Here is a 57,671-nt window from a genome sequence, read left to right as displayed (position 1 = left end):
ACAATTTGTGCATACTTTGCCCAAGGGTAATCAACACCCAAAGTTTTTGAGTAAAACTCCATAGCCTCGGGTGTGTAACCAAATATGGTTTTGGCATAAGGTGCATATTTAGGCTCAAGGTAATAGCTAACCTCTTTGCCTTTCCAGGTATCTTTTTGAATTTTGAAGTTACCAACAGCCATCATAAACAAGTACGGTGAATGAGGTAAATCCTGTTTCCAGTAATCGGTACGGGTACCGTTACCGTTGTTTTTTTGCGTTGTTAATTTACCGTTTGAAAGCGTCACGTACTTTGACGGCACAGTCATGTAAATTTCCTGAGTGGTTTTTTGGTTAGGCTTATCAATGGTAGGGAACCATGCCGATGAGCTTTCAGTTTCGCCCTGAGTCCATATTTGAACCGGCTTGTCTTTCACAGCGCTATCGGGGTTAATAAAGTATAAGCCCTTTGCGTCACTGATTGCCAGGCTACCCGCTGCTTTAAGCTGGTCGGGTTTTGAGGTATAGTCAATATAAACAACGTACTTTTCGTTATTACGGTAAACACGGTCTAGCTTAATGGCAAGCGAAAGGCTGTCATAAGAAAATTTAAGCGGCGTGTTTTTGCCATTATTTACAATGGCAATGCTCTTTACATCCATTCCTTTGGCATCAAGCCTCAAGCTATCAGTAGGGTACATGTGCGGTTTAAGCGTAATCCACTCTTTGCCGTATAAAAAGCGTTTTTTATAATCAAAGCGTACATCAAGCTTGGTGTGTACCAGGTCGTTGATTTTTTCGGGAGTTGCGCGGTAAATTTTAAGGTTAGGCGATTCGGGGGCTTTTTCACCGGTTTGTGCCAAAGCCGGTAAAGCTAAAACGGCAATGCAGAAGCAGGCAACCGCATGCGCTAAAGGTTTGTTTAAAGTCATATAATAGTTTAACAGTATGAGCTAATTTACTATGGAGCCAATATCAGTATTTTTTTAACTGAAAATAAAAAAATCCGGCCTTGCGAGCCGGATTTTTGAAAGAAATATTTTCTCTGATTAGCAGTGTTGATCAAAAGCATCAATCAGGTTATCGGCAATCATTTGAGCCGGTCTGCCCTCAATTTGATGGCGCTCTATCATGTGTACTAATTTGCCGTTTTTAAATAAAGCCATAGCCGGTGATGATGGCGGGTAAGGCAACATCAACCGACGTGCTTCATCAACAGCGTCCTTTTCCATGCCTGCAAATACTGTTACCAACTTATCAGGATGTTTTTGATTTTGAACGGCTAATTTTGCAGCCGGGCGGGCCATTGCAGCAGCACAACCACAAACCGAATTCACCATAACAAATACGGTTCCTTCGCTTTCAATAGCGTTTTTTACCTCTTCTGCATCTTTAAGCTCGGCAAAGCCGGCAGTGGTTAAATCAGCCCGCATAGGAGCAACTAAATATTCTGGATACATTGCGTTAATTTTAAATTATGAGTTACAAAAATATTAAAACCTGCCTTAATTATTTGCAGGTGCTAAAATATTAACACTATCTTGACGTTTGATTTTAACCATCGTTTGTCAACTGCCGTATAAGGCGGCAAAATAATTTATTTGTTTAAAATCTCCCCCTAAGTAATTGAGATATTAAGGAACTATTGAATGAACTTAAAACAAAATAATTTCAGCAGGGAACGTGCTTTGAATAATCCCGGCTTGCGCGAGCGTTTGTTACAGGTGAAAACTATTTACTTAACCCGGTTAAAAACTGTTACAGCCGTTTGCTTTTCGCTAATTGCCGTTTTAATGGTAACTGTATTTCAGCTCAACAAGCGTACGAAAATGCAGGAAGCAGAGAACGGGCGTTTAATGGCGCAGGTTGAAGCGTTGCAAGATCAGTTAAGTGAAGGTTCTGAAAGGCTTGACCTTATTTCGGCCTCGCATGACAGTACCAGCCACAAAGCGCTTACCTATATTGAAAGCATACAGTCCAAACTCAGTAAAATAAACAACTATCTTACTAAGCGTGGATTGCGTAGCATAGCTTTTAAAACAAATAAAATTAACGCCAGTAAGGAAACCAAGGGCGCTCACTTAGATGTGTATAGCCGTTACAACCGCTATCTTGACAAACTTGTTGATAATATTGCACGTATGCCAATGGGCTATCCGCGTGTAAGCGGGTTTACATCTTTCTTTGGCAGCAGAGGCAATCCATTTGGAGATGGCCGCATCGAGTTTCATCCGGGGCTTGATTTTAAAGGCCGCATGGGTGACCCGGTTAAATGCACCGCCAGTGGCAAAGTGATTTTTAGCGGGCGCGCTGGCGGCTATGGCAACTGCGTTAAAATAAGGCATACCGACAATATTGAAACCTGGTACGGGCACCTATCGCGCATTAATGTACGTGAGGGGCAGCGTGTAAATGTTGGACAGCTTATAGGAAAAGTTGGTTCAACCGGCCGGTCAACTGGTCCTCATTTGCATTATGAGGTACGCCGTAACGGTAAGGCTGTAAACCCGAAACAATATTTAAGCTTAAATTAAGCATTGTGAATAACATTAAGGGCATTTTGCGCAGGCAAGATGCCCTTAATATTTTATACCCTGTTAATGGTTTGGTATAACACCGATGAACAAATATAAATCTTTGTTTCATTGCAATATCATTTATAAACAGGCTGCGCTTATGTGTTTGTTTAACACCTTGTTATTGCATACTTTTGCATTTCAAAATTAAAAAGTATGTCATCAGTAGAGACCACTTACGTTAAATACAAAGTAAAAGATATGTCGCTGGCCGATTGGGGCCGCAAAGAAATAGAACTGGCTGAGGCCGAAATGCCTGGTTTGATGGCATTACGTGCTGAATTTGGCGCTTCAAAGCCATTGGCCGGTGCACGTATAGCAGGCTGTTTGCACATGACTATACAAACTGCTGTGTTAATTGAAACATTGGTTGAATTAGGTGCTGAAGTTACCTGGTCATCATGTAATATATTTTCAACACAAGATCATGCAGCTGCTGCTATTGCTGCGGCTGGTGTTTCAGTTTATGCGTGGAAAGGTTTAACTGAAGAAGAATTTAACTGGTGTATTGAGCAAACGTTATTCTTTGGTGAAGAGCGTAATCCTCTGAATATGATTTTAGATGACGGTGGTGATTTAACCAATATGGTGTTAGATCAGTATCCTGAGCTGGTTAGTGCTATTAAAGGATTATCAGAAGAAACTACTACTGGTGTTCACCGTTTATACGAGCGCGTTAAAAATGGTACGTTGCCAATTCCGGCAATTAACATTAATGATTCAGTGACCAAGTCAAAATTTGACAATAAGTACGGTTGTCGCGAGTCATTGGTTGACGCTATCCGTCGTGCTACCGATGTAATGATGGCTGGTAAAGTAGCTGTTGTTTGTGGCTACGGCGACGTAGGTAAAGGTTCTGCCGATTCGTTACGCAATGCAGGGGTACGCGTTATTGTAACCGAAATTGATCCTATCTGTGCGTTACAAGCTGCAATGGAAGGTTTTGAAGTTAAAAAGCTTTCAACTGCTATTGCTGAGGCTGATATTGTTGTAACTGCAACAGGTAACTGTGATATTGTACGCGAGCAACACTTCCGTGCTTTAAAAGATAAAGCTATCGTTTGTAACATCGGTCACTTTGATAATGAGATTGATATGGCCTGGTTAAACGGTACTTATGGCAACACCAAAGTTGAAATTAAACCACAGGTTGATAAATATACTATTGACGGTAAAGACGTTATTGTTTTGGCCGAAGGTCGTTTAGTTAACCTGGGTTGTGCCACAGGTCACCCAAGCTTTGTAATGTCAAACTCGTTCACCAACCAAACCTTAGCTCAGTTGGAGCTTTGGACCAACGGCGGCGCGTATGAAAACAAAGTTTATACACTTCCTAAACATCTTGATGAGAAAGTTGCCCGCCTGCACTTGGCCAAAATTGGCGTAGAGCTGGAAGAACTTGATCAGCATCAGGCCGAATATATTGGTGTAACTGTTGAAGGTCCGTTTAAACCTGAGTACTACAGATACTAATCTGAATTTAATATAAAGACAAACAAAGGCGCGGTGACATCACCGCGCCTTTGTTTGTTTAAGCCGGTTATTTTCATTTGAGTTTTACAACAAAAATAAAGTCAAAGAGAATGCTTAAATTAATTGCAAACCGGTAAAACATAAATGCTTAACTCAGGTTGATAATACAACTAGTTTGTTTAATTTCGTATCTTTTATTCCTTAAAGGAGTATAAGATTAGCCTGCATAATGATCGATAATTCTTCAGGTAATCGGGTACCATCGCCGGTATCAGGATTTACCAGTAATAGTATAAACTACAACAATATGCTCGAAAGCATACCTGTAGCTATTTATATATGCAATGCATTAGGGTACATTACTGCATTCAACAACGCCGCAAAAGCCTTGTGGGGTTTGGCACCCATTAAGGATAAAGATCAATGGTGCCCCAGCTGTAAGTTTTATAATCATCATAATGAGCCGCTTCCCGCAGGTTTGAGCCCAATGGCGCGAGCAGCCGAACAAGGTCAAATCGTTGAACAGGTTATCATTATGGAAAGGCCCGATGGTAGCCACGTAAAAATGAAATCGTACTGCGTACCTCAGTTTGAAGAAAATAAAATTCTTGAAAGCATTATTGTCACGCTGATTGATATTACCCACGAAGAAGTAAACATTAGTAAGCAGGCTCGCTTAGCTGCCATTGTTGATTCCTCAGACGATACCATTTTAAGCAAAACCTTGCAGGGTATTATTACCAGTTGGAATAAAGCTGCCGAGCGGATGTTCGGTTATACGCAGACCGAAGCTATTGGAAAGCATATTTCAATGCTCATACCCATGTCGCGCTTATCTGAAGAGGAGTACATCATTGGGCAAATTGCGCAAGGAAACCGTGTTGAGCATTTCGAAACTATCAGGGTTACCAAGCATGGAAAGGAAATCCCTATATCATTATCTGTTTCGCCCATAAAAGATGAATCTGGCAATATTATAGGGGCGTCAAAAATTGCACGTGACATAAGCACGCAAAAGCAGGCTGAAGATGCGATGGCCGAATATGCACGTAGGTTAGAGCTTATAAATCAGGTAATAAAGCAAATATCTGAGGAGCTTGATTTAAACAAGATACTACAAAAGGTAATAGATGCCACCGCCGACCTTACAGGGGCACAATCCGGTACCTTCTTTTATAAAAAAGCTAATTCAAATGGTCACTTTGACCTTGTTTGCGCCTACGCATATAACAACCCAAAACAACAATACAGCAACGAACAAATTTTAACCAGCCCGCTTTTTTCAAATCCTCAGGTTTTAAGAGTGGCGAATATTAAACAGAATACTTCTGTATTACATTCACATCTTTTTGATGGTTTAAGCTCAAATAATAATACTTCTTTACTTAGCTGTCTTGCTGTGCCGGTTGTTTCAAGATTAGGTGACGTAATTGGTATTTTGTTTTTCGAACATGCGGAAGAGGGTAAATTCACTGCCGAGCACGAGGATATTGTAATTCCAATTGCTGCGCAGGCCGCCATTGGAATTGATAATGCTTGTTTATATGAGGAGATAAAGTTTCTGAATGAGAAGAAGGATGAATTTATTGGTTTGGCAAGCCATGAGCTAAAAACACCGTTAACAAGTATTAACGGTTATTTGCAAATATTAGATAGAACCGAGAAAAATGTAGGCAGCCGTAAGTTTGTTGCCAAAACCATACAGCAGGTTAAAAAACTAAACGCATTAGTTTCTGATTTGCTCGATGTTTCAAAAATAGAGGCAGGTAAGCTACAGTTTGTAAACCAGGTTTTCGATATAGGTGCTTTGCTTGATGATGTAATTGAGCTCATTCAGCTGTCGCATACAACTCATCAAGTAATTTTAAAATCGGCAATAAAAAAAGTAAACATCCACGGCGATCCACACAGGATCGAGCAGGTACTCATTAATTTATTAACCAATGCAATTAAATACTCGCATGGTGCCAATAAGGTAGAAGTGAGTATGGATTTTGAAGATGATAAGGTTACTATCGGTATTCGTGATTTTGGCATTGGTATACCCGAGGAGAAATTTTCGCAGATATTTTCAAGGTTTTTCAGGGTAGAAGAACTTAATCCTCATATATCCGGCTTGGGTATCGGGCTTTACATTTCACATGAAATTGTTGCCCGGCACAAAGGAAAAATATGGGTTGAAAGTGCATTTGGTCAGGGGAGTACTTTTTGGCTACAACTCCCTATAGGTATAGCTTAACCATTTCGCGCCAATACTTTGGCTTATGAGCATTACCTTCCCAAATAAAAAACTGGTGCGGAATGTTTTTGGACCATAGTAGTTGATTAAATTGCTGGTTACCTTGGCAAAACGGGTCATCATTACCTATAACTAAGGTAATGTCCATGAGGCTCAGGTTATTCAGCAGGTAGCTGTCAGTAAGATTGGCAATGTATTGCTGCGGCATGTTAAAGTAAATGTCGTCGTCATGATAGCCGTCAAACAAATCATTATAATCGGGCAGTTGTACTGTTAAATCATAGCGGCCGCTCATTGATACTACCTTTTTAAAAATAGTTGAGTGCCTGAACGCAATATTGAGTGCATGATAGGCCCCCATGCTACAGCCAGCAGCCTCGATACATCCGTCAGCGTTGCAAACTTTTATAAAAGGGATAACCTCATTGATAATGTACGATTCATATTGCAGGTGCCGTTGTATACGTAAAGCAGGACTAATGCTTTTGTTATAAAAGCTTTCGGCATCAACACTGTCAACGCAAAAAAGCTGCAGCTGCCCCGCTTCAATCTTTTCAAATAATGAACCTATAATACCCCAGTTCTCATAATCGTAAAAGCGTGCCATACGTGTTGGAAAGAAAACAACGGCACGGCCTGCATGCCCGAAAACAAGCAATTCCATGTCGCGCTGCAGCGCAGGACTATACCATTTATGATATGCTCTTTCCATTTATATTTCGAGCTTCAATTAAAATGTGATAGAAATGTCCCTATTTAATATTACCTCCGCGTAAACAGCATGTTAGCACTTGACTAAAGACTGCTTCCAATTACATGCTTCCACACCTCATACCCCTGCTGGCTTAAGTGCAGGTTGTCATCAGCATAAAGCTCATGACGTGGTCTGCCGCCAACGTCAAGCATCGGTTTAAATATATTAATGAAGCGCCAGTTGTTTTGTTGCTTCACAATTTCATTTTCAATAAGGTTGTTAGCGTATTTAAAGCTCTCGGCAATTTGCCACCTCGCCGGGCTGGGCTTTAATGATACATAATAACACGGTATGTTGCCAAAGCGCTCGGCCGCCATAACCACTATTTGCTTAAAAAAAATAAAAACCTCCTCGGGGTGCCGTCCGTCTCCCAGATCGTTGTCGCCGGCATACACAACCAATTGTTTAGGTTGGTAAGCCATCATTATCCTATCAAAAAACCAAACACAAGCTGCCAGGGTTGAACCGCCAAAACCAAGATTAACAGGTTTTAAATGTGCAAAATCTTGGTATAAACTGTTCCATAGCCGTATGGTCGAACTACCGTAAAACAGGGTTTCGGGTTCATAGTGCAGCTTAAGTCTGTCCTTTTCAAGGCGTTTAACCTCGTCCTCGTACCAATACATGCTGTAATGTTATAAAAATAGTATTAAACTATAGTAATCAATGCTTTTAAAGCCTGAATGTTCGGGCATATAATCACTTTTATAAAAATTATAATAAGCGCAAGGCATGCCTGTGGCTGCTGAGCCGGATGGGTGGTTTGATGGCTGCCGCTGCAAAAATTGCTTATCTTTACTCTTAAGATGATACAGCCTTCCGCAGATAGATATAACCAGAATTTTCAAAAAATATTAGCGCGCCTCAATCAAGAGCAATTATCAGCCGTTAACAAACTTGATGGTCCGGTACTGGTAGTTGCCGGGCCAGGTACAGGTAAAACGCAAATACTGGCTGCACGTATTGGTAAAATACTATCAGATACCGATGCCCAACCCAACGAAATACTTTGCTTAACTTATACTGATGCGGGTGCAGTGGCCATGCGCAAGCGTTTGTTTGAATTTATTGGCCCCGATGCATACCGCATAAATATTTATACATTTCATGCCTTTTGTAATGATGTGATACAGGAAAATCTGGAATATTTTGGCAGGCTGGGGCTTGAACCCTTAACCGATTTAGACTCGGCCATGCTGTTTCGCGATCTTATAGACGGGTTTGGCAAAGATCATCCGTTAAAGCGGTTTACCGGGGATATATATTTTGAAACGTCGCGTTTAAAAAGCTTGTTCAGTACCATGAAGCGCGAAAACTGGACGGCTTCATTTATTGAGCAAGCCGTAAAGGAATACATTGACGATTTGCCAAACCGTGAGGAGTTTACCTATAAGCGTGCTAACGCTGCTAAAGGCATTAAGGTAGGCGATATTAAAGAGAAAGAAATTACGGCTGCCAAAGACAAGATGGAGAAGCTGTTAAGTGCCGTTAATGAATTTGATAATTATGAAAACCGGTTAGACATAGCCAAGCGCTATGATTACGATGACATGATTATGTGGGTGCTGCGGGCTTTTGCCAATAACGAAGATTTGCTGCGCCGTTACCAGGAGCGTTACCAGTATATTTTGGTTGATGAGTTTCAGGACACCAGCGGTTCGCAAAATGAATTGTTGAAATTTATGTTAAGCTACTGGGATACGCCCAACGTTTTTGTGGTGGGCGATGATGACCAGTCTATATACCGCTTTCAGGGTGCCAACATGAAAAACATCCTTGATTTTGCCGGAGATTATGTAGATACCCTGTATACCGTTGTGCTTAAGCAAAATTACCGCTCAAATCAAACTATTCTTGATATATCAAGGGCGCTTATCGGTAACAACAATGAACGGTTAACCAGCCAGTTAAGGCTCGACAAAAACCTGCAGGCGGCCAACGCACGCTTTGTCACTCAAACAGTGGAACCGGTTATAAGCGAATATGCTAACCCCGATCATGAACTGGTTGATGTAGCATATCAAATTGAGGATTTGATACATGCAGGGGTTGAGGCCAACGAGATAGCTGTAATATACCGCAACCATAATCAGGTTGAACAGCTTATACATTATCTGGATGCAAAAAAGATTGCTGTAAACACACGTCGTAAAATCGACATATTTACTTTGCCGTTTGGTGAAAAAATCATTAACATACTCCAGTACCTGGCTATGGAAATTGATTCACCGTACAGTGGCGATGAAATGCTGTTTGAGATAATGCACTATGATTTCTTTGACATTAAGCCTATAGAAATTGCCAAGGCAAGTATTGCTGTAGCCCAGGCCAACTATAAAGTGCTGGCCGATGATCAAAAAACGTCCATACGCCGCTACCTTACCGAAATGCAGGGACCGCGCCAGGGTAACCTTTTTGAAGTTGACAACAAAGAGCCGCTACGCCAGTTGATTGGCAATATTGAGGAACTGCTTAAGGTATCTATGAGTTTTACTGTTCAGGTACTGTTTCAGCACGTAATTACGTCATTAGGTATTTTAAGGTACGTTATGCAGCAGCCCGATAAAGGTTGGCATATGGAGGTACTTAACAGCTTGTTTAATTTTGTGCGCGATGAAGCCCGCAAAAACCCCGAGGGTAAGCTTAAGGATGTCATATTAACTATTGACCTCATGAAACGTAACGGCATACGGCTGGAATTAAACCAGGTAATACATGCCGATAATGGTGTGAATTTTGTAACTGCACATGGTTCTAAAGGATTGGAGTATGAGCATGTGTTTTTAATAGGTTGTAATAAACGGGTTTGGGATGCCAAAGGGCGCAACAGTGGCTTTAGCTTTCCTGATACGCTTATGCAAAGCGCTGTTGATGACAATGCCCAGCAGGAGGAATCACGCCGGTTATTCTATGTGGCAATAACCCGCGCAAAGCAGTGTCTTAATATATCATACACCGTTAAAGACCGTAATGATAAAGATCAGGAAGCGTCTCAGTTTGTAGGCGAAATAGTGGCTGCTACTCATATACGCGTTCAATATCCGCAGGTGCACCCCGATGCTTTGATGAGTTACCTTTCAACCCAGTTTACCGAAGCTGATAAGCCGGTAGTGCAGCTGCTTGATAAAAGCTACATTGATCAGTTACTACAAAACTACGTACTGTCGGTTACGCATTTAAATGCTTATTTAGATTGTCCGCTTAAATTTTATTTCCAAAACTTAATACGGGTGCCCGCAGGCAAAAGTCCGGCTATGGCATTTGGTTCGGCGGTGCACTTTGCGCTTTACAAGGTGTTTGACAGAATGGCCAAAAGCGAAGACAAGGCGTTTGCAACCACTGATGATTTTATGCGAGAATTTCGCTGGTTTATGATGCGCAGCCGTGATTCATTTACCAAAGAAGATTTTAAACTGCGTATGGATTATGGTGATAAAATACTGCCCGCTTATTACGAGCAAAATTTACCAACTTGGAATAAAATTGCAAAGGTGGAGTTACCTGTACGTAACGTTGTTATAAATGGGGTTCCGGTAAAAGGGCACCTTGATAAAATTGAATTTAACGGTAAGCAAGCAACAATTGTTGATTACAAAACGGGCAAGCTCAAGTACGCTAAAGAAAAATTTATTCGTCCAAATACTGATAATCCTAATGGAGGCGATTACTGGCGCCAGGCAGTATTTTATAAAATGCTTATAGATGCCGACCGCAACAAAGATTGGGAAGTTACCGGAACTACATTTGATTTTATTGAGCCCATAAATGAAGGGGAGTATCATAAAGAAAAAATTGTAATTATTCCGGGTGATGAAGCTACCGTTACAAGGCAACTTACCGATACCTACCAAAAAATTATGGCTCATGATTTTGCCACCGGCTGCGGTAAACCCGAATGTAGCTGGTGCCACTTTGTGCGAAGCAACTTTAAGCAGGCAGGAGATATTTTAGAAGGTGTAGAATAATAACTAAGACGTTAACTACATGAAATTATTTTCAGCAATTTTGATTGGTTTGGTAGCAATTGAGCACCTCTATATTTTATGGATAGAGATGTTTGCCTGGACAACCAAAGGTAAAGCAACTTTTACCTCTTTACCATCGAATTTATTTGAACAAACTAAAGTGCTTGCGGCAAACCAGGGCTTGTATAACGGTTTTTTAGCGGCCGGTTTAATATGGTCGTTATTAATAGCAGATGAACAATGGGCTTTTAACGTTGCAGTATTCTTTCTGTCATGTGTAATCGTAGCAGCAGTTTACGGAGCTTATACAGCATCAAAGTCAATTTTACTGAAGCAAGGTCTGCCGGCAATACTGGCGCTATTAGTTGCATATTTAAGCCGTTAACAGCATTACGTGTTAATCAAAAAGAGGAGCTTTTGCTCCTCTTTTTGATTAGTTGTTGCCTGCCGGATAAATTTTGGCAATAAAGGCTTTGTCTTTATCCGACAAGTTTCGGTTAAAGCCAATTTCCAGTCCATCGCGGGTAAAGGCGGCGTCAATCGGGTACTGCATAATTGATTCCTTATCCCACGTTGTATTGCGTACGTCTTTTTTACGGTATTTAAAAAATACGTTGCTGTTAACCTGTTCGCGGGTCCAGTTGTTAGGTGGCCCCATGTAGTACTCATAAACAGCCGGTTTATTCCAGTTAATATCGGCGTCGGGGTTTGATTGTTCATGACCTAAACCAATGGCATGGCCGAACTCGTGTACAATGGTACGCCTTAGCTCACGTTCTTCAGTTTGCCGGTTAAACCAACCGTAATTCATGGTTTGCTTGCCTTTTAATTGGTTGGCATAACTACCAATGTAGGACCACGAACCCTTATCTCCGTTAATTTTAAATCCAACCCTTATGTCAGATTGCGCTTTATTATTAGTTTTAACAAATCTGATATTAGCATGTCTCGACCAGTAACGGGCATACTCCATTACCTTGCCGCGTAAATAGGAACTACCGTTAATAAAGTAAACCTTAAGTGTGGCCCCAACCGGCCATTTGTTTCCGCGTACAAATACACCGTTAGTTTCAACGTCCGACGTATCCTCACCCGCTATAACCTTGTCAAGGCAAACCTTAGGAATAGTAAAATCAAGCGGATCTACTGGCTCATCGGCAATTATAGCACTATCCGGCTCGTCAACGCCTTCAGGGTTTCCGGGAGTTGCTATTCCAGGACCTTCAATTTCCTGCTGTGACACCGTATCCTGAATTTCAGCTTCGGGCCCTTTTTCACAAGCTGTCAGGCATATAAGCATAGCAGCAATCGTAAATAAACGCAGCTTTTGCATACAAGTGAACAAATGTTAACTTTTGGTTAATTTGTGATTTAACAAGATTTTTTAAAATTTAGTTTGCCTTAGAGCTAAGTTGTTTAATTTGATTAAACATCTATTGGTTAAACTTTTATTTAAATAACTTCTAATTGCTAAATACCATGTAGAGTTGGTAAAAATGTTGTTCGGTAGGTGGTGTTGCCAAGTATGTACAGTATATTGGTGTACTTAACTCAAACTCCGTATGAAATATAAATTTCTACTTCCCTTGCTATTTGCCGGGCCTGTTGTGGCTCAAACAACTATTAAACAGGATGCCGTTATAAAGCAAATGAACAATGAAGTTTCGGCCCAAAACATTGAGGCGATTGTGCGTAAACTGGTAAGCTTTAAAACCCGCCATACTTTAAGTGACACCACAAGCAAAACCACCGGTATAGGAGCCGCCCGTAATTGGATTAAAGCCGAATATGAACGTTATGCAGTAGCAGCAGATGGAAGAATGAAAGTTGAGTTTGATACATTTACGCAACCCGCCGGAGGCCGTATTGGCAAACCTACTGTTTTAAAAAATGTACTTGCTACCCTAAAAGGTACTAATCCTAATGATACGCGTGTGTACATAGTGACCGGGCATTATGATTCGCGAGTTAATAACGTAATGGATTCGGCATCTGTTGCACCGGGCGCGGTAGATGATGCTTCGGGTACGGCAGTGTCAATGGAACTGGCAAGAGTAATGTCAAAACGTTCATTTCCGGCAACAATAATTTTTATGGCTGTAGTGGGTGAAGAACAGGGTTTAAATGGGTCAACCAACGTAGCTAAGCGGGCAACTGCCGAAAAATGGAATATTGATGCGGTTTTAAACAACGACATTGTTGGTAATACCCTGGGTATGGAAAACGGCATAAAGAATAATACCAACGTGCGTGTATTCAGTGAGGGTGTACCATCAGTAGCCGCAAAAGATTCGAAGGCGCTTAATGCCTTAATTGGCAATGGCGGCGAAAATGATAGCCCTTCGAGGCAATTAGCCCGCTACGTAAAAGAAGTTGCTGAACGCTATGTAAGCCATTTAGATGTTAAAATGGTTTATCGCCGCGATAGGTTTTTGCGTGGAGGTGATCAAACTCCTTTTTTGCAAAGCGGGTTTACGGCAGTGCGCTTTACTGAAATGAATGAAGATTTTACACGCCAGCATCAGGATATTCGTAAAGAAAAAGGTATTGACTATGGCGACTTACCTGATTTTGCCGATTATTCATACATCCAGAAAGTAGCACGTATGAATTTATCTGTATTGGCTAATTTGGCTTCGGCACCGGCACAACCGCAAAATGTAGGCGTTAGTACCAGCGGTTTAACAAATAAAACCACCCTTAAATGGGAAGAGCCGAAAGGTAAGAAGCCGGCCGGATATTACATATTGATGCGTGAAACCATAAGCCCTTACTGGGAGAAAAAAACCTTCGTAACGGGGAATGAATACACGTCTGATTACTCAAAAGATAATTACTTTTTTGCTGTGCAGGCTGTGGATGCCGAAGGGCATGAAAGCCAGGCGGTTTATCCGAAGCCGGTGAAATAAATAAGGCTTTGTTGAGTAGCGTATTTTTGTGTATCTCTTGAAAAATTTTTTGACAGTAGCGGTTTAGCAATTGTTAAAAAGACCAAAGGTCCGTACAGGGCCTTTGGTCTTTAATGTATGATAGGGTTGAGTGATTACTTTATGCTACGGCGCTGTAATATAAAATAGCCTGTAATGAATATTACTACGGCTATAGCCATGCTAATTAACACTTCATTGGTGAAAAATACCGGCGTTTCGGTAGGGCGTATTTTTTTGTTGCCAACGCCCATTACAGATAGCAATGGCTGAGCATAAGGGAACAGGTAAGCATACTCCCAGCGTGCCGGCCCCGTTAGTATAACGCCTGCAATAGTGCCTACAAAACCAATTCCCATGGGTTTAAGAAAATCTTTCCAAAGCAGGCTCATCAAAAATTGCAGTGCAATTATTCCTTGCGATGCAAAAAATAATTTTGCATAAACCTGGAATAGATGTGTTTCAATATGGAAGCCACCAAATTTAAGTTTGGGTTGAATGTTCCCTAACAAGGTGCCAAAGGCTATTGTTAATACAAAAAACAGGGTGAGGGTAATAAGAATCAAAATTACCGCAAATAAGTATTTTGCTGTGTAAATTGACCACTTAGGGATAGGCAAAGTGAACAGTGTTTTCCAGGTATCTGATTTATGTTCAATTACGTTAACAGAGTACGCAACAAATATAATATACATGGGCAACAGCAATGACCCCATTATAGCCAAGGGAATACCGGCAAACTGGCCCCATAACATTTCGGGTGTATGATTAACCAGCTTGTGAGCATTAAAATAGAAGCCTACACTCATAGAAAACATAATAAGCGTAGGTAACAATATGGCACCCCAAAAGCCAAGCGTTTTACGGCTTTTATAAAATTCAGATTGCAGTGATAATAAAAATCCTTTCATGGCTTAGGTTGAGCTTTTTTGGGTAATGTTTAAAAACAATTGTTCCAGGTCTTTTTGCACCTTGCCAATGCTGTAAACACGGTGGCCGTTATTATGCAGCGCAGCGTTTATAGTAGCTGTGTCATCTTTAGAGGTAAAAGGCAGCGTAATAAAGCTATGAGTTACGTGACCAATCTCATATCCGTTGCGCTTTAAATAATTGGCGGCATCGGCAGTGTTATCTGTCTCAACCTGTACCATTGGTTGGCTAATACTTTCCAAGTCCTGAATACTTCCCTGAAATACCAGTTCGCCGCCGTTTATAATACCCACATGGGTTGCCATGCGCTCAACCTCGGCCAGCATATGGCTGCTTACAAATACTGTTTTTCCTTCTTCTTTGGCAAGCTTAATAAGCAGTTCGCGCACCTCAATGATGCCATTTGGGTCGAGGCCGTTAGTAGGCTCGTCAAGTATAAGTAGTTTGGGGTTTGCCAGTAAAGCCAGGCCTATGCCCAGGCGCTGCTTCATCCCTAAAGAGTAATTACCTGCTTTTTTCAGGCCAGCATCATTTAAACCTACAAGCTTAAGCATGTCATCGGCCCGGTTAACCGGAACTTCAAGCAAACGTGCACGGTTGATTAAATTTTCTCTACCGGTAAGATGCGTGTAAATGGCAGGTTGCTCAATAAGCGACCCAATTTGCCTGAGTATTTCTAGGCGGTTGCCCAGCAGCTCGCGCCCAAAAATAGAAATGCTGCCCTCCTGTAATTTTAACAGATTAAGCAGCAATTTTATAGTGGTTGTTTTACCTGCACCGTTTGGCCCTAAAAAGCCAAATATGCTTCCCTCAGGTACCTGTAGCGCCAGTGATTTTATTACCGGCTGGTTGCCAAAGTAAAAGTTTAGGTTTTCGGTTTTTATTACCATGTTTTTTGCTGTGAAATGGCACAAACAGCTTTTACAAAGTGTACACCTTTTGAAAATAAAGATGTAGTATGCTCAACTGTGGCAACTTCACTACCTTGGGTTAATGCTTTAGCTTGTTCAAATTGATAGCTAACGCCAAGTATTAATGCAAATACTACTGGTACTAATAGTAATATAAAAGGGTTGATGTTTGATAGCTTTTTCATTGTGACTGATTTGATGAAACAAAGTAAATTCAAAAAATTGATGTGTTAAACTTAATTAGACCAACTGCCCTCATTTATAGATGAACCGGAATTTTACCCGACAAATCGGTTCATCGATTTTAAAAGCCGGTTCATCGGCAAAATAACATGGTGTATATAATTTGATATGGCATTTACAGCTTTAAACCTATATTAGGAGCAATGAAAAAAAGCTGGCAAATATTCTGGCATTTCTTTTTTTGGATAAGCATGATCTCGTTTTTCATGTTTATTGCACACAATAACTCCAAAATAGCAACGGTTAATTTGCTGGTAACTTTTGTTGGGTATGGAGCAATAAACATTGGGTTGTTTTATCTCAATTATCTCGCCTTCATCCCTAAGTTTCTTGATAAAAAGAACTATGGTAAATATGTGCTCTATGTGCTGCTGGCGGTAGTTATTGTAGGCTTTTTTAAGTACGGGGTAGGATGGATATTTCATGAATACATCCTTACCGGGCGCAACGGAAAAACCATCAACTTTGCATCATACTATACCAGCGCCTTATTCACCAGCATTATATTTATACTTTTAAGCTTATTGCTGCATTTTACGGTCGATTGGTTTTTAAACGAGCGTATACAACGCGATTTGGAAAACCAACGCCTTACTGCCGAACTGGCTTTGCTAAAGTCGCAAATCAATCCCCATTTTTTATTCAACTCATTAAACAGTATTTATTCGCTTGCCTATCAGCGTGCTGACAATACGCCCGATGCTATTCTTAAACTTTCGGAAATTATGCGGTACATGCTGTACGAGTGTAATGACAACAAGGTTGATTTAGCTAAAGAAGTACAGTATTTGCAAAATTATATTGATCTGCAAAAAATACGGTTTGGTGAAAAATGTTATGTTAACTTTGATATTGACGGTATTATTAGCAAACAGCAAATTGTACCGTTGCTGCTTATATCATTCATTGAAAATGCCTTTAAGCATGGTGTAGCCAATGATCCTGCTTCGCCAATTTTGTTAAAGATATCTGTTGATGAGGGCAGTCTTCATTTTTACATGCATAACAAAAAGCATTTACTTAATCGTGATGCAGCCGGAGGAATAGGCCTGGTAAATGTAAAGCGCCGGTTAAAGCTGTTATACCCGGGCCAGTATCACTTAAATATTAGCGATACTAACGATACTTATACTTGTGAATTATCATTAGTTTTATAACCATGATACGATGTTTGGTAGTTGATGATGAGCCTTTGGCTTTAAATGTGGTGGAAGACTACATTGCAAAGATTCCGTTTTTGCAATTAGTTAAAGCTACCACCAGTGCCATTGAAGCACTTACTTTAGTGCAGGATGGCAGCATCGATCTTGTTTTTTTAGATGTGCAAATGCCCGAGCTTACCGGCATCCAATTTATGCGCATAGCCAACGGTAAAGCTAAAATTATTTTAACTACAGCCTACCCGGAGTATGCTTTACAAGGTTATGAGCTTGATGCGGTTGATTATTTATTAAAACCCATTGCGTTCGACAGGTTCTTCAGGGCTGCTCAAAAAGTACAGGCAACACTGTTTCCAAGCAGCGCCAAGCCAGCTGAAAAGGAGGAAGTGCAGCACCAAGCCCAGTCAGATATATCAAACGATTTTATTTTTGTAAAAACCGAGCATAAAATTCAAAAGGTTTATCTCAACAGTATTCTTTTCATTGAGGGTTTGAAGGATTACATCTCAATTTTTACGCCTACGGAGCGCATTATTACGCTTCAAAATATGAAAAAGGTTGAAGATGCATTGCCCGAGCGGCATTTTATTCGTGTACACCGGTCATATATTGTAGCACTAAATAAAATTGACAGCATTGAAAGAAGCCGCATTTTTATAGGTGACAAAATAATACCCATAGGTGATACCTACCGCGATGATTTCTTTAAAATGGTAGAGGAAAAGAATATTTAAAAGAAAGTCAAGAGGATAGAGTCAGGAATCAAGATGCATGTCAGTATGTACCTTAGATTCTAAAAGAAAATGCTCTGAGTGTATGTTCTATAAGGTAGTCTGTATTCTTGACTACGTATTCTGTACTCTGAGTTTAATCGCTTCTTCAACTTCGTTAACCAGTTCATCAGCCGGGCGACCATTGGGTTCAATAGGTGCAAGCACTTCAAATGTTAAATGTTCAAACGTACTTAAAGGATAAATCCCCCACTGCACCATTTTCCACGCGTTATTGATAGCAATAGGAACTAACAGCGCATTAGGGCATTTTTTCAATATGGTTGCAATGCCGGCCGATTGAAAAGGTTTTACATGCCCGTCTTTTGATCGGGTACCTTCAGGGAAAATCACGGTCGACCAATTGCGTTCTTTCATGCGCAAGCCTAAATTACTTAACTCGGTAATTGATTGCCGCCTGTCGTTACGGTCAATATTGGCACCGCCGCCCACCTTTAGGTTATACGATATAGAAAGGATACCTTTTGTAAGCTCAATTTTGGAAATAAATTTGGCATGATAAGCGCGCAAATTGTAAATAAGCGGCGGTATATCATACATGCTTTGATGATTGGCTATAAAAATAATAGGGCGGCCAACAGGTAAATTTTGCTTGTTGGTAAATGTTACCCGGTTAAAAAGCAAATAGTAGGTTGATGTTAAAAATCCGTTTAAAATATCAACAGAGCGCTTGTGCGGACCATAGCCACCCCAGTTGTAGCACATCCATTGTATGGGTTGAAATACAAGTAATATAAACCCGAAAGCTACGTAATGCAGTGCCGAAAATATATAGCCTAAAAGTTTTCGCATAACAGAACCTCAAAGGTAATAATTAAGAGGCAAGAGCCAAGAATCAGGAGTCAAGATTTTGATAGGCTGAATATTACCTTATGACCGGCTTACTGAAACAGTTAAGATCCCAGTTTGCCTTCCAAAATTAAAAGTTGCGCCCTGAGTACGGCTGCCACTGTCATGGAGTCGGTAATTGTACCATCACAAACCATTTCATAAACCTCTGCAAAGGGTACCTTTTTAACAATAAGCTGTTCTGTTTCTTCGGGCTCGGCTTCAAATTGTTCAAGATTATGAGCCAGGTAACAAATGCTATATTCATCACTTACAGAGTTTGAAAGATGCATGCGTACCAGTTCGGTCCATTTATTTGCCTTCAGTCCTGTCTCTTCCAATAGTTCGCGTTTGGCCGCATCCAGCGGTTCTTCATCAAGAGGACCGCCCCCTTCGGGCATTTCCCAGCTATACTGATTTATAGTAAAACGAAACTGACCTACAAGGTAAGTGTTCATGTCTTCATCTAACGGTAGAACACCAATAGCACGGTTCTTGAAATGCACTTTGCCATAAATGCCATTGGTACCTGTGGGTGTGATTACATTGTAGTGAGTAAGCCTAATCCAGGGGTTGTCGTAAACTTCATTTTTAGATATTATTTTCCAGGGATTGTCTTGAAGGTTTTGCATGTACTAATATAAATGTAATAGTGAAATACTACGCCGCCTGCTTTTTTGATAGCGCCTGTTTGTAACCGGTTACGTTTACCAATAAAATGCCAATTAAAATTACTGCAAGGCCTAAAAGTTGTCCGCTGTGCAATTTTTCGTCGGCCATAAGCCAGCCTAATATAACCGCAACTACAGGGTTAACATAGGTGTAGGTGCTAATGAGTGCCGGTGCAACATGCCCTAGTAGCCAAATGTAGGCAACATAAGCAATGAGCGAACCGAAAGTTATTAAAAATACCATGCCAAGCCATGCATTTAACGGGATAGTGGTTATTTCAAAAGCTCGAAATTCGCCTGCACAAAATGCAATTAATGCACTGAATAAACTTGCAGCAACAAGTTGTATACTACTGTTCATAATTACCGAACTGCTGCCTTTATGCTTTTTTGTTACCAGCGAGCCAACAACCCATAGCATAGCTCCAATTTGCACACCAATCATAGCAATCAGCTTCATGGATGATTCTTTGGCTTCGTGCTCGCCCAGGTTAATGAAGAGTACAATGCCTATAAAGCCTATCAAGAGGCCTGAAATAATAAATTTATCTGAAAAGTACTTTTGCCAATTTGCTTTATCTAAAAGTAAAAACCATAAAGGCTGCGCTGCTATTAAAACGGCAACCTGCCCCGATGTTATGTACTGTTCGGCCCAGGCTACCATGCCGGTGCCGCCAACCAGCATAAGTATACCGCTTAACGCTTGCAGGCCAAATACTGGTAATGATAGGAAACGCTCGCGTTTAAGAATGCAAAACGCAAGCATGAGCAGTCCGGCTACCAGGTAGCGCATGGCCACTAAAATAAAGGGTGGAAAGCCTGTTAGTGCAAATCTTACCGCCAGATAAGTAGACCCCCAAATAATGTATACTGCCGCAAACGACAATATAAAAAGCAGGCGTGAGGGAGCAGCTGAATATGGCATTGCCCTAAGATATAAAAACACAGGCAAAAAAAGAGCGGCCCGGTAATTACCAGGCCGCTTAAAATATAGTTGTAATAAAGTTTTATAAGCTGAATGCTTGTTTTACTTTATCTACATAATCAAGCTTTTCCCAGGTAAATAGCTCAACTTCTTTGGTTACCTGCCGGCCCTCAGGGCTTACAAAGGTTTTAGTGACAGTTTCACTTGGTTTACCAAAATGCCCGTAAGCCGCGGTTTCGCTATAAATTGGGTTACGCAGTTTGAAGCGGGTTTCAATTGCGTATGGACGCATATCAAAGATGCCCTCAACCTTTTTAGCAATTTCGCCGTCAGACAGGCCTACCTTTGCTGTGCCGTAAGTATTTACGTAAATACCCATAGGCTCGGCTACGCCAATAGCATATGATACCTGAACCAACACCTCATTGCAAATACCGGCAGCTACCAGATTTTTAGCAATATGACGGGTTGCATAAGCAGCCGAACGGTCAACTTTTGAAGGGTCTTTACCTGAAAATGCGCCACCACCATGTGCACCTTTACCACCGTAAGTATCAACAATAATTTTACGGCCTGTTAAGCCGGTATCACCATGTGGGCCGCCAATAACAAATTTACCGGTTGGGTTAATATGGTAATTGATATCATCGTTAAAGAAGTGAGCATATTTAGGATAACGCGCTTTCACACGTGGTATAAGGATGTTTATTATGTCCTCACGAATTTTTGCCAGCATGGCTTCATCATCAGCAAAATCATCGTGCTGGGTTGATATTACAATAGCATCAATACGCTGAGGCTGGTTGTTATCATCATACTCTAGTGTTACCTGTGATTTTGCATCAGGGCGTAAATATTTGATGTCGGTACCTTCTCTGCGTACAGCTGCAAGCTCAATTAATAAAGCGTGAGCTATATCTAACGCTAAAGGCATGTAGTTTTCGGTTTCAACGGTTGCGTAACCAAACATCATACCCTGGTCGCCGGCACCTTGCTGCTCGCGGTCTTGCTTGTCAACACCCTGATTAATATCAGGAGATTGCTCATGAATGGCCGAAAGTACACCGCATGAGTTACCATCAAACATGTACTCGCCTTTAGTGTAGCCAATACGGTTAATTACATCGCGTGCAATTTTTTGCACGTCGAGGTATGCAGTTGATTTTACCTCACCCGCTAAAATTACCTGTCCTGTTGTAACTAAGGTTTCACAGGCAACTTTCGATTCAGCGTCAAATGCTAAAAAATTATCAATCAGTGCGTCCGATATCTGGTCGGCTACTTTATCCGGGTGTCCTTCTGAAACGGACTCTGAAGTGAATAAATAAGGCATAAAAAATCAGTCAATAATAAACGTAAGTTAACAGAAAGTAAGCGTATTGAACCTGGATTGGTAAAAAAGGGAAAAGAATGGGTTTAGCACTTTTTTACGTGGTTGCAATCCTTACTACCATCAGGTAGTATAATCAAATCAGTCCACTTTCGGGTAGCAAAAGTAAAACAATTTTACAAAAGCCGAAAATAGGCTTACTTTTGGCTGCGAAAAAGATAGCTCGTTGAAAAGGAAAGTCTTATTTGTTATAAATCCTATTGCCGGGGGCAAGGCCAAGAACCATGTTCCGGGGCTTATACAACAACATATCGACGGTTCGGCTATCGACTACACCATTGTATTTACTGAAGAAGCAGGCCATGCCCACTGGCTGGCTAAAGATGCTGTAAGCACCTACCAATCTATTATAGCAGTAGGAGGGGATGGTACCGTTAACGAAGTAGCATCGGCCGTGGTTGGTACAAACGCAGCTTTAGGTGTGTTGCCTTTCGGTTCGGGTAATGGTCTTTCCAGGTTTTTAGGTATACCTATGGATACCGGTCAGGCTATCCGCAACATTAATAGTAATAAGGTTGAAAGCATAGATGCCGGCCAGCTAAATGGGCAATGGTTTTTTAATATGGCTGGTATGGGTTTTGATGCGCACATAAGCCAGGTATTTGCACAACAAAAGGCAAGAGGTTTCATTACTTACTTCAAATCGGCAGTAAAGGAAATACTTAACTACCGGTCAGAAAGCTATCAACTGCAGATAGACGGCGCAGATTACAACCGTGAAGCTTTCATGCTGAGTTTTGCTAACTCGTCGCAATATGGTAATAATGCACACGTATCGCCAAGGGCTTCGGTGCAGGATGGTTTGCTGGACGTTTGCGTTATAAAGCCATTCCCTTTATACCGGTTTCCGGAAATGGGAATGCGTATGTTTACCAAAACAGCCGATAAATCAAAATACGTTGAAATTATACGTGGTAAAAACATTAGTATAAAACGCGGAAACCCTGGTGCCGTACATGTTGACGGCGAGCCGCAAACAGCAGGTGTAACCGCCGAGGTGCATATTGTTCCGCGTTCACTAAACGTTATTGTTGGTACAAATTACCACCGCGTTTAAATAAATATTGAGGTTATGTCTAAAAAAAACCAGCGCCGAAATGATGGTATTATGTACTCAACCAATCCTGAATTTGAGTACCACAATGATGACAACGGCGATGTAAGCACGCCTGCCCCCAATCAACAAAACCTTAAAATATACCTCGACCGTAAAGGCGGGGGCAAATTGGTTACACGCGTTACCGGTTTTGCCGGTTCCGAGGCAGATTTGGAAGCTTTAGGAAAAAAACTTAAAACCAAATGTGGTGTTGGAGGTTCGGTAAAGGATTATGAAATTTTAATTCAGGGCGATTTCAGAGATAAAATTCTGTTACAACTTACCGATGATGGCTATAAAGCTAAAAAGGCGGGAGGTTGAATTTAACACAGCGTTTGTTTAAATTTCAATATCCAAGACGTTTTTTTGAAAATTAAAAAGCTTAGTTGCGGTTTTTTATGAAAAGTTTTTAAAAAAATACAGTTTTTAACGTTTTTGGATAGGGTAGGCATGCGCAAACCGTATATTGTGCGCCTTAAGTTTAAAAAAAATGGCTTAAACTGCATCTATATCAGTTTAGTTACACTTTTTTAGTACCGTAGCCTTGATAGTTTTAAAAAAAATGGCTTTCATTGCAAAAAATTGTTTGTTGAAACATAATATATGGCCTTAATTACGTTATAAATAAACTTCAAACGTATTATAAGCTTGTAAATACAAACGTTAAATAATTATGAAGAATTTCAAATTGAATAGTTTTATCTGATTTAAATTATAAATTTGTTATTCGCACAACAGCGTATATTTAATTAACTAAATATTATAAACAAAAACTAAAACTAAATTTTTAAGTAATGGCAACCGCACCATCAAAACCAACTACTCCTGTTAAAAAAGAAAGCTCAGGTACCTCAAGTACTTTTGCGTCTTTAGTTATTCCTATTTGTTTCGTTATAGCAGTGTTACTGTTTATATTCGTTTTGGGTGATCCAAGCCATTACAAAGGTGGTGATGTTGAACACGGAGAGCCAACCGATTACTTTGGTACTATCCACAAAGGTGGTCCAATCGTTCCTGTGTTAATGACCTGCTTCCTGATGATGGCAGTATTTTCAATTGAGCGTTTTGTAGTTATCAATAAAGCTGCCGGTACTGGTAACGTTGATGCATTCGTTAGAAAAATCAACGCTTTCTTAAACCAAGGTAACATTGATGCTGCCAGCGCTGAGTGTGACAAGCAAAAAGGTTCGGTAGCAAACGTTATCAAATCAGGGTTAAAAAAATACCGTGAAATGGAAGCTGAAGAAAACCTTGACGTAGATCAAAAAACTTTAGCTATTCAAAAAGACATTGAAGAAGCTACTGCTTTAGAGATGCCTATGTTAGAGCAAAACTTAACTATCATTGCAACCTTAGTATCAGTAGGTACACTTATTGGCTTATTGGGTACAGTGGTAGGTATGATTGGTGCATTCCGCGCACTGGCAACTTCAGGTGCTCCTAACCAGGCTGAATTATCATCTCACATTTCTGAGGCGTTAATTAACACTGCATTGGGTATCTTAACTTCAGCGTTATCAATTATCTCTTACAACGTATTTACGTCTAAAATTGATAAATTAACTTACGCTATTGACGAGACTGGTTTCAGCATCGTACAAACATTTGCTGCTTCACACAAGAACAAAGCAAGATACTAAAATTTGGTTTTGATATAACATTCTTGCCCGCCGCCCGCATTTACAGCGGCGGGCAGGTTTGAATAATTAACCGGTTATAGTATTTATTTAAGAGACAAACAGAAATGCCAAGAGTAAAAATTCCAAGAAAGAGTACAGCAATTGACATGACGGCCATGTGTGACGTTGCGTTCCTTTTGCTTACCTTCTTTATATTAACGGCAAAACCTAAGGTGGAGGATCCGGTTCCGGTTGATACTCCTGCTTCTACAGCACAAACACTTCTTCCGGAAAGTGATATTGCCACGCTAACTATTGGCGGTAAAGGCAAAGTGTTTTTTGGTGTTGAAGGTTTTGAAGTACGTAAGCAATTGTTGCTGCGTATGGGCGACAGATATAAAATCAGCTTTACGCCTTCAGAGGTAAACAAGTTTTCGGTTATGCCAAACATTGGTGTGCCTATTGCACAGGTTAAACAATACCTGAGTTTTGATGGCGACCAAATGAAAGAGTTTAAAGCTCCAGGTATCCCAACCGATTCAGTTAGCAACGAATTGTTCAACTGGATTTATGAAGCCCGCGTAGTAACCAAAAATATTTCGGGTAAAGAGCTTCGTGTTACCATCAAAGGTGACAGCCAGGAAGAGTATCCGACTATCCAAAAAATTATTGCCATTCTGCAAAAGCAGGAAGTAAACAAATTCAGTTTAATTACATCATTAAGAGGAAAAGAATAACATGGCAGAATTAGATACCTCCGGTGGGGGTAAGAAAAAAGGTGGTAAGGTAAGAAGTAAAAAACAATCAACCCGCGTTGACTTAACCGCGATGGTGGATTTAGCTTTCTTACTGGTAACCTTCTTTATGCTTACCACTACCCTGTCAAAAGCAAAGGCAATGGATTTAGCCATGCCTGATAAAGATGATCAGAAGCCTGATGTACAGGAGCCAATTGCGGCCTCAAGAACGCTTACCGTGTTATTAGGCAGCAACAATAAACTGGAATGGTTTATTGGCGTACCTGGAGAATCACTTACCCCGCCAACCGTTGATGGTTACGGTAAAGAAGGTTTCCGTAAAGTACTTGTAGAGCAAGGTCAGAGAATTAAGCAATCTACCGGTAAGGAAATGTTTGTTATTATTAAGCCAAGTGATAAATCTGTTTATAAAAACATGATTGACGTTATTGATGAGCTTAACATCACAAACAACAAGCTATACGCAATTGTTGATATCACACCAGTTGAAATAGACTTGCTTAAAAGAGATAAAATTTATTAATCATCAGCACTTGTGTTGAATTTGAAAAACTAATGTCATGGCTATTTTAGGATCAAAATTAGACATACTGAAACCTGAATGGCTTGATGTTGTTTTTGCTGACCGTAACAAATCTTACGGTGCATACGAACTACGTAAAACCAACCCGCGCAGCACTATGATTGCGTTGTTTATTACGATAAGTTTGTTTGCGTTTGCAGTATCACTGCCAACCATCATTAACAAAATCAAAGGTTTTATACCTAAGCCAAAAGAGAAGGTTAAAATTGAAGAAGTGGTGCTTACGCCGCCACCACCATTGAACGAAGCAGAGCCACCTCCGCCGCCGCCGCCAAGCCCTGAGCCTCAAAAGCCAAAGGTTGACCAGGTGAAATTCCCGCCCCCGGTTGTTAAACCAGATGAGCAGGTACGCGAGAAAGATCCACCAAGCCAGGAAGATCTTAAAGTGGCCGACCCTGGACAGAAAGACATCAAAGGTGACCCTACGCAAACAGTTCGTATTGACGAGCCGGTAGGTAACGCACCAGTGAGCGCTGCAGTAACAGAGTCAAACCCAAATGAGATTTTTACCTCAGTAGAGCAGTTACCTGACTTTCCGGGTGGTATGGCCGGCTTTGGTAAGTACCTTAACAAAGCTTTGCGTTATCCTGCCGTGGCATCTGAAAACGGTGTACAAGGTCGTGTAAACGTAACCTTCGTAGTAGAACGCGACGGTAGCTTAACCGACATCAAACCAATTGGCCGTACATTAGGCTCAGGTTTAGAAGAAGAAGCTATCCGTGTATTAAAGAATTCTCCAAAATGGTCACCAGGTAAACAAAACGGCCGTGCAGTACGTGTACAGTACACCGTTCCAATTGTATTTACTTTGCAAGATCAATAAGATTATTCATGTTAAATTCAAATAACGATGAACAAAAATCGCCCCAAAGGCGGTTTTTGTTTATTTTAGGCGCAGCCTTATTCATCGTAGTCATCATCCTCGGCTTGATGATTATGTTCTGGGACAAGCTTCCTCTTAATTTATCGCAAACGCAACGGTACACCTTTGGTGGACTTTTTATTGTATACGGCGTACTGCGTTTTATCCGCATTGTAAGAACAGACAACCGCAGATGAGCAACAGCATAAAAATTATTATTTGCAGCATTCTTGTCATCATTGTTTTCGGTATGTGCCGTCAACAACAGGCTTCACAAGTTAAAGGTGACGATACTTTTGTTAAAGGTAAGGCACTATTTCTGGCTGATGAATCGTTTAAGCCTATATTGGATCAGGAAGCTTACGTATTCAAAGCGTTGTTTACCGAGGCCAAGCCTGAGTTTGTATATAAATCAGAGAATGAAGCGCTAAAGCTCTTTTTGGAAGATAGCATACGGGTTGCCATTTTGTCACGTGAGCTAAATCCATCTGAGTTAGGGATACTTGAGCGCCGTGGTTTACCACCGGATGTGCACAGGTTTGCTGTTGATGCTATTGCGTTGATAGTCAATCAACAATCTGCCGATACAACTATATCTGTAAAGCAAATTAAAGATATGCTTAACGGTAAAACAATGACCGATAAGAATATTGTGTTTGATAACCCAAATTCGAGTTTGGTAAGATATTTGAAAGACTTTTCGGGTAACAAAGAGTTAAAAGAGAAGAACATTTATGCTTTACAATCAAATAAAGATGTAATAAAGTATGTAAGCGAGCATCCGAACTCAATAGGCATAGTTGGCTTTAGCTGGCTTGACGACCCTGATAAGGATTATGCGGATGCGGTAAGCAAGGTGAAAATAGTTGGCGTTAAAGATGAAAGTAATGACAAATCGCCGACAGAGTACTTTAAACCTAACCAAACTACATTAGCTCTAAAACAATATCCGCTTATTCGTGGTCTGTATATACTTAACAGCACCGGGAAGATGGGATTAGCAGCAGGATTTGCTGCATTTATAAAGAGCGACCGCGGACAAAGGATTATTTTGAAATCGGGTTTATTGCCTGATTCAATACCGCAGCGGGAAATGATTTTAAAATAAATAAGTAACTAAAACTATAAAAAAAGCCATGAAGAATATGATTAGTAAAGCGGCAGTAGCTGCAACAGGGCTGGTATTTATAGGTTCAACTGTTTTTGCGCAGAGTCTTGCCGACGCCAAGAAAGCCATTGACGCCGAACAATACCAGAAAGCTAAGTCGATGTTGAAAAATTTAACAGCGACTCAGGCTAATAAAGATGAAAACTTCTTTTACCTGGGCTGGGTTTACCTCGAACAGGATTATGTTGATTCGGCCAAAGCCGTTTTTACTAAAGGTATAGCTGCTAATCCTAAATCAGCTTTAAATTATGCAGGTTTAGGCGCGGTTGCGCGTTTAAGTAAAGATCAGGCTGGCGCACAGTCAAACTTCAACCAGGCAATTACACTTGCAGGTAAAGAAACCAAGCCGTTTCAATATGTTGGTGAAGCTTATTTGCTAGGTGAGCCTGATGGCAACGCTGCTATTGCAGTTTTGCAAAAGGGTCTTGCTGTAAGTGCAAAAGATCCTGAATTGTATATTGCTTTAGGTGACGCATATCGTACTCAATTAAAAAATACTGATGCGGTAAAAGCTTATGAAGATGCATTGAAAATTAACCCTAAAGCCGCAGCTGCAAAAGTTGCAACCGGTGTGGTATGGCGCCAGGCTAACAATTGGGATGCATCTGAAGAAGAATTTAAAGCTGCTTTAGCAATTGATCCGAATTTTGGTCCTGCTTACCGTGAGTGGGCTGAAACTGATATTCGTTGGGCACAAAAAGTTCCTGCTCAGGCATCAGCCAAAGTAAATGAAGCGGTTGAGAAGTACAGCAAGTTTTTAAGCTTAACTGATAACTCTGTAGAATCTCGTCTTCGTTATGCCGACTTTTTATACCAGGCTGGTAAGTTTAAAGAACTTCAAACCGAAGCTACAGCTTTAAGCCAAATGCCTAATGCAAACGCACGTGCATACCGTTACTTAGCTTATTCAGCTTTTGAAAACGGTGATGCAGCTACAGCTCAGAGTGCTATGAATTCATGGATGAGCAAGGCGGATCCTAAGCGTATCATTCCTTATGACTACTACTACCAAGGTCGTATTCAATTAAAAGCAAAAGATACTACTGCAGCTTTGCAGACTTTGGAGAAAACTGTAAAGTTGGATACAACTCAGGGTGATTTATATGCTGATATTGCAAAAATATATTATGCAAAACGTCAATATGAAAAAGCCGGTGATGCTTACAGACAGTATGTATCTAAATCTAGAAAAGCAACTTTGAATGATTATTTTTCAGAAGGGTTTAGCTATTACTTTGCTTACGGCGATCAGCTTGCAAGCAAAGCTACTCCAAAACCTGTTGCTGATACCATGTTGTTAGCTAAAGCCGACTCTGCTTTTGCTTACATTCAATCAAAAGTGCCAACGCCAAACACTACAGTTACGCTTTACCGTGCACGTTTGTATGATTTAAAAGAGAAAGACCGTAACAACATCCAAGGCTTTGCTAAACCTTACTATGAAAAGTTAATTGAGGTTACAAAAGCAAAAGAAACAGTTGCAGAAGCTGATAAAAAGAATCTTGCTGAAGCATATGCTTACTTAGGTGCATTTGCTGAATATAAAGAAAAGGATATGGCCAAGGCTACAGAAAATTACACTAAAGCTCGCGAGAATGATCCAAACAATGCGCAAGCTTCAAATTTCTTCAACAGGAAAAATAAGCCGGCAGCAAAAGGTAAAGGCAAATAATTAATGCTTTTATAAATTATATTATTAAAAGGTGCAGTTTAAACTGCACCTTTTTTGTTATTATAAAACCCACTACTATATTTGCTACATGGAAGCACAAAGTTTACCGGTTAATTATTTGCCCATCATTATTCAAATGCTGGTGGCTATTGGATTTGTTGTAACAACCATGCTGGCCACCCACAAACTAGGGCCAAAACGTGTCACCGCCGATAAGCTTACTCCGTTTGAATCGGGTATTGAGGTAGTGGGTAATGCCCGCACACCGGTATCAATCAAGTACTTCCTGGTAGCCATCTTGTTTGTTTTGTTTGATGTGGAGGTTATCTTTATGTATCCATGGGCGGTAAATTTTAAAGCAATGGGCACCGATGGTTTAATAGAGATGTTTATCTTTATGGCAACCCTTCTTTTAGGCTTTATTTACGTGTTAAAAAAGGGAGCGTTGGACTGGAACTAATTAGAAAGGTATTAGTATTATCAATATGATAAATAAACACCCGATAGGTTATTAAATCTATCGGGTGTTTTGTGTTTTAATGCTTGATTTTCAATAAAAGCTTAATGTATAACCCACATAATCAGCCTGTTTAGACTGTTTCTAAATACGATGTTGTACATATTACACTATACCAAAATACGTTTATAATAATAAATTTGTAGGCATCCGTTTAGGCGGAATTTTAGCAATTATAACCAATGAGTGATGTACAGATAGTTAATGCCCCTCCGGGTGTTGAAGGTTCGGGATTTTTCGCTACATCGTTAGATAAGGCCATAGGTTTGGCACGTTCACATTCTTTGTGGCCGTTGCCTTTTGCTACATCATGCTGTGGTATTGAGTTTATGGCTACCATGGGCTCGCATTACGATTTGTCGCGCTTTGGTGCCGAGCGTTTAAGCTTTTCACCTCGCCAGGCCGATTTGCTCATGGTAATGGGTACAATATCTAAAAAGATGGCTCCGGTTTTGCGCCAGGTTTACCTGCAAATGGCCGAGCCTCGTTGGGTAATGGCTGTTGGTGCCTGTGCATCAAGCGGTGGTATATTTGATACTTACTCGGTGTTGCAGGGAATAGATGAGGTTATTCCGGTTGACGTTTATGTACCGGGTTGCCCGCCGCGCCCCGAAGCTATTATTGATGGTTTTATGAATATTCAAAAACTGGTACAAACCGAGTCGTTGCGCCGCCGCGATACACCGGAGTATCAGCAATTACTAGCTAAATACGGAATCCAGTAATGGGTGAATTAAATAACGATATACTGCTTGAAAACCTAACCGGCAAATTTGGCGAATTAGTAAAGCCTGTTGTTGAAGATTACGGCATGTTAACGGTTGAAACCAACCGCGATACCATTATAGACTTGTTGCGCTACATCAAAACTGATGCGGCCCTGCAGTTTATATATCTTACCGATATTACTGCTATTCAATATCCCGAGCAGGAGAACCCAATTGGAGTTATATACCACGTACACAGTTTGGTGCATAACGTGCGCATACGCGTAAAAGTGTTTTTACCGGCGGGTGATGAGCGTATACCATCAGCTACTGAACTTTGGAATGGTGCTAACTGGATGGAGCGTGAAACGTACGACTTTTTTGGGGTGAACTTTGAAGGCCATCCTAACCTGGTTCGTATACTGAATGTGGACGATATGACCGTGTTCCCAATGCGTAAAGAATATCCACTGGAAGATCCGAACCGTGTAGATAAAAAAGATTTTTATTTTGGAAGATAACCTATGCAGAATTTTCCTTCGTTAAATACTAATAGTAATACAGATACCAACCTGCAAAGCGAGTTATCTACCCTTAACCTGGGGCCAACGCATCCGGCTACGCATGGCGTATTCCAAAATGTATTGCAAATGGATGGTGAGCGCATTGTAAGCGGGGTATCAACCATAGGTTATATCCACCGTGCGTTTGAGAAAATTGCCGAGCATCGCCCGTTTTATCAAATTACTCCCTTAACCGACCGTTTAAACTACTGTTCAGCCCCTATTAATAACATGGGCTGGCATATGACGGTTGAGAAGCTGTTGAAGATACAAACACCTAAGCGTGTGGATTATCTGCGCGTAATCATCATGGAGCTCTCACGTATTGCCGACCACATTATTTGTAATGGTGTGTTAGGTGTTGATACCGGCGCATTTACAGGCTTCCTATACATGATGGAATACCGCGAGGCCATTTACGAAATTTACGAAGAGGTTTGCGGGTCGCGCTTAACAACCAACGTAGGCCGTATAGGTGGATTTGAGCGTAATTTCAATGATATTGCTTTTGCCAAAATCAAAAAGTTTCTGGTAGATTTTCCTAAGGTTTTAAACGAGTTTGAATCCCTGTTTAATCGTAACCGTATATTTATTGATCGTACCAAAGGCGTAGCCCCGGTAACTGCCGAAACTGCATTAGATTACAGCTGGAGCGGCCCTATATTGCGTGCCACCGGTGTTGACTACGACGTACGCGCCATGAATCCGTATTGCTCATACGAGGACTTTGATTTTGAAGTTCCGGTGGGTACAACGGGCGATGTGTACGACCGCTTTTTGGTGCGTAACGAAGAAATGAAACAAAGCATGCGCATGATACAGCAGGCTTTGGATAAGATAGAAAAAGAAGATCCAACCATTTTCCACGCCGATGTGCCTGAGTTTTACCTGCCTCCAAAAGAGGAAGTGTACAACAACATGGAAGCCCTTATTTATCACTTTAAAATTGTGATGGGTGAGATTGAAACACCGGTAGGGGAGGTTTACCATTCGGTTGAAGGAACCAACGGCGAGTTGGGTTTTTACCTGGTAAACGATGGTGGACGTAGCCCGTACCGTTTGCATTTCCGCAGGCCAAGCTTTATCAATTACAGTATGTATGCCGATATGAGCCGTGGTATGTTGCTTTCGGATGCCATTATTAACATGAGTAGCTTAAACGTTATAGCTGGAGAGTTAGATGCTTAAAGTAGAAGATACCCAAACACCGGTCGAATTTTCGGCTGCATTGCTTGAGCAGTTTGCTGATTTTGTAAGCCGTTACCCCGAAGGGAAGCAAAAATCGGCCTTATTACCTATGCTACACGCCGTACAAGCCGAGCATGGCTGGTTAAGCTCAAAGGCAATGGATAAAGTTGCCGAGTATTTAAAAATTGAGCCTATTGAAGTTTACGAGGTGGCAACCTTTTATACCATGTACTTTTTACGCCCTCAGGGCAAGTATGTGTTAGAGGTTTGCCGCACAGGCCCTTGCTGTTTGGTAGGTGCCGAAAAAATAATGGACCACATTGAGCAAACTTTAGGCGTTAAGGAAGGCGAAGTTACTGCTGATGGCCTGTTTAGTTGGCGCGGTGTGGAATGCCTTGCTGCCTGTGGCTTCGGTCCGGTACTGCAAATTGGCCCCGAATATACTTTTTACGAAAATTTAACGCCTGAGTCGGTTGACCAGTTAATTAGTGATTTAACAGCAAAGGCAAATAACTAATAGATGGCTTCGCAAAAGGATAAAGACTATCATATTTTAAGAAACCCAGAATTGTATGAGGGGTTTAACGATACGTCTGAATTTCGAGAGCGTAAGACTAAAGAAAATGCTGACGCAAGTAAGAGGTACTATAAATTACATGCTAAATACGGGACCAAATCGATGGTATTCGATAAACGTAGAAGAAACTCTACCCGGAAAAGCAATCAGAAAAATAAACAGATGATGCACCAAATAGATAGAGCAAGGGGCAAGCGAGATGTTAGGAGTCATCTGATTAATGAAGAACATTCAATTCGAACCGAGCCTGTAGTAGGTAAGGGTTATGTATTTTTGAATTAGAACATGGGACGCAAATTATTACTTGAACATATAAACGTACCCGGCATCAATACCCTGGAGGTTTACCGCCAAAAAGGTGGTTATGCTGCCATGGAAAAAGCCTTGAAGACCTTAACACCCGATGAAGTGGTGGAAGAGGTTAAAAAATCGGGTTTGCGTGGCCGTGGTGGTGCAGGTTTCCCAACGGGTATGAAGTGGAGCTTTTTGGCTAAGCCCGAAGGTGTGCCCCGTTACCTGGTTTGCAATGCCGATGAGTCGGAACCCGGAACGTTTAAAGACCGTTATTTAATGACACACATCCCTCACCTGTTAATTGAGGGAATGATTATAGCCAGCTTTGCACTGGGCGCTAAAACCTCGTACATATACGTACGCGGCGAAATGATGCCCCAAATCCGCATCCTGGAAAGGGCCATAGCTGAAGCTAAAAATGCCGGATTTTTAGGTAAAAACATTTTAGGCACCGGTTACGATCTGGAGTTGTACGTACAACCTGGAGGCGGCGCATATATCTGCGGGGAAGAGACCGCATTGATAGAATCATTGGAAGGCAAACGTGGTAATCCACGTATTAAACCACCATTCCCGGCTATTGCGGGTTTATATGGCTGCCCAACGGTGGTAAACAATGTAGAATCTATTGCGGCTACTGTGCCTATCATTCGTGATGGTGGCGATGAGTATGCTAAAATTGGTGTTGGCAGAAGTACAGGTACAAAGCTGATCTCGGCAGGAGGTAACTTGGCTAAACCTGGTGTTTACGAAGTTGAGTTAGGTGTTCCGGTTGAAGAATTTATTTACTCAGATGAATACTGTGGTGGTATAGCCAATGGCAAACGCTTAAAGGCTGTAGTTGCCGGTGGTTCATCGGTGCCAATTTTACCGGCTAACCTCATCCTCAAAACCATTGAGGGTAATGCCCGTGTAATGAGTTACGAAGGCCTGTCAGAAGGTGGTTTTGTAAGTGGTACCATGATGGGATCGGGCGGTTTTATTGCTTTTGACGAAGATCAGTGTATTGTGCGCAATACCTGGAACTTTACCCGCTTTTATCACCACGAAAGCTGCGGACAATGTTCGCCTTGCCGTGAGGGTACCGGTTGGATGGAAAAAGTGCTGCACCGCTTAGAGATGGGGCATGGTAAAATGAGCGATATGGACCTGTTGGTTGATGTATCGAAAAAGATAGAAGGTAATACTATTTGTCCGTTGGGAGATGCGGCAGCATGGCCTGTGGCTAGTGCTATACGTCACTTCCGCGATGAGTTTGAGTGGCACGTAACAAACGGAGCCGAGGCGGTAAGCCGAAACTATGGTTTGGCACATTACGCCGATCCGTTACCAAAGCCCGAGGCTGCGGTTTAACAAGAGGCAATATTTCTGATATGCAATAAGTTATTATATTTATAACATTTTACTAAGCTTATTGAAAAAACATGGCAGAAATACATCCGGTTGTTATAAAGTTTGATTATAAAGTAGAAGATTTTGACTACTTAGATGATTTGCAGGATCAAATAGAAAATGCAGTTAATTATCATAACGTAGGAGAGTACGATACTTATGAACTTGATGAGGAAAACAACAGAGCGCTGTTTTATTTAACGGCTGCTAACCCTGAAGTTTTGTTCAAGAATATTGCTCCTGTTTTGCAGGAGTCGCCCATATTGAAAGGCGCGAAAATTGATATAGAAATGGGTACCGCCGCTGATGGAACCCCCGTTATAAAAGAGTACCAGTTATAGCAGCTGGTTAACAAGGTTTTATATGGAATACATATTTGTATATGGCACCTTGTTAAAAACTTTTGAGGCCGGGGTAATGCGCAGCGTGCATGAGTATCTTCATTTTGAAGGGAATGGCTCTATTTTGGGCCAATTGTACGATTTAGGTCAATACCCTGGCCTTGTTGAAGTTGCCAGTGCAACTGATACTATTACAGGCGAGGTATACCGCATAAACAATGCGCAAGCGGTGTTTGCGGTACTTGATGAGTACGAAGGTGACGAGTATAACCGCGTTTTAAAAACGGTGAAGCTTGATAACCAAAGTGAGATAAATTGTTGGGTGTATGTTTTTATAAAAGAACTGCGTCCATCACATATAAAGATTATAAACGGCGATTACCTCGCTTATATTAGAGATAAGGTTAATGAAAGTAACTATTGACGGAATTAGCATTGATGTTGAACCCGGCACATCCATTCTGAATGCTGCAAGGCAGATAGGAGGCGATATTGTTCCGCCGGCTATGTGCTATTACTCTAAGCTGGAAGGTAGCGGTGGTAAATGCCGTACCTGTTTAGTTAAGGTAACAAAAGGTTCTGAAAAAGATCCACGCCCTATGCCTAAGCTGGTAGCATCATGCCGTACCGGTGTTATGGATGGTATGGAGGTGCAAAACATTACCTCGCCAGAGGTTATTGAAGCTCGTAAAGGCATCGTAGAGATGCTCCTGATTAATCATCCGCTTGATTGCCCCGTTTGTGACCAGGCCGGCGAATGCCACCTGCAAGATTTAGGTTACGAACATGGTGCCGCCAAAACCCGCTACGAGTTCGACCGCCGTACTTTTGAGAAAATAGACATTGGCGATAAGATTCAGCTGCATATGACCCGTTGTATTTTATGCTACCGTTGCGTTTTTACCGCCGATCAAATTACCGAGCAGCGCGTACACGGTGTATTAAACCGTGGTGACCATGCCGAAATTTCTACTTACATACAAAAAGCAGTTGATAACGACTTTTCAGGTAACGTGATAGACGTATGCCCTGTAGGTGCGTTAACCGATAAAACTTTCCGCTTTAAAAACCGCGTATGGTTTACCAAACCGGTAGAAGCACATCGCGATTGCGACCACGAAAAATGCAGTGGCAAAGTAACGCTTTGGTATAAGGGCGAAGACGTAATACGCGTTACTGCCCGTAAAGATCAGTACGGTGAGGTAGAGGAATTTATTTGCAATACCTGCCGTTTTGATAAAAAGAAAACTGCCGATTGGGTTATCGAGGGGCCGCGCAAGGTGTCAAACCAATCGGTTATCAGCGCTAACCATTACGATACGCTAAGGCCACTGCCTGTAGTTAAAACCAACCCGGTTTTACTCGAAGCCAATAAAGAACAATTTGAACGGGAGACCAGATTATAATGGAGATTGCTGACTTAATCATAAAATTGGTGCTTGTGGTAGTAATTTTTGCCATAAGCCTTGTTGTAGCCATGTACTCTACTTATGCCGAGCGCAAGGTTGCGGCTTTTTTACAAGATAGGGTAGGCCCTAACCGTGCCGGTCCGTTTGGTATTTTACAACCCATGGCCGATGGTGCTAAAATGTTCATGAAAGAGGAAATTATCCCTACCCGTGCAAGCGGTTTTCTGTTCATTGTTGGTCCTTCTCTGGCTATCATGACAGCCTGTATAGGTTCGGCGGTTATTCCGTGGGGCCCTCAAATGGAAGTTGCCGGCAGGGTAATTGATTTACAGGTTACCGATATTAATGTGGGTATATTATACATTTTTGGCGTAGTATCGTTGGGTGTATATGGTATTATGATTGGTGGCTGGGCATCTAACAACAAATACTCTTTACTGGGTGCTATTCGCGCAGCATCTCAAAACATTAGCTACGAAATTTCGATGGGTTTATCCATCATTGCCCTTCTGATGCTAACCGGTACTTTAAGTTTGAAAGAAATTGCCGAGCAGCAACATGGCTGGCATTGGAATGTACTTACACAACCGCTTGGCTTTTTAATATTTATGGTGTGCGCCTTTGCCGAAACCAACCGGAGCCCGTTCGATTTGCCTGAGTGTGAAACCGAGCTCGTAGGTGGTTATCATACCGAATATTCGTCCATGAAGCTGGGCTTTTACCTGTTTGCCGAGTATATTAATATGTTCGTATCATCGGCGGTTATGGCTACCCTGTACTGGGGCGGTTATAATTACCCGGGTATGGATTGGGTGGCGGCACATGCAGGCCCTACCATTGCACCTATAATTGGAGTAGTAGTACTGTTTGCCAAAATATTTGCCTTCATCTTCTTTTTCATGTGGGTACGTTGGACTATCCCGCGTTTCCGTTATGATCAGCTGATGCACTTGGGTTGGAAAACTTTGATACCGCTGGCTATTGCTAACATCGTATTAACCGGTATTATATCTACATTAATTGACAAGTTTGCTTAACCTCATATATGGAACCATTAAGTAAAAAGCGAAAAGTATTAGAAGTTAAGCCCCTCAATTTTTGGGAGCGTGCTTACCTGCCTGCTATTGCTCAGGGTTTGAGCATAACCATGAAGCACTTTTTTAAGAAGGATGTAACCATTCGTTATCCTGAACAAAAAAGAGAGTTTTCGGAAAATTTCCGTGGTATGCACTCATTAAAGCGCGATGAAAACGGTAAGGAACGTTGTACTGCCTGCGGCTTGTGCGCATTATCGTGTCCTGCCGAAGCTATTACCATGACTGCCGGTGAACGCCAAAAAGGTGAAGAGCACTTGTACCGTGAGGAAAAGTATGCGGCTGTATACGAGATAAACATGTTACGTTGCATTTTTTGCGGCCTGTGCGAAGAAGCCTGCCCTAAAGAGGCCATTTACCTTGACGGCGACATTGTACCAACCGATTTTTTACGTAAAGACTTTATATACGGCAAAGACAAATTAGTTGAGCCGCCTTTAAACCAATAAAAAAAGAATGATACCTTTACCGGCAACCAATTAACCGGTAAAGGTATTTTTCTGTATCTCGAGCTATGAGTGTATTTTACTTTATCGCATTCTTGTCCATACTGTTTTCACTGCTGGTTATTTTTGCCAAAAACCCGGTGCATAGTGTGCTGTACCTCATTATTACATTTTTTACGTTCACCATTCATTACATTATTTTGAATGCCCAGTTTTTGGCCGTCGTAAACTTTATTGTTTACATGGGGGCTATACTGGTGCTTTTCCTGTTTGTACTCATGATGCTGAACCTGAATAAAGATGCCGAGCCTACTAAAAGCATTTATGTAAAACTCGCCGGTATAATAGGCGGTGGTGTATTACTGGTAACGCTGGTAGGAGCCATCAAACTAACCGCAAAGTCAAACCCGGTGGTGTTGCAAGATGTAAATTTGGGTTCGGTACAAAACCTGGGTAGGGTATTGTTTAATGAATTCTTACTTCCGTTCGAGGTATCGTCAATCCTGTTGTTATCGGCCATGGTGGGCGCTGTGTTGCTGGCCACTAAAGAAGGTAAACCTAAAGCTACTACTGTATAATGGAAAGTTTTTTTGAAGCTGTAAAAGTTGTTCCGCTTAACCATTATATACTGTTAAGCGCAATCATATTTTCAATAGGTGTTATTGGAGTACTAATACGCCGTAACGCTATTGTGGTATTTATGTCGGTTGAGTTGATGCTGAATGCCGTTAACCTGTTGCTTACCGTATTTTCGGTGTACGGCAACGATCCTAACGGGCAAGTGTTTGTATTCTTTATTATGGCGCTTGCCGCTGCAGAGATTGCAATAGGTTTGGCCATTATTGTGATGATACACCGCAATACAAACTCTATTGACGTAGATATATTGAACAGATTGAAATGGTAGTTCATCTCTGAGGCCAGAGAAGGGATGTGTGAGGTGAGATTGGCTTTCAGATTTTTAAAATAAAATATTGTAAAGAGACTGGATCAGGATTCGGATAACCGGGCTCATACTTCAATAACTAATAACATGGATAAATATCTCTGGCTTATTCCGCTGCTGCCCCTGGCAGGATTCGTAATTAACGGATTGGGCCGCAATACCTTACCTAAAAGCATCATTGGCGGTTTAGCCAGTTTGATGGTTTTGTTATCATTTGCTTTAAGTGTTGGTGCTTTTTTACAGGTTAAATCAACCGGCGCACCTATCAACGTAACCCTGTTTGATTGGGTAAAGGTTGGCGATCTGCATATTCCGTTTGGGTTCCTGATCGATCAGTTGAGCGCTATTATGCTGCTCATCATTACCGGTATAGGTTTTCTTATTCATTTATACTCTATAGGCTATATGAGTCATGATGAGGGCTTTGGTAAGTTTTTCGCTTATCTCAACCTGTTCGTGTTCTTTATGTTGCTGCTGGTACTTGGTTCAAACTATGTAATTATGTTTATAGGTTGGGAGGGTGTCGGCTTATGCTCATACCTGCTCATAGGTTTTTGGTATGGCAATGCAACTTATGCTGATGCCGCTAAAAAAGCTTTTGTAATGAACCGCATTGGTGACCTTGGTTTCCTTATTGGGGTGTTTGTTATAATGAAAACTTTTGGCAGTATAGAGTATACCAAGGTGTTTGCCCATGCTGCAAACATGAAAAGCGGTGACGCCACCATCATGTTAATTACGTTGCTACTGTTTGTAGGCGCTACCGGTAAATCGGCCCAAATACCTTTATTTACCTGGCTGCCAGATGCAATGGCCGGTCCGACCCCGGTTTCGGCGTTAATACACGCGGCTACCATGGTTACCGCAGGTATATACATGATTGCCCGTTCAAACATCTTATTTACCCTTGCCCCGGTTACTCAGCATGTAATTGCTATTATTGGCGTGGCAACTATATTGTTGGCAGCAATTATTGCCCTAACGCAAACAGATATTAAAAAAGTGTTAGCCTATTCTACTGTGTCACAGTTAGGCTATATGTTTTTGGCATTAGGCGTAGGTGCTTATACTGGAGCATTCTTCCACGTGTTAACTCATGCATTTTTTAAAGCATTATTATTTTTAGGAGCCGGTTCGGTTATACATGCAGTAAGCGGTGAGCAGGACATGCGAAATATGGGTGGATTGAAAGGCAAATTACCGGTAACATTTATTACCATGTTAATTGGTACCATTGCCATTGCAGGTATTCCTCCGTTTGCAGGTTTCTTTTCTAAAGACGAAATACTGGCGCATACTTATATGCACAGCCCTATACTTTACATATTAGGTGTGTTGGGTGCCATGTTCACTTCATTCTATATGTTCCGTTTAATGTATTTAACCTTTTGGGGTAAGTTCCGCGGAACGCACGAGCAGGAACATCATTTGCACGAGTCGCCACCAAGCATGACCATTCCGTTAATTGTATTGGCGGTGCTGTCAACAGTTGGTGGCTTTATGGGTGTGCCCGAAGCATTAGGCGGTCATCATTGGTTAGAGCATTGGTTAGAGCCGGTAATGAGTAAATCATCAGCACTAACCGGTAAAATGTTTATTGCTCACAACACTGAATTTATGCTTATGGGCGTATCAGTTGGCGTGGCCGTATTGGCATTAATTTATGCTTATGTTAAATACGTTAAGCAGGCCGATATACCGGTAGCTGATACGGAAGAACGCCCTGCCTTGGTTAAGCTGTCGTACAATAAATTTTATATAGATGAAATTTATGATGCCATTGTTCGCCGCCCGCTTGATGCGCTTTCAGACTTTTTATTTAAGGTAGTAGATAAGTTAGGCATCGATGGATTGGTAAACGGCCTTGGCCAGGCACCTTGTGAGGCAGGAAGAGGGTTACGCCTATTACAAACCGGTAATGTGGGTTTCTACCTGTTTATGATGGTTATTGGCATAATTGGCGTGCTCGTATACAGTTTAATTAAGTTTTAAAACAAGCGTTTACTGCATATAAAAATGACGGTTAGTATCTTACTTCTTTTACCCTTACTGGCAGCCCTTGCGCTTCTTTTTATCAAAGGCGATGCTGTAAAAACCATAGCTCTTGCTTTTTCTTTAATTGAGCTTGCCTTGGGTGTTTACTTCATCACTCAATTTCAAACCAATATAAGCAGCCCGCAGTTTGTATTTGACGCTGCCTGGATGCCTAAGCTGGGCATATACTTTACAGCAGCTATAGATGGCATCAATATCATTCCTGTTATTCTTACCGTAGGTTTAGTGCCGCTTATTATAGGAACAACGTTTAAACGCGAGTATAAAAATGCTTCGGCATTTTATGCGCTTATTATGTTCATGCAGTTTGGCCTGATGCTGGTATTTACCGCGTTAGACGGCTTTATGTTTTATGTAGGTTGGGAAGCAGCGCTAATACCTATTTACTTTATATGTGGTATGTGGGGGGGCGAAAACCGTGTTAAGGTTACGCTTAAATTTTTCATCTATACATTTGCCGGTTCACTATTCATGCTGTTGGCATTAATTTATTTGTACCTGCAAACGCCCGAACATAGCTTTGATATTTATAAGTTCTATGCATTGCAATTAAATCCCACTCAGCAGGCATGGGTATTTGCAGCTTTCTTACTAGCATTTGCTATTAAGATGCCAATATTCCCATTGCACACCTGGCAGCCTGATACCTATACCGAGGCCCCTGCCGCCGGAACCATGTTATTGTCAGGTATCATGCTAAAGATGGGTATATATGGCGCCATTCGCTGGATGATTCCCATAGCGCCGGTAGGGTTTTACGAATGGCAAAATAATCCGCTATGGTTAGCCATTGCCGGTATTTTATATGCATCAATTATTGCTTTCAGGGTAAAAGATAGCAAGCGTTTAATAGCGTACTCATCCATTGCCCACGTTGGTTTGATAGCTGCAGGTTTATTAGCGTGGACTATCCAAGGCTTACAAGGCGCCATGATACAAATGCTTAACCACGGTTTAGAAGTAGTAGGTGTCTTTTTTGTGCTCGATATTATTGAGCGTCAATTAAAAACCCGCGATGTTGATCAGCTTGGTGGTATTGCTAAAGTAGCTCCTCAGCTTTCTATTGCCTTTCTTATTATCGTATTAGGGTCGGTTGGGTTACCCTTAACTAACGGATTCATTGGCGAATTTTTATTATTAAACGGTGTTTACCGTTACGATATGTGGATGGGCATTGTAGCCGGTTTAACCATTATACTGGGGGCTGTTTATATGCTTAGGGCTTACAAAAACATTATGCAGGGCCAAACCAATGCGCTTACAGCAACCTTTACTGATATTACTGCCGGTGAGAAGCTTATATTGGGTATAATTTGCGTACTAATTATAGTGATTGGTGTTTACCCGCAACCTGTGCTTCACCTTACAGAATCATCAGTTACGCAACTGATGAACGATGTTAACAGTAAGATAAGTGCAGCCTTATTGCATAAAAAATAAATCAGTACCTGCCAGCAGCTTGTAGCCGGTAAAACTGACAACTAAACTATTGGAGATTCGAATTTCAGATATACAATGACCACATTAATTATCATAGCCATATTACCCATCGTGTTGCTGTACATTGGCCTCTACAATGCTAATAAATTGCTGCTGCCGGTTACTATTGCCGGTTTGCTGGTGGCATTGGCATCGGCCGTTATGCAATGGAATAACGGAGCATCGGCTATATTCAGCGGCATGATGCTGTTCGATAATTTTTCGGTAGCCTTTTCGGCAATAGCTATATTATCAACCCTGTTAATACTAATGTTATCAAAAGGCTATTTTGAGCGCATAAGCGATAACGTTGCCGAATACATTGCCATTATACTTTTTTCGCTGGCAGGCATTGTTGTTATGGTGTCTTACTATAACCTGGCAATGTTGTTTGTGGGTATCGAAATTATGTCGGTAAGTTTGTATATACTGGCTGGTATTGATAAAAAGAATTTTGCATCAAACGAAGCTGCACTAAAGTACTTTCTGATGGGAGCTTTTTCTACGGGCTTCTTATTATTTGGCATTACGCTTATATATGGTGCAACGCACTCATTTGGTTTGGAGGCTATCCGTAACTGGGCAGTACAACATCCTCGCGGAATTGATCCGCTTTTTCATACCGGTATCATCCTTATAATTGTTGGTCTGTGCTTTAAAGTAGGTGCAGCGCCGTTCCACTTCTGGACGCCTGATGTTTATGAAGGCTCGCCTACATTGATTACTGCTTTTATGTCAACGGTTGTGAAAACTGCGGGTTTTGCGGCATTCCTGCGTTTGTTCAGCGTAAGTTTTGCCCCTATTGCCGAATTTTGGATGCCTACGTTAATGGTAATAACTATCGTTACATTGTTTGTAGGTAACCTTACAGCACTATACCAGCATGGCTTCAAACGTATGTTGGCTTTCTCAAGCATATCGCACGCAGGGTACTTGCTGTTTGCTATTGTGGCGCTAAGTGCTACATCAGGCAATGCAGTTTTTATGTATGCTACAGCTTATTCTATTGCTTCAATAGTAGCCTTTGGCGTATTAATACTGGTTCAGCAGCAGTTAGGCAGCGATAGCTTTGAGTGCTTCAATGGCCTTCACAAACGCAACCCGTTCCTGGCGGCTACTTTAACTATTGCTATGCTGTCTTTAGCTGGTATACCGTTAACCGCAGGTTTCATTGGGAAGTTTTTTATGTTTAGCGGTGCTATGAGTCGTTTTCATTTATGGTTAGTAATCATTGCTGTTATTAACGCCATTGTAAGCATCTTCTACTATTTCAGAGTTATTATTGCCATGTATTTCCGCAATGCCGAGCACGAAGCGCTTACTGTACCGGGGTATTATCAGTTCGTTCTGGGCTTTTCTGCCCTCGTAACGCTAATCATTGGTATTTATCCTGCAATAATTCACAACCTTACATATAACATATAGCAATTGTTATAATATTTGTAGCTTTACAAATATTGTGAATGGAAAATTTCTGGGAGCATCTCCAAAATCTAACGGACGCGCAGTCCATTATTAGCAAAGGTGGTTTCTACCTGTTGCTAATTGTGGTGTATGCTGAAACAGGACTGTTCTTCGGTTTTTTTCTTCCGGGCGACTATCTACTGTTTATGGCCGGCTTGTTTTGTGCAACAGGCCTGCTTGATGTGCCGGTGTATACGCTGGTATTATCATTAATAGCGGCAGGAGTGTTGGGCAATTATACCGGTTACTGGTTTGGCTTTCGTACCGGTCCGTTGATGGAAAACAGAAAAGATACCCTGTTTTTTAAACGGAAACACATAAGTATGGCCCGCGAGTTTTACCAAAAGTATGGTGGTATGGCTCTTGTGTTAGGCCGATTTTTCCCTATAATACGTACTTTTGCGCCTATTTTTGCCGGCGTAGTAAAAGTAGATCTTAAACGGTTTACTTTATATAACTTTGTAGGCAGCATTGCCTGGGTTAGCATTTTAACTTTACTGGGGTATTTTTTAGGTATAAAATATCCGCAGATTAAAAACTATTTACAGTATATTGTAATTGCCTTGATAGTGGTAACAAGCATACCGCTTATAATTGCTTTTGTAAAACGAGGAAAAGGCGAAAACAAAAACGACGAACATTAATTTATTCAATATTCACACTATTTCTACAAATGAGTACACAACACCCCTGGCATCAGGTTACACCGGGAGACAATCTTCCTGAGGTAGTTAATGCCATCATTGAGATTCCAAAAGGTTCAAAGGCAAAATACGAAATTGACAAAGACTCAGGCTTACTGAAATTAGACCGCGTGCTGTTTTCATCAGTAATGTATCCTGCTAACTATGGCTTTATTCCGCAAACTTATTGCGATGATAAAGACCCTCTTGATATTCTGGTACTATGTTCGGTTGACGTTTACCCAATGTCATTGATCGAAGCTAAGGTAATTGGCGTTATGCACATGGTTGATAACGGTGAGCAGGATGACAAGATCATTGCTGTTGCAAAAAACGACATGTCGGTTAACTACATTAACGATTTGAATGAGTTACCTCCGCATACCATGAAAGAGATTGTACGTTTCTTCCAGGATTATAAAAAGCTGGAAGGCAAAAACGTAACCATTGAGCACTTAATGGGCAAACCATATGCGCTTAAGGTAATTCAAGAAAGTTTAGAATTATATAATTCTACTTTCCGTTCGAACCAATAACCCACTACATGGACCCCGAGACGATTGACATAAACGGTTTTCATATATTCCTTACCATATTTCTGGTATTGTTAAATGGTTTTTTTGTTGCCGCCGAATTTGCCATGGTGCGAGTTCGGGGGTCGCAAATTGAGATCCAGGCAAAGGCCGGCAGCAGCATGGCCAAAGTTGCCCGGGGTATAATGCACAACTTAGATGGATACCTGGCTGCTACGCAGTTAGGTATTACCATTGCCTCACTGGGTTTGGGTTGGGCAGGTGAGAGTGTGGTTTCAAATATCATGCTTAAAACATTCTCCATGTTTGGCATGGAGGTAGCGTCTGACCTGGTTAAAAACACCAGCCACGTAGTAGCGTTCTTAACTATCACCATACTTCATATCGTGTTTGGTGAGTTAGCTCCAAAATCACTTGCTATACAACGTTCGGTACGTACAACGCTTGCCGTATCGTATCCAATGCGTTTTTTCTTCCTGGTGTTTCGCCCTGCAATATGGTTGTTAAACAACTTTGCAAACTTTATACTTAAATTATTTGGTATTACTACGGTTCACGGCGAAGAATCGCATCACTCATCGGAGGAACTGCAGTACCTGCTTGAACAAGGTAAAGAAAGTGGAGCGCTTGATTCTGCCGAGCATGAGCTTATTAAGAACGTATTTGACTTTAATGAGCGTGTGGTAAAAAACATCATGGTGCCGCGTACCAAAATTTCGGGTATTGACCTGGCAAGCACTTCTGAGGAAGTATTGGAATGCCTGGTAACCGAAGGTTATTCGCGTATGCCTGTTTACGATGACTCGCTTGATAAAATTGTAGGTATAGTACACGCCAAAGATATTTTGCCTTTACTGGCTCGTAAAGAAGATTTTGATCTGAAAGATATCATTCGCAAACCTTATTTTATTCCTGAAACCAAAAAGATCAATGAGTTGATGGCCGAGCTCAAGCTGCGCCGTATTCAAATAGCCATTGTGTTGGATGAATTTGGTGGTACCGCAGGCATGGTTACCCTCGAAGATATTGTTGAAGAGCTGGTAGGGGAGATACAGGATGAGTTTGACGAAGAAAAGCCTATTGTTGAGAAAGTAAACGACCGCGAGTTCATAGTAAACGCTGTTGCCTCTATTTACGATGTTAACGAAAATTTACCGCATGACTTGCCAGAAGATGGTGACTTTGACACAGTATCGGGCTGGGTAAGCGAAATTTTCGGTAAAATACCAGATGTAGGCGAGCAGCGTGAAGCAAATGGCTATAATATTACGGTATTGCGCAAATCGGAGCAAAACATTGAATCGGTTAAACTTGAATTACTGATTAACGAAGAGGATATGAAAGATGATCATTGATCATCTTTTTTAATTAAGCTGCTGCAAACGCGGAAGAAAAGCTGAGGCTAATCTTCCGCGTTTGTATTTTTGCGGTATTGTAATCAATTGAGCATGCACATATTTTATACACCCGATATTGCTTCAAATGCTACGCACTACATGCTTAGCGAAGAAGAGAGTAAACATGCTATAAGAGTATTGCGCCTGCAGCCTGATGATAAGGTGCAGTTGGTTGACGGTAAAGGAGGTTTTTATACGGCAGGCATTATGGATGCTCATCCAAAAAAAACATTGCTTGTAATTGAAACCAGTGAGCAGGAACATGGTAGGCGCAATCATTATTTGCATATAGCCGTTGCCCCAACTAAAAATATTGAACGTATTGAGTGGTTTTTAGAGAAAGCTACAGAGATTGGAATTGATGAAATATCGCTTATTTTATGTCAGCGTTCAGAACGTAAAGAAGCGAAAGTTGAGCGGCTGGACAAGATAATCACATCAGCCGTTAAACAATCATTGAAGGCCTATCACCCTAAGCTGAATGGTGTTCAGCCATTAAGTAAACTGCTGAGTGCTCCTTTCGAAGGACAAAAGTTTGTTGCCCATTGCTTGCCAGATCAGGATAAGGTAGGCCTTGCTTCCCAGTTGCAGTTACAGGGTAATTGCCTGGTTCTTATAGGTCCTGAGGGAGACTTTACCGAGAAAGAGATTGGCGAGGCTTTGCAAAACGGCTTTAAACCTATAACTTTAGGCGATAGCAGGCTCCGTACAGAAACTGCCGCCTTGGAGGCATGCTTTGAGGTGAATTTTCTTAACAGATAATGATAATGCCAGGCTTGTTATTCACCCTTGTAGCGATTTAGTGGATTTGAATTATTATTCAGAAAGAGAGATAGTAGCATAGATGAAATTTTTAAAGCTTAAACTAAACATCAAATGGTCAGCTTTCATTTTACTTGTGTTAAGCATTGTCTTAAGCAGTTTCACTCCTGTGCCAACCTATACACTTGCGCGGCTTAAATACAATGGAGGCGGCGATTGGTATGCCGATAGAACAGCGTTGCCGAATTTGATTAAATTCTGCAATCAAAACATTAAAACAAACTTTAAGGCCGAGGACGAAACTGTTGAAGCCGGCAGTGCCGAAATTTTCAATTATCCTTTCATCTTTATGACAGGGCACGGCAACGTTATCTTTTCAGATCAGGATGTACGTAATTTACGGAAGTACTTAACAGGTGGTGGCTTTCTTCATATTTGTGATAATTATGGGCTTGATAAGTTTGTACGCCCCCAAATGAAGAAGATATTCCCTGAGCTAACTTTCATTGAGCTGCCATTGAATCACCCCATTTATCATCAAAAATTTGACTTTCCGAACGGACTGCCCAAGGTTCATGAGCATGATAATAAGCGCCCGCAAGGCTTCGGCTTAATTTATAAGGGCCGCCTGGTGTGTTTTTATGATGTTGAATGCGATTTAGGCAACGGTTGGGAAGATTTAGGTACCTACGCTGGTGATAGTCAGGAAACCCGGCTCAAGGCACTGCGGATGGGCGCTAACCTGGTGCAATATGCGCTTACCCAATAAATGGTATAATTTTAGACGAATAAATTAAACATGAAAATATTTACCCAATTTAAGTATACCGTGCTTGTTGTTGGCTTGCTGGCAGCGGTATCATCGTGCCGTACATATGATAACAGTGAGGATGTTACGCCCGTAAACCCTGGTAGTGGCAGCGGAACTGATGATGGTGCTAACAACCAAAACCAAGTGGTTATTACCTTTCCGCGTACAAGTGTTGATATCAACACAACCGATTCGGTAGTTGCAGTTTTAAGCAACGGCAGCAAAACCGTTCGTAAGCGCGCTACAAAAGGTGGTACGTTTTACACCGTATCTTTAAACGGCGTGTCTACTGGTAATTGGAATACTAATATCAAAGTTTACACATCAAATTTAAGGATGTACAGGTTTGAAACAAACTTAAATACAGCCGTTAGCAGCACGTTTGTTGGCCCCACAGGCAGGCTGGTTGATAACTGGAAAACCAACTTGTTTTTACGTAATGCTGATTACGGTATAAGCTTTGCCGTGGCAGCGTTACCAACCGACGCTTACTATGAACTATTTTTGCCGCCAACGCTTGTTGGCTACACCCATGTATACTTTGACCGTTATGTTTACAAGGTTATAAACGGTACAGAAAACGTAGTTAATTACGGCGCGCTGAATTTTAAAGCTGCTGATTACAGAGGCTTTCAATCAAACACAACGGCTTTTGCACCTTTTGCAACCGCGATGAAAGATCAGCCTTGGGATACGGCCGACGTATCATTACAGCTTTATAACGAAGGTTCAAACGCTAACTATAGAATCATTTTCCAGCAAACTATTAAAAACGAGCAATAAGAATAATCGCGTAAAGAAAAGGCGCCTGTTCGGTATGAGCAGGCGCCTTTTTTTATGCAGTCAAAAAATACTTACTTTTTAGGATTGTAGTTTTTAGGTTTTTTAACACTGAAGTGTGCCTTGCCATTAGGATTAATTTCGGGCGCACCAACCATTGTCATCGCGCAGCGGAAGCCAACTTCGGCGCTTGCATCTCCCTGATCCATAAAACGACGGGTTGCTGGGTTAAGCCACATTGCACGGTCATTCCATGAACCACCTTTGTAAACCTTTGATCGGTCGTTTACCAAAGTAGTTACCCCGTAAAGTGTATTATCAGTTGAATCAGCCGCGCCACGCTGATCGTGCTTAAACGGTTTGCCCGATGCTGCAATTGCTGCGGTTGTACCTGCAGCATTGGCTGCCGGCGGGGTTACACTGTTACCACCTTGTTGTTGCGCAGTAAACTCAGCCCACGATAGTTTTTTGTTTGATTTTGCTGCCTCCCTTATAGGGCGGCCATATTTATCTTTGGCGTATAATCCTTTTTCCGGGTCGGCCAGTTTTTTATTAGTCCATTCATTACCACGGAACGGGTTAAAGTCTTCAGCATCCTCAAACGTCATTTGGCGATAGGTGTCGGCGGTCCACTCGTTTACGTTTCCGGCCATGTTGTATAAACCAAAATCGTTGGGTTCGTAAGAGCGTACAGGAGCCGTGATATCAGCCTTGTCATTCAATGATCCGGCTACACCCATGTTATCGCCTGCGCCACGCTTAAAGTTTGCCATAATCATACCGCGGGTGCGTCTTTTTGGCGAGCGTACACCCATGCCATTCCATGGGTAAATTTTTCCATCTTCAATATTTTCATATTGCGTATTACCAGCAAGCCCCATAGCTGCGTACTCCCATTCAGCTTCAGATGGTAAACGGAAAGCCGGTTTCATTATACCATCTTCCATGCGTACGGTACGCGTTGGTTTGCCATTTGCACCCGGCTTAGCCAAAGGATTCATATCGGTCATCATTTTTTTACCGTCAATACCCTGGCCTTTAATTTGTCCGTTAAGGTAAATTTCAGTATCAAATGGTTCGGTAATGCTTGATTTTCCATTAGCACCTGCAGTGCCTGCACCTCCATTGCCTGAGGCATCTTTCCAGCTTGCCAATCTTCCGGTTTCGCGCAAAATGTTCTCGTTCATTTGATTGGTACGGAACACGCAATATTCTTTAGCCTGTTCCCAGGTTACACCCACAACCGGGTAATCCTGAAAAGCAGGGTGCCTTAAATAATTTTCAACGTAAGGTTCATTGTATGATAAAGGCCTGCGCCAAACCAACGTGTCGGGGGTAGCATTATAGTACAACTCCCTGTCGCCCGGAAAAGTAATGCTGATGTAATGCAGGTAATCCAGCCAGTCCTGGTTAGATACCTCGGTTTCGTCCATATAAAATGAACCTACAGTGATACGTCTTTTTACGTTATTATACTCGTAAGCTACATCCTGGTCTGCGCTGCCGCCCCAAACAAAGGTTCCACCTTCAATAGCAACCAGGCCGGGGCCCGGAGCGGGGTGAGTTTGTTTAAAGCGCATATAACCGCCATTGTCTTTGTTATTGTAAACAATACCGGTTTTTTGTGAACGCATGGGCTTACTGCAACTGCCTAATAGTAACCCTACACTTCCCAACAGTAAGGCAGATTTAGTAAAACGCTTGATCATGTTTTTTCCTGACAAAATTGATTAGTAAAAATACAAAATTCTTAAACACTAAATTGTAGCAACTGAGATAAGAGCGGAGGTTAATTAGCCTTTTTTACGTCAGTTTTCAATATTGGTTACACAGCATATAAAATATCTTTAAGCCGCCCGAAATATTTTATCTGTCAAGGCTTTGAACGATAGTTTATATCAAAAATTTACAGCTAATTTGTGGTAATGAAAATGAGTAAGCTAAACGCTTTTTTTATAGTTAGTTGGCTATTGCCGGCCGCGGCTTTTTGCCAGGCAAATAACACTAACACCAATAGCAAGGGCAGCAGTGTAAACGGCATCAATACAGCGGTACCGTTTCTAACCATCGCACCCGACTCGCGCTCAGGAGCTATGGGCGACGCAGGTGTGGCGCTCTCGCCCGATGCTAATGCCAATTACTGGAATCCATCTAAGCTTGCATTTATTGATGATAAAGATAACCTTGCATTATCATACAGCCCCTGGTTACGCAGGCTTATATCAGATGTTAACCTTGCTTACCTGAGCTACGCCCACCAGTTAGACAGTCGTAACACCATAGGCTTATCATTGCGCTACTTTAACTTAGGTAAAATTCAGCTCATTGACGGCTCACAGGCCGACCAGGGTACGTACACCCCTAACGAATTTTCTATCGATGGCTCATTTGCACGTAAGTTTGGTGAAAACTTTTCGCTGGGGTTAACCTTACGGTATATATACTCGGGCTTAACTAATGGGGCAGCGGTTAACGGCTTGCAAACCAAAGCGGGCAACGCTTTAGCTGCTGATGTTTCGGCTTACTATCAAAAGCAAACACAACAATTTGGTAAAGATGCCTTACTGGCATTTGGTGCAAACTTTTCAAACTTGGGAACAAAAATGAGCTACACCGATAACGGAGCAAGCTACTTTTTGCCGGCCAATATGCGCATTGGCGTAGCCGATACCTGGTATTTAGATAAGCTTAACCAATTAACACTTACGCTTGACCTAAACAAGCTAATGGCTCCCACGCCGCCTATACGAAACAGTAATGGCGCAATTATTAGCGGTTATGACGATAACAGATCTGTACCTGCCGGGATATTTGGTTCTTTTGCCGATGCTCCTGGTGGCGTTAGAGAAGAGTTAAAGGAAATTAGCTACGCTGCAGGTGCAGAATATGGCTATAGTAAACAGTTTTTTTTAAGGGCCGGCTATTTTTACGAAAATCCATCAAAAGGTAACCGGCAGTACGCAACAGTAGGTGCAGGGTTTAAGTATGATATTTTCGATATTGATTTATCATACCTGGTGGCTGCGCAACAAAAAAGTGCGTTGGCCAACACACTTCGTTTTACGCTTATTGCTAACTTTGGCGGAAAAAGGAATTTGTTTTGAGTAAAATAAAAGTAGGCTTTGGGTTTGATGTTCACCAGATGAAAGAAGGACATCCGTTTGTAATGGGCGGCGTGCAATTGCCACATCATTCGGGTGCATTTGGCCATTCAGACGCCGATGTGATGGTACACGCCATATGCGACGCTTTGTTAGGCGCAGCAAATCTGCGCGATATAGGCTATCATTTTTCAAATAAGGATGAGCGCTGGCGCGGAATAAGCAGCCTTATTTTGTTACAACATGTAATAGAGCTGTTGAAGGAAAAGGGCTGGAATGTAGGTAACATTGATGCCATGATATGCCTTGAGGCACCTAAAATAAATCCGCATATCCCAGCAATGAAGACAAATATTGCACAGGCCGCCGGTATAAGTGAAGAAGACATCTCTATAAAAGCTACTACAAACGAGCAAATGGGCTTCATAGGCCGTGAAGAAGGTGTGGTGGCTTATGCCGTGTGCCTTATAGAAAAATAACTTTAACAATTTAAACAAAAAGAAGCGGGCAGGCTATTCTACCCGTTTCATTCTTGAAAAAGGGTAGCCATTGCATCCTTTTCTAGGATTTTTACGATCGGCAATGGCTACGGCTTCTGCCGCAACGTTGCTTGTAGCATCAAAAACACTCAAGCAGTAGCCCCACAGCCAAGGCTGCATGTTATCAAACTGCATTAAATCGATACGTGTGTACAAACCACCTTCACCGGGGTTTTTTGCATCATTGCGGGCAATAAGATACTGCTCCTTATAGTTCCATTTGATGATGTGAAATTTGGTACGCGGATGCTGTATCCAAAGCGTATCATTGATGGTGTATTTGATACCGTAATCATCAGTAAAACTCCCTTTAAAAACGCTTACCTTATCAGGGTATGTTGTACCATCAGGCTTGCTACTGCTTAAAGTAAGCGTTGATAATGACAGCAGTATAACGGTTATAAATTTTATCATTTAAGTAATTATTCAGTTTTTGGCTGCGCGGCTTTTACATTACCGGTGCGCTTTAAGTTGCCCCATCCGCTGTGCTGGCCCTTTAAGGCATGCCGCAATGACTTAAATAAAATGTAATACATTAACTGGCGCCATACAAAGCGTTGAGGTATGATGTAAATAAGCTTGCGATAATCTTCTTTTTCCATTTTAAAGGCAATTACAGCCACAAGCAAGTCAATCACTATAAACGCCAGGTAGAAATAAAATATCTTTTCGGGATGATCACTGAACATGCCGCCAATCATCATTAAATCGGCCAGGGGCGAAAACAATGGCAAAATAATTTGGAATACCAGTATGTTAGGCATACCCACCATACCAAAAAACTTGTACCGGCTTCTGAACAACGCATCGCGGTTTTTCCAAAAGCTTTGCATTACCCCATAGCTCCACCTAAAACGTTGTTTAAGCAGCATGTGTATCGTTTCGGGTGCTTCGGTGTAAGCAATTGCTTCTCCGGCGTTGCGTATGATGTAGCCCTGTTTTAGTATGCGCATGGTAAGGTCGCAATCTTCGGCTAGCGTATCGGTGGTAAATCCACCTGCCTTTGCCACCGCCTCTTTACGGAAAGCGCCTATAGCGCCGGGAACCACAGTGATGCTATTGAGCAAATCAAACGCACGGCGGTCCATATTTTGCGCCGTAATGTATTCAATAGATTGCCAGCGTGTAATAATGTTGGTTTCATTACCAACCTTTACAGTACCGGCTACGGCGCCAATCTCTGCATCGGTAAAATAGGCCATGAGGTGTATAATGGCATCATTCTTTAACAAGGTGTCGGCATCAATACATACCACAAACTCATGCCGGGCTTGTGCAATACCAAAATTTAAAGCTGAGGCTTTGCCGCCATTAGGTTTGGTAAGCACACGCACCGCCGGATGATTTTGGTACGCGTTATTTACAATTTCGTACGTTTTGTCTTTTGATCCATCGTCAATAAACAAAATTTCCATTTCAGGATATTCAAGTTGCAATAAGCTTTGAATAGTCTTTACAGCTGTAACCTCTTCATTATAAGCAGGCACGATAATGCTTACCGGGGGAAGCGCAGCAGCATCAACGTCATGATCGGGGTTCTTTTTATTAAGTGCAAACTGACGCAGTGCCAGTATGCCAATGAGTATGATACGACCAACCGCTAGAAATATAGCCGACAAAAAGAGGTAAAGCAAAATCCAGTTGGTGTAAAAAAAGCCAACATTGAACATGTCATACAAACGGCCAGTAACTCCTGAGTCGGCATCGTTTGTTACACGCGGCATTAAATCTTCTTTCTTTTTGTTAAGTACATCAGCAATGGTTGTAAACTCATATTTGTGTACTCCATCATAAGTGTGAGTTTTAAAATACTCAATAATGCGTGGCAGGGCCTTTATAGTTTCCTCCCTACTATCGCCACCGGCATCGTGCAATAAAATCATTGAGCCATTGTTTGCCTGCTTAATAGTACGGGCTACAATGGTATCGGCTGTAACGCCTGGTTCCCAATCATGAGGGTCAATAAATTCACCTATATTAATGTAGTTCTCTTCCTTGCTTTTGGCTACAGGTATAACCTCGGCAATGGTTTGCGGCTCGGCATCAGCATTAAAAGGAGCCCTGAAAAGAACGGTGCTGTGCCCGGTTATAGATTCAATAAGTTTACGGGTGGCATTCAATTCAAAGCTTACCCTTTGTAAACTTATCTGTGAAATATCGGGGTGAAAAAATGTATGGTTCCCAATTTCGTAACCTTCATCAAAAATACGTTTAAGCAGCGGTATGTTTTTTTCGACCATTGAACCCACCACGAAAAACGAACCCGGAACTTTTTCTTTCCTCAGAATATCAATTATACGGGGCGTATAATTGGGGTCAGGGCCGTCATCAAACGTAAGTACAATTTTTCCTGGTGCATAACCATATCGCCTTATTACATACTTGGTAGGTAGTTTAAGGTATTCCTGGTTTGAAAAAGTAAACGTCTTGGCATCAAACTGAACGTTGATTTTACCTGTATCGGGCTGCGTTACCAGGTCAAGTACTTCGCCATCACCCGCATAATCAATACGGTTATTAAGGCCAACCTTATTGGTGAACCAACGGGTATCAACCCCAGTTTTTTTAAGTGAATCTGTAGAAAGGTTTTTGGCAAAAAATCTCCATAAACGTGGGTCTTCTGAGCCCAGCCGCCAAAGGGCCACGCCCCCGGTTGCCCAATCATCGGCCATGCGTATGATGTTGAAATTGGTTACGGCATCGGCAAAGTAGACCGTGTGCTGAAGGGTATCGGTACCCTTATAAGTATACATCAGGTTTGCCGATTCGGGGTCGAAAACAACTTTGCTTTTGTTTTCAGCAGCGGTACTCACTGCCTGCTGATAACCTATTGAGCGGCCGTATTGATTTTCGGGCCAGTCATAACCACCGGCCGCAAAAGTGAGGATGATTTTATTACTTGGAATTTTCTGGCAAACTGCATCCAATTGTTCCTCTACCCAGTGCTGGTGCGAAATATCACCGGCATTGCTACTCTCGTTATGCTGGTCAATAGCCATGGCAAACAGGTAGTCGTTATATTTTTGCAAAAATTGCAGATCGTACTCGTCATCCTCGGGCCAAAAGCTTTGTGTTACCAAAAAGCCCCTGGCATGTAAAGTGGTGTAAAGTTCACGTTGAAAGGAGAGGTAGTCGGCTGATTTGCGATTTTTAATATCATCAAAATTTAAATCAAGCCCGCGAAGATTGTATTGTGAAAGTTTGTCGGCAATGTTGTTAATGAATGCCGTACGCAATTTTTTGTTAGCTATAATGCGCAGAACATCGCGTGTATCAAAACGTCCTTCAGTGTTGCTTAAGTTAATGTAATTGGTAAGCCTTACTATAACCGGTTTTTTGTAGCGCTTGTTGAGGTTTATTAAGCCCGTATCAAGCCTTACCGTAATGGTATCTTTACCGGGTGTAATTGCAAAGCCCTCGCTTACAATCATATCAAGTCGTTTGATATTTTCGGCAAGTGAAAAGTATGCCTGTGGCTCCCAGGCCAGGTAAAACCCTACGTTAATACGGTTGGCGTTGTTAGGGTGCCTGAGTTGATGGCGTTTTAAGGCACGGCGGGTTTCCTCAATGCGGGCTTTTTCAACTTTAAAATCGCGGTATTCTGCCGAGCGTTTAAGTTTATTCAGCTCGTCAGTTGTCAGTTTTTTTTGTGTAGGTACAAGGTTGGGTAAACTAGGGTATTGTTTAGATGTTACCGTAATGGCTGCAGCCACCACACCACTTAAAAGCACGAATATAATAACACGGCTGAGCCATTTAAACTTGTTCCAACGTTTAGGATTATCAGCCTGAAATATCTGTTTATGAGCCATTGGCACTTAATAGGTTTCAGAAAAAGGCAAAGCTAACGGTTTTAGGCAAAACCGCATTAAAAGAAGATGAGTAATTACGAGCGCGGTTTAGCAGTATCGATATTTGAAAAATCGACACCGCATTTACAGTTGGAACCACAGCCTTTTTTTACATACAAACTTTTGTACAACATACGGCCTACATAAAATATAGCAGCAGCAAACAGCAGTATGATTATAAGGGTTTGAAAGCTCATATTACAAAACTAATGATTGTTATATAATGGTAACGTAAAAACTAAATGTAGATTATGGTTACCCGGTATAATTGGTAGTAAGAGCGTTTATCATTAGCTTATTCGTAAATCTGTCAATTTACCTTAACTGCTTGTTTATTAAATATATTCACAAATTTGTAAAAAGCAGTCAAACCTTTTAAATGCAACAAATTAAGCGTATCTTTGCGCAAAATTTAAGAGGCATTTTCATGCAAAATCAAATTCGTAATATTGCTATTATAGCACACGTTGACCACGGTAAAACTACTTTGGTTGATAAAATTCTTCATAGCTGCGCCATTTTCCGCGATAATCAGGAAACTGGTGAGCTTATTCTCGACAACAACGACCTGGAGCGTGAGCGTGGTATTACCATCGTGTCAAAAAACGTTTCTGTTAGGTACAAAGATGTAAAAATCAACATTATTGATACCCCTGGTCACGCCGACTTTGGCGGTGAGGTTGAGCGTGTGTTAAAAATGGCCGACGGCGTATTGCTGTTGTGTGATGCTTTTGAAGGTGCAATGCCTCAAACCCGTTTTGTAACTCAAAAGGCTTTGGCTTTAGGCTTAAAACCTATTGTAGTTGTAAACAAAGTTGACAAAGAAAACTGCCGCCCTGAAGAGGTTTACGAACAAATTTTTGAATTGTTCTTTAACCTTGATGCTACCGAAGAGCAACTGGAGTTTCCGGTTATTTACGGATCATCAAAACAAGGTTGGATGAGCACCGACTGGAAGAAAAAAACTGAGGATATATTCCCATTGATGGATGCTATCCTTGAAAACATTCCACCGGCTCCTTATAATGAAGGTACTTTGCAAATGCAGATTACTTCGTTAGATTATTCGTCATTCGTAGGTCGTATTGCTATTGGCCGTGTTGCCCGTGGTACCATTAAAGAAAACCAACCGGTATCTTTAGTTAAACGCGACGGTTCTATCCAAAAATCACGTATTAAAGAACTTTACACCTTTGAAGGTTTAGGTAAAGTTAAAGCTACA

At 41.5% G+C, this 57,671-nt stretch carries 59 protein-coding genes (2 of these 59 only partly in view); 43 read left to right on the top strand and 16 right to left on the bottom strand.

Annotation, left to right across the window (positions count from 1 at the left end; genetic code table 11):
- Together QZ407_RS10395 and QZ407_RS10390 are read right to left on the bottom strand one after the other, a co-directional pair.
- Positions 1–911: the start of a M1 family metallopeptidase gene (locus tag QZ407_RS10395; protein ID WP_295770600.1), read on the bottom strand. It extends 1,585 nt beyond the left edge of the window; the window shows 911 of its 2,496 coding nt (coding positions 1–911); the start codon lies at positions 909–911; its stop codon lies beyond the left edge, outside the window.
- Positions 912–1,028: 117 nt separating this feature from the next.
- Positions 1,029–1,439, bottom strand: coding sequence for a BrxA/BrxB family bacilliredoxin (locus QZ407_RS10390; RefSeq protein WP_295770598.1), 411 nt, complete (start codon positions 1,437–1,439; stop codon positions 1,029–1,031).
- A gap of 189 nt (positions 1,440–1,628) precedes the next feature.
- Between QZ407_RS10390 and QZ407_RS10385 the strand changes: the two genes are divergently transcribed.
- The 3 genes from QZ407_RS10385 to QZ407_RS10375 all read left to right on the top strand — a co-directional run bounded on the left by QZ407_RS10385 (position 1,629) and on the right by QZ407_RS10375 (position 6,267).
- Positions 1,629–2,513: a M23 family metallopeptidase gene (locus tag QZ407_RS10385; protein ID WP_295770595.1), complete on the top strand. Its 885-nt coding sequence runs from the start codon at positions 1,629–1,631 to the stop codon at positions 2,511–2,513.
- A 198-nt stretch (positions 2,514–2,711) separates the two neighbouring features.
- Complete coding sequence (gene ahcY, locus QZ407_RS10380; RefSeq protein WP_157542789.1) at positions 2,712–4,028, top strand: adenosylhomocysteinase; 1,317 nt, start codon at positions 2,712–2,714, stop codon at positions 4,026–4,028.
- Positions 4,029–4,257: 229 nt separating this feature from the next.
- Positions 4,258–6,267 carry a PAS domain S-box protein gene (locus QZ407_RS10375; RefSeq protein WP_295770590.1) on the top strand — a complete coding sequence of 670 codons (2,010 nt, stop codon included), beginning with the start codon at positions 4,258–4,260 and terminating at the stop codon, positions 6,265–6,267.
- Here the strand turns inward: QZ407_RS10375 and QZ407_RS10370 are convergent.
- Together QZ407_RS10370 and QZ407_RS10365 are read right to left on the bottom strand one after the other, a co-directional pair.
- Positions 6,251–6,979, bottom strand: coding sequence for an alpha/beta hydrolase-fold protein (locus QZ407_RS10370; RefSeq protein WP_295770587.1), 729 nt, complete (start codon positions 6,977–6,979; stop codon positions 6,251–6,253). The two genes, QZ407_RS10375 and QZ407_RS10370, sit on opposite strands and share 17 nt — an antisense overlap.
- An 83-nt stretch (positions 6,980–7,062) precedes the next feature.
- A complete protein-coding gene (locus QZ407_RS10365) occupies positions 7,063–7,647 on the bottom strand; it encodes a GDSL-type esterase/lipase family protein (RefSeq protein ID WP_295770585.1) in 585 nt (194 codons plus the stop codon).
- Between the two features lie 180 nt (positions 7,648–7,827).
- On the opposite strand from QZ407_RS10365, the gene QZ407_RS10360 reads away from it, so the two are divergent.
- Complete coding sequence (locus QZ407_RS10360; RefSeq protein ID WP_295770583.1) at positions 7,828–10,986, top strand: ATP-dependent DNA helicase; 3,159 nt, start codon at positions 7,828–7,830, stop codon at positions 10,984–10,986.
- Positions 10,987–11,005: 19 nt separating this feature from the next.
- Entirely contained in the window at positions 11,006–11,371 is a 366-nt protein-coding gene (locus QZ407_RS10355; RefSeq protein WP_295770580.1) for a DUF1304 domain-containing protein, read from the top strand.
- A gap of 48 nt (positions 11,372–11,419) precedes the next feature.
- On the opposite strand, the gene QZ407_RS10350 is transcribed toward QZ407_RS10355, so the two are convergent.
- Positions 11,420–12,319 (bottom strand): M12 family metallopeptidase, encoded by a 900-nt coding sequence (locus tag QZ407_RS10350; RefSeq protein ID WP_295770578.1) that lies wholly within the window; start codon positions 12,317–12,319, stop codon positions 11,420–11,422.
- Between the two features lie 229 nt (positions 12,320–12,548).
- On the opposite strand from QZ407_RS10350, the gene QZ407_RS10345 reads away from it, so the two are divergent.
- The gene (locus QZ407_RS10345; RefSeq protein WP_295770575.1) at positions 12,549–13,895 is read left to right on the top strand and encodes a M20/M25/M40 family metallo-hydrolase; all 1,347 of its coding nucleotides are present in this window, start codon (positions 12,549–12,551) and stop codon (positions 13,893–13,895) included.
- 134 nt (positions 13,896–14,029) lie between these two features.
- On the opposite strand, the gene QZ407_RS10340 is transcribed toward QZ407_RS10345, so the two are convergent.
- The 3 genes from QZ407_RS10340 to QZ407_RS10330 are packed head-to-tail and all read right to left on the bottom strand — an operon-like array spanning position 14,030 to position 15,939.
- Complete coding sequence (locus tag QZ407_RS10340; protein WP_295770573.1) at positions 14,030–14,824, bottom strand: ABC transporter permease; 795 nt, start codon at positions 14,822–14,824, stop codon at positions 14,030–14,032.
- 3 nt (positions 14,825–14,827) lie between these two features.
- On the bottom strand, positions 14,828–15,733 hold the full coding sequence (locus QZ407_RS10335; RefSeq protein ID WP_295770570.1) for an ABC transporter ATP-binding protein: 906 nt from the start codon (positions 15,731–15,733) through the stop codon (positions 14,828–14,830).
- Positions 15,727–15,939, bottom strand: a complete 213-nt coding sequence (locus QZ407_RS10330; protein ID WP_295770568.1) for a hypothetical protein — start codon at positions 15,937–15,939, stop codon at positions 15,727–15,729. The genes QZ407_RS10335 and QZ407_RS10330 overlap by 7 nt, the downstream gene beginning before the upstream one ends.
- Positions 15,940–16,140: 201 nt before the next feature.
- Here QZ407_RS10330 and QZ407_RS10325 point away from each other — a divergent pair, with 201 nt between their 5' ends.
- Both QZ407_RS10325 and QZ407_RS10320 read left to right on the top strand, forming a co-directional pair.
- On the top strand, positions 16,141–17,154 hold the full coding sequence (locus tag QZ407_RS10325; protein ID WP_295770566.1) for a sensor histidine kinase: 1,014 nt from the start codon (positions 16,141–16,143) through the stop codon (positions 17,152–17,154).
- 2 nt (positions 17,155–17,156) lie between these two features.
- Positions 17,157–17,891 (top strand): LytTR family DNA-binding domain-containing protein, encoded by a 735-nt coding sequence (locus QZ407_RS10320; RefSeq protein ID WP_295770564.1) that lies wholly within the window; start codon positions 17,157–17,159, stop codon positions 17,889–17,891.
- Positions 17,892–18,002: 111 nt separating this feature from the next.
- Here QZ407_RS10320 and QZ407_RS10315 read toward each other — a convergent pair whose 3' ends face one another.
- The 4 genes from QZ407_RS10315 to metK all read right to left on the bottom strand — a co-directional run bounded on the left by QZ407_RS10315 (position 18,003) and on the right by metK (position 21,705).
- Positions 18,003–18,740: a lysophospholipid acyltransferase family protein gene (locus QZ407_RS10315; protein ID WP_295770562.1), complete on the bottom strand. Its 738-nt coding sequence runs from the start codon at positions 18,738–18,740 to the stop codon at positions 18,003–18,005.
- 101 nt (positions 18,741–18,841) lie between these two features.
- Entirely contained in the window at positions 18,842–19,408 is a 567-nt protein-coding gene (locus tag QZ407_RS10310) for an NUDIX hydrolase (protein WP_295770560.1), read from the bottom strand.
- A gap of 28 nt (positions 19,409–19,436) precedes the next feature.
- Positions 19,437–20,372 (bottom strand): EamA family transporter, encoded by a 936-nt coding sequence (locus QZ407_RS10305; RefSeq protein WP_295770557.1) that lies wholly within the window; start codon positions 20,370–20,372, stop codon positions 19,437–19,439.
- Between the two features lie 82 nt (positions 20,373–20,454).
- Positions 20,455–21,705, bottom strand: a complete 1,251-nt coding sequence (gene metK / locus QZ407_RS10300; protein ID WP_295770554.1) for a methionine adenosyltransferase — start codon at positions 21,703–21,705, stop codon at positions 20,455–20,457.
- Between the two features lie 223 nt (positions 21,706–21,928).
- On the opposite strand from metK, the gene QZ407_RS10295 reads away from it, so the two are divergent.
- The 32 genes from QZ407_RS10295 to QZ407_RS10140 all read left to right on the top strand — a co-directional run bounded on the left by QZ407_RS10295 (position 21,929) and on the right by QZ407_RS10140 (position 48,961).
- A complete protein-coding gene (locus QZ407_RS10295; protein ID WP_295770552.1) occupies positions 21,929–22,819 on the top strand; it encodes a diacylglycerol kinase family protein in 891 nt (296 codons plus the stop codon).
- 15 nt (positions 22,820–22,834) lie between these two features.
- Positions 22,835–23,179 (top strand): translation initiation factor, encoded by a 345-nt coding sequence (locus QZ407_RS10290; protein ID WP_295770550.1) that lies wholly within the window; start codon positions 22,835–22,837, stop codon positions 23,177–23,179.
- A 473-nt stretch (positions 23,180–23,652) separates the two neighbouring features.
- Positions 23,653–24,498: a MotA/TolQ/ExbB proton channel family protein gene (locus QZ407_RS10285; protein ID WP_157542770.1), complete on the top strand. Its 846-nt coding sequence runs from the start codon at positions 23,653–23,655 to the stop codon at positions 24,496–24,498.
- A gap of 104 nt (positions 24,499–24,602) precedes the next feature.
- Positions 24,603–25,214 carry a biopolymer transporter ExbD gene (locus tag QZ407_RS10280; protein ID WP_295770547.1) on the top strand — a complete coding sequence of 204 codons (612 nt, stop codon included), beginning with the start codon at positions 24,603–24,605 and terminating at the stop codon, positions 25,212–25,214.
- A gap of 1 nt (position 25,215) precedes the next feature.
- On the top strand, positions 25,216–25,758 hold the full coding sequence (locus QZ407_RS10275; protein ID WP_295770544.1) for a biopolymer transporter ExbD: 543 nt from the start codon (positions 25,216–25,218) through the stop codon (positions 25,756–25,758).
- Between the two features lie 37 nt (positions 25,759–25,795).
- Positions 25,796–26,641, top strand: a complete 846-nt coding sequence (locus tag QZ407_RS10270; protein WP_157542767.1) for an energy transducer TonB — start codon at positions 25,796–25,798, stop codon at positions 26,639–26,641.
- A gap of 8 nt (positions 26,642–26,649) precedes the next feature.
- Entirely contained in the window at positions 26,650–26,877 is a 228-nt protein-coding gene (locus QZ407_RS10265) for a hypothetical protein (protein WP_295770541.1), read from the top strand.
- Entirely contained in the window at positions 26,874–27,788 is a 915-nt protein-coding gene (locus tag QZ407_RS10260) for a substrate-binding domain-containing protein (protein WP_295770539.1), read from the top strand. The genes QZ407_RS10265 and QZ407_RS10260 overlap by 4 nt, the downstream gene beginning before the upstream one ends.
- Before the next feature lie 28 nt (positions 27,789–27,816).
- A complete protein-coding gene (locus tag QZ407_RS10255) occupies positions 27,817–29,520 on the top strand; it encodes a tetratricopeptide repeat protein (protein ID WP_295770536.1) in 1,704 nt (567 codons plus the stop codon).
- An 88-nt stretch (positions 29,521–29,608) separates the two neighbouring features.
- Positions 29,609–29,980 carry an NADH-quinone oxidoreductase subunit A gene (locus QZ407_RS10250; protein WP_295770535.1) on the top strand — a complete coding sequence of 124 codons (372 nt, stop codon included), beginning with the start codon at positions 29,609–29,611 and terminating at the stop codon, positions 29,978–29,980.
- A 239-nt stretch (positions 29,981–30,219) separates the two neighbouring features.
- Positions 30,220–30,762 carry an NADH-quinone oxidoreductase subunit B gene (locus QZ407_RS10245; protein ID WP_157542763.1) on the top strand — a complete coding sequence of 181 codons (543 nt, stop codon included), beginning with the start codon at positions 30,220–30,222 and terminating at the stop codon, positions 30,760–30,762.
- Positions 30,762–31,265 carry an NADH-quinone oxidoreductase subunit C gene (locus tag QZ407_RS10240; protein ID WP_295770530.1) on the top strand — a complete coding sequence of 168 codons (504 nt, stop codon included), beginning with the start codon at positions 30,762–30,764 and terminating at the stop codon, positions 31,263–31,265. Before QZ407_RS10245 ends, QZ407_RS10240 begins: the two co-directional genes overlap by 1 nt.
- Positions 31,266–31,268: 3 nt before the next feature.
- A complete protein-coding gene (locus QZ407_RS10235; protein ID WP_295770528.1) occupies positions 31,269–32,495 on the top strand; it encodes an NADH-quinone oxidoreductase subunit D in 1,227 nt (408 codons plus the stop codon).
- Entirely contained in the window at positions 32,488–33,012 is a 525-nt protein-coding gene (locus tag QZ407_RS10230) for an NAD(P)H-dependent oxidoreductase subunit E (RefSeq protein WP_295770526.1), read from the top strand. Before QZ407_RS10235 ends, QZ407_RS10230 begins: the two co-directional genes overlap by 8 nt.
- Positions 33,013–33,015: 3 nt before the next feature.
- Positions 33,016–33,354, top strand: a complete 339-nt coding sequence (locus QZ407_RS10225; RefSeq protein WP_295770524.1) for a hypothetical protein — start codon at positions 33,016–33,018, stop codon at positions 33,352–33,354.
- Positions 33,355–33,357: 3 nt separating this feature from the next.
- Positions 33,358–34,719: an NADH-quinone oxidoreductase subunit NuoF gene (nuoF, locus tag QZ407_RS10220; protein WP_295770522.1), complete on the top strand. Its 1,362-nt coding sequence runs from the start codon at positions 33,358–33,360 to the stop codon at positions 34,717–34,719.
- 71 nt (positions 34,720–34,790) lie between these two features.
- Positions 34,791–35,099 (top strand): hypothetical protein, encoded by a 309-nt coding sequence (locus tag QZ407_RS10215; protein WP_295770520.1) that lies wholly within the window; start codon positions 34,791–34,793, stop codon positions 35,097–35,099.
- A gap of 22 nt (positions 35,100–35,121) precedes the next feature.
- Positions 35,122–35,523, top strand: coding sequence for a gamma-glutamylcyclotransferase family protein (locus tag QZ407_RS10210; protein WP_295770518.1), 402 nt, complete (start codon positions 35,122–35,124; stop codon positions 35,521–35,523).
- A complete protein-coding gene (locus QZ407_RS10205) occupies positions 35,507–36,505 on the top strand; it encodes a 2Fe-2S iron-sulfur cluster-binding protein (protein WP_295770516.1) in 999 nt (332 codons plus the stop codon). The genes QZ407_RS10210 and QZ407_RS10205 overlap by 17 nt, the downstream gene beginning before the upstream one ends.
- On the top strand, positions 36,505–37,545 hold the full coding sequence (nuoH, locus tag QZ407_RS10200) for an NADH-quinone oxidoreductase subunit NuoH (protein WP_295770514.1): 1,041 nt from the start codon (positions 36,505–36,507) through the stop codon (positions 37,543–37,545). Before QZ407_RS10205 ends, nuoH begins: the two co-directional genes overlap by 1 nt.
- 8 nt (positions 37,546–37,553) lie before the next feature.
- Complete coding sequence (locus QZ407_RS10195; RefSeq protein WP_295770511.1) at positions 37,554–38,051, top strand: NADH-quinone oxidoreductase subunit I; 498 nt, start codon at positions 37,554–37,556, stop codon at positions 38,049–38,051.
- Between the two features lie 65 nt (positions 38,052–38,116).
- Positions 38,117–38,626: an NADH-quinone oxidoreductase subunit J gene (locus QZ407_RS10190; RefSeq protein ID WP_295770508.1), complete on the top strand. Its 510-nt coding sequence runs from the start codon at positions 38,117–38,119 to the stop codon at positions 38,624–38,626.
- Positions 38,626–38,955 (top strand): NADH-quinone oxidoreductase subunit NuoK, encoded by a 330-nt coding sequence (nuoK, locus tag QZ407_RS10185; protein WP_295770506.1) that lies wholly within the window; start codon positions 38,626–38,628, stop codon positions 38,953–38,955. The genes QZ407_RS10190 and nuoK overlap by 1 nt, the downstream gene beginning before the upstream one ends.
- 126 nt (positions 38,956–39,081) lie before the next feature.
- Positions 39,082–40,986: an NADH-quinone oxidoreductase subunit L gene (gene nuoL, locus QZ407_RS10180; protein WP_295770503.1), complete on the top strand. Its 1,905-nt coding sequence runs from the start codon at positions 39,082–39,084 to the stop codon at positions 40,984–40,986.
- A gap of 24 nt (positions 40,987–41,010) precedes the next feature.
- Complete coding sequence (locus tag QZ407_RS10175) at positions 41,011–42,489, top strand: NADH-quinone oxidoreductase subunit M (protein ID WP_295770501.1); 1,479 nt, start codon at positions 41,011–41,013, stop codon at positions 42,487–42,489.
- A gap of 75 nt (positions 42,490–42,564) precedes the next feature.
- A complete protein-coding gene (locus QZ407_RS10170; protein WP_295770499.1) occupies positions 42,565–43,953 on the top strand; it encodes an NADH-quinone oxidoreductase subunit N in 1,389 nt (462 codons plus the stop codon).
- A 38-nt stretch (positions 43,954–43,991) separates the two neighbouring features.
- Complete coding sequence (locus QZ407_RS10165; RefSeq protein WP_157542747.1) at positions 43,992–44,636, top strand: DedA family protein; 645 nt, start codon at positions 43,992–43,994, stop codon at positions 44,634–44,636.
- 29 nt (positions 44,637–44,665) lie between these two features.
- Positions 44,666–45,211 (top strand): inorganic diphosphatase, encoded by a 546-nt coding sequence (locus QZ407_RS10160; RefSeq protein WP_295770495.1) that lies wholly within the window; start codon positions 44,666–44,668, stop codon positions 45,209–45,211.
- Positions 45,212–45,219: 8 nt separating this feature from the next.
- The gene (locus QZ407_RS10155; RefSeq protein WP_295770493.1) at positions 45,220–46,563 is read left to right on the top strand and encodes a hemolysin family protein; all 1,344 of its coding nucleotides are present in this window, start codon (positions 45,220–45,222) and stop codon (positions 46,561–46,563) included.
- A gap of 93 nt (positions 46,564–46,656) precedes the next feature.
- Positions 46,657–47,367: a 16S rRNA (uracil(1498)-N(3))-methyltransferase gene (locus tag QZ407_RS10150; RefSeq protein WP_295770490.1), complete on the top strand. Its 711-nt coding sequence runs from the start codon at positions 46,657–46,659 to the stop codon at positions 47,365–47,367.
- 82 nt (positions 47,368–47,449) lie between these two features.
- Positions 47,450–48,136, top strand: coding sequence for a DUF4159 domain-containing protein (locus tag QZ407_RS10145; RefSeq protein WP_295770489.1), 687 nt, complete (start codon positions 47,450–47,452; stop codon positions 48,134–48,136).
- Positions 48,137–48,166: 30 nt separating this feature from the next.
- The gene (locus tag QZ407_RS10140) at positions 48,167–48,961 is read left to right on the top strand and encodes a hypothetical protein (protein ID WP_295770486.1); all 795 of its coding nucleotides are present in this window, start codon (positions 48,167–48,169) and stop codon (positions 48,959–48,961) included.
- A gap of 71 nt (positions 48,962–49,032) precedes the next feature.
- Here the strand turns inward: QZ407_RS10140 and QZ407_RS10135 are convergent, their stop codons facing one another.
- Positions 49,033–50,667 carry an SUMF1/EgtB/PvdO family nonheme iron enzyme gene (locus QZ407_RS10135; RefSeq protein WP_295770484.1) on the bottom strand — a complete coding sequence of 545 codons (1,635 nt, stop codon included), beginning with the start codon at positions 50,665–50,667 and terminating at the stop codon, positions 49,033–49,035.
- Positions 50,668–50,889: 222 nt separating this feature from the next.
- On the opposite strand from QZ407_RS10135, the gene porV reads away from it, so the two are divergent.
- The gene (gene porV, locus QZ407_RS10130) at positions 50,890–52,062 is read left to right on the top strand and encodes a type IX secretion system outer membrane channel protein PorV (protein ID WP_295770482.1); all 1,173 of its coding nucleotides are present in this window, start codon (positions 50,890–50,892) and stop codon (positions 52,060–52,062) included.
- Positions 52,059–52,538, top strand: coding sequence for a 2-C-methyl-D-erythritol 2,4-cyclodiphosphate synthase (gene ispF / locus QZ407_RS10125; RefSeq protein ID WP_295770480.1), 480 nt, complete (start codon positions 52,059–52,061; stop codon positions 52,536–52,538). The genes porV and ispF overlap by 4 nt, the downstream gene beginning before the upstream one ends.
- Positions 52,539–52,571: 33 nt before the next feature.
- Here the strand turns inward: ispF and QZ407_RS10120 are convergent, their stop codons facing one another.
- The 3 genes from QZ407_RS10120 to QZ407_RS10110 all read right to left on the bottom strand — a co-directional run bounded on the left by QZ407_RS10120 (position 52,572) and on the right by QZ407_RS10110 (position 56,646).
- On the bottom strand, positions 52,572–53,012 hold the full coding sequence (locus QZ407_RS10120; RefSeq protein ID WP_295770478.1) for a hypothetical protein: 441 nt from the start codon (positions 53,010–53,012) through the stop codon (positions 52,572–52,574).
- 8 nt (positions 53,013–53,020) lie between these two features.
- Positions 53,021–56,410, bottom strand: coding sequence for a glycosyltransferase (locus tag QZ407_RS10115; RefSeq protein WP_295770475.1), 3,390 nt, complete (start codon positions 56,408–56,410; stop codon positions 53,021–53,023).
- A gap of 74 nt (positions 56,411–56,484) precedes the next feature.
- Positions 56,485–56,646 carry a FeoB-associated Cys-rich membrane protein gene (locus QZ407_RS10110; RefSeq protein ID WP_295770474.1) on the bottom strand — a complete coding sequence of 54 codons (162 nt, stop codon included), beginning with the start codon at positions 56,644–56,646 and terminating at the stop codon, positions 56,485–56,487.
- Positions 56,647–56,876: 230 nt separating this feature from the next.
- Between QZ407_RS10110 and typA the strand changes: the two genes are divergently transcribed.
- Positions 56,877–57,671, top strand: the start of a protein-coding gene (gene typA / locus QZ407_RS10105) for a translational GTPase TypA (RefSeq protein WP_157542736.1). It continues 1,020 nt past the right edge of the window; only the first 795 of its 1,815 coding nucleotides appear in the window; the start codon lies at positions 56,877–56,879; its stop codon lies beyond the right edge, outside the window.

The organism is uncultured Mucilaginibacter sp., from assembly GCF_913773635.1.
GTDB lineage: Bacteria > Bacteroidota > Bacteroidia > Sphingobacteriales > Sphingobacteriaceae > Mucilaginibacter.
Note: the sequence above shows the minus strand (reverse complement) of the source record. Positions and strands in the feature narration are given on the sequence as shown.

Excerpts from the sequence above, each read along its gene's own strand:
- QZ407_RS10240 (WP_295770530.1), top strand. The coding sequence starts at position 30,762 with ATGGGTGAATTAAATAACGATATACTGCTTGAAAACCTAACCGGCAAA.
- QZ407_RS10270 (WP_157542767.1), top strand. The coding sequence starts at position 25,796 with ATGGCTATTTTAGGATCAAAATTAGACATACTGAAACCTGAATGGCTT.
- QZ407_RS10170 (WP_295770499.1), top strand. The coding sequence starts at position 42,565 with ATGACCACATTAATTATCATAGCCATATTACCCATCGTGTTGCTGTAC.
- QZ407_RS10330 (WP_295770568.1), bottom strand. The coding sequence starts at position 15,939 with ATGAAAAAGCTATCAAACATCAACCCTTTTATATTACTATTAGTACCA.
- QZ407_RS10155 (WP_295770493.1), top strand. The coding sequence starts at position 45,220 with ATGGACCCCGAGACGATTGACATAAACGGTTTTCATATATTCCTTACC.
- QZ407_RS10355 (WP_295770580.1), top strand. The coding sequence starts at position 11,006 with ATGAAATTATTTTCAGCAATTTTGATTGGTTTGGTAGCAATTGAGCAC.
- QZ407_RS10345 (WP_295770575.1), top strand. The coding sequence starts at position 12,549 with ATGAAATATAAATTTCTACTTCCCTTGCTATTTGCCGGGCCTGTTGTG.
- QZ407_RS10245 (WP_157542763.1), top strand. The coding sequence starts at position 30,220 with ATGAGTGATGTACAGATAGTTAATGCCCCTCCGGGTGTTGAAGGTTCG.
- QZ407_RS10320 (WP_295770564.1), top strand. The coding sequence starts at position 17,157 with ATGATACGATGTTTGGTAGTTGATGATGAGCCTTTGGCTTTAAATGTG.
- QZ407_RS10340 (WP_295770573.1), bottom strand. The coding sequence starts at position 14,824 with ATGAAAGGATTTTTATTATCACTGCAATCTGAATTTTATAAAAGCCGT.
- QZ407_RS10335 (WP_295770570.1), bottom strand. The coding sequence starts at position 15,733 with ATGGTAATAAAAACCGAAAACCTAAACTTTTACTTTGGCAACCAGCCG.
- nuoH (WP_295770514.1), top strand. The coding sequence starts at position 36,505 with ATGGAGATTGCTGACTTAATCATAAAATTGGTGCTTGTGGTAGTAATT.
- nuoF (WP_295770522.1), top strand. The coding sequence starts at position 33,358 with ATGGGACGCAAATTATTACTTGAACATATAAACGTACCCGGCATCAAT.
- QZ407_RS10225 (WP_295770524.1), top strand. The coding sequence starts at position 33,016 with ATGGCTTCGCAAAAGGATAAAGACTATCATATTTTAAGAAACCCAGAA.
- QZ407_RS10275 (WP_295770544.1), top strand. The coding sequence starts at position 25,216 with ATGGCAGAATTAGATACCTCCGGTGGGGGTAAGAAAAAAGGTGGTAAG.
- QZ407_RS10315 (WP_295770562.1), bottom strand. The coding sequence starts at position 18,740 with ATGCGAAAACTTTTAGGCTATATATTTTCGGCACTGCATTACGTAGCT.
- QZ407_RS10145 (WP_295770489.1), top strand. The coding sequence starts at position 47,450 with ATGAAATTTTTAAAGCTTAAACTAAACATCAAATGGTCAGCTTTCATT.
- QZ407_RS10390 (WP_295770598.1), bottom strand. The coding sequence starts at position 1,439 with ATGTATCCAGAATATTTAGTTGCTCCTATGCGGGCTGATTTAACCACT.
- QZ407_RS10210 (WP_295770518.1), top strand. The coding sequence starts at position 35,122 with ATGGAATACATATTTGTATATGGCACCTTGTTAAAAACTTTTGAGGCC.
- QZ407_RS10120 (WP_295770478.1), bottom strand. The coding sequence starts at position 53,012 with ATGATAAAATTTATAACCGTTATACTGCTGTCATTATCAACGCTTACT.
- QZ407_RS10230 (WP_295770526.1), top strand. The coding sequence starts at position 32,488 with ATGCTTAAAGTAGAAGATACCCAAACACCGGTCGAATTTTCGGCTGCA.
- QZ407_RS10310 (WP_295770560.1), bottom strand. The coding sequence starts at position 19,408 with ATGCAAAACCTTCAAGACAATCCCTGGAAAATAATATCTAAAAATGAA.
- QZ407_RS10190 (WP_295770508.1), top strand. The coding sequence starts at position 38,117 with ATGAGTGTATTTTACTTTATCGCATTCTTGTCCATACTGTTTTCACTG.
- QZ407_RS10195 (WP_295770511.1), top strand. The coding sequence starts at position 37,554 with ATGGAACCATTAAGTAAAAAGCGAAAAGTATTAGAAGTTAAGCCCCTC.
- QZ407_RS10140 (WP_295770486.1), top strand. The coding sequence starts at position 48,167 with ATGAAAATATTTACCCAATTTAAGTATACCGTGCTTGTTGTTGGCTTG.
- QZ407_RS10260 (WP_295770539.1), top strand. The coding sequence starts at position 26,874 with ATGAGCAACAGCATAAAAATTATTATTTGCAGCATTCTTGTCATCATT.
- QZ407_RS10175 (WP_295770501.1), top strand. The coding sequence starts at position 41,011 with ATGACGGTTAGTATCTTACTTCTTTTACCCTTACTGGCAGCCCTTGCG.
- porV (WP_295770482.1), top strand. The coding sequence starts at position 50,890 with ATGAGTAAGCTAAACGCTTTTTTTATAGTTAGTTGGCTATTGCCGGCC.
- QZ407_RS10250 (WP_295770535.1), top strand. The coding sequence starts at position 29,609 with ATGGAAGCACAAAGTTTACCGGTTAATTATTTGCCCATCATTATTCAA.
- QZ407_RS10365 (WP_295770585.1), bottom strand. The coding sequence starts at position 7,647 with ATGTATTGGTACGAGGACGAGGTTAAACGCCTTGAAAAGGACAGACTT.
- QZ407_RS10160 (WP_295770495.1), top strand. The coding sequence starts at position 44,666 with ATGAGTACACAACACCCCTGGCATCAGGTTACACCGGGAGACAATCTT.
- QZ407_RS10370 (WP_295770587.1), bottom strand. The coding sequence starts at position 6,979 with ATGGAAAGAGCATATCATAAATGGTATAGTCCTGCGCTGCAGCGCGAC.
- QZ407_RS10265 (WP_295770541.1), top strand. The coding sequence starts at position 26,650 with ATGTTAAATTCAAATAACGATGAACAAAAATCGCCCCAAAGGCGGTTT.
- QZ407_RS10375 (WP_295770590.1), top strand. The coding sequence starts at position 4,258 with ATGATCGATAATTCTTCAGGTAATCGGGTACCATCGCCGGTATCAGGA.
- QZ407_RS10165 (WP_157542747.1), top strand. The coding sequence starts at position 43,992 with ATGGAAAATTTCTGGGAGCATCTCCAAAATCTAACGGACGCGCAGTCC.
- QZ407_RS10255 (WP_295770536.1), top strand. The coding sequence starts at position 27,817 with ATGAAGAATATGATTAGTAAAGCGGCAGTAGCTGCAACAGGGCTGGTA.
- ahcY (WP_157542789.1), top strand. The coding sequence starts at position 2,712 with ATGTCATCAGTAGAGACCACTTACGTTAAATACAAAGTAAAAGATATG.
- QZ407_RS10305 (WP_295770557.1), bottom strand. The coding sequence starts at position 20,372 with ATGCCATATTCAGCTGCTCCCTCACGCCTGCTTTTTATATTGTCGTTT.
- QZ407_RS10360 (WP_295770583.1), top strand. The coding sequence starts at position 7,828 with ATGATACAGCCTTCCGCAGATAGATATAACCAGAATTTTCAAAAAATA.
- QZ407_RS10205 (WP_295770516.1), top strand. The coding sequence starts at position 35,507 with ATGAAAGTAACTATTGACGGAATTAGCATTGATGTTGAACCCGGCACA.
- QZ407_RS10150 (WP_295770490.1), top strand. The coding sequence starts at position 46,657 with ATGCACATATTTTATACACCCGATATTGCTTCAAATGCTACGCACTAC.
- QZ407_RS10115 (WP_295770475.1), bottom strand. The coding sequence starts at position 56,410 with ATGGCTCATAAACAGATATTTCAGGCTGATAATCCTAAACGTTGGAAC.
- QZ407_RS10235 (WP_295770528.1), top strand. The coding sequence starts at position 31,269 with ATGCAGAATTTTCCTTCGTTAAATACTAATAGTAATACAGATACCAAC.
- nuoK (WP_295770506.1), top strand. The coding sequence starts at position 38,626 with ATGGAAAGTTTTTTTGAAGCTGTAAAAGTTGTTCCGCTTAACCATTAT.
- QZ407_RS10215 (WP_295770520.1), top strand. The coding sequence starts at position 34,791 with ATGGCAGAAATACATCCGGTTGTTATAAAGTTTGATTATAAAGTAGAA.
- QZ407_RS10350 (WP_295770578.1), bottom strand. The coding sequence starts at position 12,319 with ATGCAAAAGCTGCGTTTATTTACGATTGCTGCTATGCTTATATGCCTG.
- metK (WP_295770554.1), bottom strand. The coding sequence starts at position 21,705 with ATGCCTTATTTATTCACTTCAGAGTCCGTTTCAGAAGGACACCCGGAT.
- QZ407_RS10385 (WP_295770595.1), top strand. The coding sequence starts at position 1,629 with ATGAACTTAAAACAAAATAATTTCAGCAGGGAACGTGCTTTGAATAAT.
- QZ407_RS10110 (WP_295770474.1), bottom strand. The coding sequence starts at position 56,646 with ATGAGCTTTCAAACCCTTATAATCATACTGCTGTTTGCTGCTGCTATA.
- QZ407_RS10280 (WP_295770547.1), top strand. The coding sequence starts at position 24,603 with ATGCCAAGAGTAAAAATTCCAAGAAAGAGTACAGCAATTGACATGACG.
- QZ407_RS10135 (WP_295770484.1), bottom strand. The coding sequence starts at position 50,667 with ATGATCAAGCGTTTTACTAAATCTGCCTTACTGTTGGGAAGTGTAGGG.
- QZ407_RS10290 (WP_295770550.1), top strand. The coding sequence starts at position 22,835 with ATGTCTAAAAAAAACCAGCGCCGAAATGATGGTATTATGTACTCAACC.
- QZ407_RS10325 (WP_295770566.1), top strand. The coding sequence starts at position 16,141 with ATGAAAAAAAGCTGGCAAATATTCTGGCATTTCTTTTTTTGGATAAGC.
- QZ407_RS10285 (WP_157542770.1), top strand. The coding sequence starts at position 23,653 with ATGGCAACCGCACCATCAAAACCAACTACTCCTGTTAAAAAAGAAAGC.
- nuoL (WP_295770503.1), top strand. The coding sequence starts at position 39,082 with ATGGATAAATATCTCTGGCTTATTCCGCTGCTGCCCCTGGCAGGATTC.